Here is a 57,671-nt window from a genome sequence, read left to right on the forward strand (position 1 = left end):
CCAAAGACGCGCAGCAGGATGGTGAGGCCGTAACGCTGATGACGATTCACTCAGCCAAGGGCCTGGAGTTCCGTAACGTATATATAGTGGGGTTGGAGGAAAACCTGTTTCCGTCCCAGATGATGATTACCTCGCGGGCCGATCTGGAAGAGGAACGGCGCCTTTTCTACGTTGCTATCACGCGGGCAGAAAAAAAGCTTACGCTTAGCTATGCCACGTCGCGCTACCAGTGGGGTAACCTGCGAAGCTGTGAGAAAAGCCGTTTTCTGGATGAAATTGATCCGCAATTCGTAGATTTCAAGTTCTCATCTGGTCCGGGCAGTGGCGAGTCGCCATTTGGGCACGTTTTGGAGCGGCGCAGTAACCTAATTCCGCCCGCTCCGCGTAAGACGGTAGCGTCCAGCTACAAGCCTTCGGCCGATTTTCAGCCTTCCGACACTTCTAATCTGGCTACCGGGCAGCGAGTAGAACATCCTAAATTTGGCTTCGGCACGGTGAGTAAGCTCGAAACGCAGGCCGGCTCTACCAAGGCAATTATTCAATTTGAAGAGGTGGGTGAGAAGACGTTATTGCTGAGTTTTGCCAAATTGCGAGTGCTGAGCTAATTGGCTTGACTCAGTGCCCATCCCAGCACTTTTCGGAGCGCTGGATCTTATAGTTTTTAACTTTTCTCATGTCTCTTCCCTCCCCTCATAAGCACGAGCTGCTCCAGCGCGAATACGGCCAGAGCACCTTCCAACTTGTGCAAACCCTGCGTACTATCGAAGATAAGGCTGAGCGCACGCGCCGGGCTCATCAGATAGTACAGCTCATCTTTCGTCTGAACGCCAATTTGCGCGACCAGCCGGACGCTCAGCAGAAAGTATGGAATCATCTCTACGAAATGGCCGATGAGGACCTAGACGTAGACAGCCCATTCCCACTTACCAGCCTTGCCCAGCTGCACCAGCAGCCGAAGCGGGTGCCCTACCCTAGCAAATCGCCCAAGCTGAAGCCCTACGGCCGCAGCGTGGAAGCCATGATTGAAAAGGCACTGACGCTGGAAGACCCGGCGGAGCGCGAGCAGGCGACCATCGCCATCGGGCGGACGATGAAGTTTCTGTACCGCTCTTACAGCAAGGAGAATGCGAAGGACATTACTATACTCAAGCATTTGAAAGAGCTGTCGGGGGGCAAATTGGAGCTCGATCCGGCTCAGGTAGATGCTCAGAACCTATTTGAGTTTGCGACCAACGGCCGGCCCGCGCCCTTTATCGTACCCCAGCCCCGCAACGACCGCTCCGACCGTGACCCACGGCGCAGTGGCAGTGGCGGCAATCGGCGCGACAAGCAGCGCCGTGGTGGCAAAAAGCGCCAGGAACCACAGCAACCGCCCCAGTAATTTTTATCAGGGAGCCAGGGGTTACAAGTCAGGAGCTGGAATCTGGGAAATAACCATTCTATCTCCGCCACTTCTAACTCCTAGCTCCTGAATTCTAACTTCTTTTTTAATGGCCTCTTTTGAAGTAATTGGCGGACACCCGCTCAAAGGCGAGATTATACCCCAGGGGGCAAAAAACGAAGCGCTCCAGATATTATGCGCCGTACTGCTTACCAGTGAGCCAGTTACGATTAGCAACATTCCCGATATCCGCGATGTAAACAAGCTCATCGAGCTGCTGCGTGATATGGGCGTCAAAGTGGGCAAGCTCTCCACCGACACCTACGTTTTTCAGGCTGACAGCGTAAACCTAGACTACCTCGACTCAGAAGAATTTGTAGCCCAGGGCCGCGCCCTACGCGGTTCCGTTATGATTTTGGGGCCCATGCTAGCACGCTTTGGTCAATGCCAACTGCCCAGACCAGGCGGCGACAAAATTGGGCGGCGGCCACTGGATACGCACTTTCTGGGCTTGCAGAAGCTGGGGGGCAAATTGACCCTCGAGGGCAACGACTTTTACCGTATTCGTACGGAAGGCAAGCTGCAGGGCACTTACATGCTCCTCGATGAAGCTTCGGTAACAGGCACAGCTAATATTGTAATGGCTGCCGTGTTGGCCGAAGGCATTACCACCATTTACAATGCCGCCTGTGAGCCTTACTTACAGCAGCTATGCAAAATGCTGGTGCGTATGGGAGCCAAAATCAACGGTATCGGCTCTAACCTGCTCACTATTGAAGGCGTGGAAAGCCTGGGCGGCACGGAGCACCGTATGCTGCCCGACATGATTGAAATCGGCTCGTTCATTGGTCTGGCGGCCATGACCGGCTCCGAAATCACTATCAAAGACGCGCAGATTCAGGAGCTTGGTCTCATTCCGGACACCTTCCGCAAAATGGGTATTCAGCTGGAGTTTAGGGGCGATGACATCTTTATTCCTGCCCAGGATCATTACCAGATTGCCACTTACCTGGATGGTAGCATCCTAACCGTGTCGGATCATACGTGGCCGGGGCTCACGCCCGATCTGCTCAGCATTATCTTGGTGGTGGCAACGCAGGCAAAAGGCACGGTTCTCATTCACCAGAAGATGTTTGAGTCGCGGTTGTTCTTTGTTGACAAGCTCATCGACATGGGTGCGCAAATCATTCTCTGCGACCCGCACCGCGCTACTGTGATTGGCCTTGATCAGCGCAACCGCTTACATGGCATCAGCATGACCTCACCCGACATCCGGGCGGGAGTGGCGCTGCTCATCGCGGCCCTCTCCGCCGACGGGCGCAGCGTAATTGACAACGTTGAGCAGATTGATCGTGGCTATCAGTTTATTGATAAACGACTGAACGCGCTCGGCGCGCAGATCAAACGGCTGTAATTCAGATTTACAAGTCATAAAAAAGCCCCCAGACGATGTCTGGGGGGCTTTTTTATGGGGTAGGATACTAGTCAATGACCATATCGATGACGCTCGTTACCAACGATAATACAATGCTGAAAAGCAGGGCTGCCAAGAAGCCATCGAGTTTGAAGCCGGGCAATACATAATCGGCCAGCAATACAATCACGGCATTGATAACCAGTAGAAACAGGCCCAGCGTAAGAACCGTGATGGGGAAACCTAGGATTTTAAGAATTGGCTTCAGTACCGCATTCAGTATGGCCAGCACCAGCACCAACAACAGCGCATCCCCGAAGCCATCGAGGTGAGCACCGGGCAGAAAGTAAGCCAGGGCATAGGTGACGATTGCCGTGAGAATGAATTTAAGTAAAAATCCCATTGAGGAAGCTTGATAAGTGAACAAAGAAAATCCGACCCACAACCGTGGGTCGGATTACGGTACGCAAAAAAGCAAATATCGTTGAGAACCTATTCTTCGTCTTCTACTTTCTTCATGTCGCGGGCAGCAATGCGCCCTTGCGATACGGCCATCCAGTTGCAGAGCTGATACAGCAGGCGGGCGCCCACAATACCATTCCAATCGGTGTCGCCGGGGGCTACTTCATTCAAGTCGCAGCCAATAATTTCACGACCAGAGCGCACTACCATCCGAATGAGATAAAGCGCTTCCTCGAACTCCAAACCGCCAGGCACGGGTGTGCCGGTGCCGGGGCAAAGCTTTGGATCGAGGCCGTCGATATCAAAGCTTATATATACTTTCTGGGGTAGCTGCGCGATAATTTTCTTGCACTCCTTCCGCCACGATTTGCCCCCATACAGCTCTTCCCGCAGAAAGCGCTCTGGAAACATGATAATGCGGCCATTGCTGCGCTCAGCCAGCTCTGCTTCCTGCTGGCAAAAATCACGGATTCCTACCTGCACCAGCTTTTTTACCTGGGGCAGTTGCAGCGCATTGTACATGATGGACGCGTGCGAATACTCGAAGCCTTCGTAGGCCGGGCGCAAATCACAATGCGCATCGATCTGCAGAATACCGAACTCTTCGTGGCGCTCCGCCAGTGCGTGAATGTAACCCAAAGGCGTGCTGTGGTCACCACCCAATACCGCTACCGCCTTGCCGGCATCGAGGTGAGCACCGGCTTTTTGCTTGAGCCACTCCAGCAGTGCTTTGCCCCGAACAGTAGCCTGACTAGTAGCCGTAGCATGCTGGGGGCTTTTTCGGCCGGCTGACCATCTTCCAGCCACCGAATGTAGCCGGAAGTCTGCTCGCGCAGCTCGCGGCTTTCGGCGGCCCAGCTCTCATCTTCCTCTTCCATTGCTAGGCCGAGGCGCCAGGCATCCGCAATGTCCGGATCGTAGAGGTCGACTTGTAAGGAGGCTTCGCGGATAGCGGCTGGGCCCAGTGCTGTGCCTGCCCGATATGAAACCGTCACTTCCCAAGGCACCGGCACCACAATTACCTGCGCCTCTTCAACGGTGAAAGGCAACCCAAAAATGCCCCCGCGGTGTCTCCCAACGCATTGGGATCGAACGAGGCCAGTTTCTTTTCAAGATTTGATGAATGATAATTCGACATGACAAACGAATTAAAGAAGGAAATAAGCGCCAAGACGGCGCTACAAAAAAGCGGTATTATTTTATAAACTCAGCGCGGAACTGCGCAATAAAAAAGCCGTCATTTTGGGTGGTTCAACCAGCCGCGATTCGTAATCCGCGACAGTTGATATCTACCAAAAATGACAGCTTTTGTGCCTTAGAGGGCTGGTTAACGCGCGGCTTGCTGACCGTTGAGAAAGTCGTAAGTACGAATAATATCCAAAATTTTGACGAAAGTCTCACGGTCGAAGAACAGCATCAACGGCAATTCAACCGAGTTGTTTTTGTCGGAGAACTGTGTGATAACCGAGAAAACCATAGGCTGAAATAACGGATTTTGCGTCACCAACCGGGTTAGGGAAGAATCGAGGTGGCCTTTGGGAGCAATAGGCGGCGCGCCGTAAATATTGGCCTTCAGGATATTAGCCAGCTGTGTTACCAGAGCACCCGTGATAATGTTACTGATTTCCAGTAATAGCGACTCCTGCAACTCATCTATTTCCACCGACTCAGGCTTAGTCAGACGCAAGCATACCCGCGACAGGCGCTGCACATGCTGCCCCGAGAAGAACATCAGCGTTGAGCCATTGAATTCACCCTTGATATCGGACTGAATTACAACGTGGTCCTTCTCGTACACTTTTACGCGCTCCAGAACACTGGTTCCAGGTACCAAGTCGAGGCTGGGAACCTCCAGTAACACGGTTTCCTGGGCAATAGAAGCAAAAGAATCGGCGGCGCGAGCCAAGCCAATATTCAGTATTTCCCGAATAATGTCTCGCTCCAGTTCCGTCATGTGCAAATCCATACAATTCAGTCAGTTGGTACGAAAAAGCCACTATAGGCAGTTTCGAAATCTGCAATACGTGTTTTAAGGTCGTTTGGCCAAGAATAGTCGAGTTAATGCTGGTACATCGAGCACAAGGCATACATGCCCACTGCCCAGCAGCGTCACGCCCCCGAATAAGTCAATGGTATCCAACGGTTTACTCACGGGCTTGATTACAATGTCTTGCTGACGCAAAAAACGATCGACAATCAACCCCAGCTTACGGTTATTATAATCCACAATGATGATGCGCTGCCGCCCCACCAACTCTTCATGAATGGCGGCTGGTAAAGGCCCATCGCCGCTATGAAGCAGGGTTTTCAGGTTTACTATCGGTACGTTTTCCTCCTGAATACGTGCCATCAGCGTCCCTCCTACTACGTGTAGCTCCTCAGGCTCCATAGCCACAACCGAATCGGTGTGCATGAGCGGAATAGCATAGCTACGCTCCTCCAACTCAAACAGCAGGGCTCCTTTTACAGCAATAGACGTAGGCAGCACCAAGGTAAAAACAGTACCCTGGCCTAGCTCTGACTCGACCCGCAATTGCCCCCCAAGCGAGTCAATAGCCAGCTTCACCACATCTAAGCCCACGCCCCGACCCGATATTTCCGTTACCTCCTTGGCCATAGAAAAGCCCGGCTCAAACAGGAACGCCCGCACCGCATTCGCGTCGAGGTTGGCAGCTACATCAGCTCTCACCAAGCCCCGCTCTATTGCCTTACGCCGTACGCTTTCTACATCAATACCACGACCATCATCAGCTACCCGGATCAGTACATCGTCGCGCTCCGTTTGGGCGGAGAGTGTCAGACGCCCGGCGGGAATCTTGTTTGCTTTCTGCCGCTCCTGAGGCGTTTCAATGCCGTGGGCAATGGCATTGCGTACCAGATGCAGCAGGGCATCGGTGATAATCTGAAGGATATTCCGGTCAATCTGAATGTCCTGTCCTTCCAGCCGCAGTGTCACCTCCTTTTGCTCCGATGCAGCCACGTCGCGAACCACGCGGGGAAATTTATTGAAGAGCGAACCGACATTTACCAGGCGCGCATCCATCACACTGTATTGCAGCTCGTCAGTAATACGAAACAGGTGTGAAGCAGCCGCTTGCAGCGCCGGATTTCCAATTTCCCGGCCCAGAGTCATGATCCGGTCGCGGTCAATAATCAGCTCACCTACTAAGTTGAGCAGGTGGTCCAGCTTTTTGATCTGGATATAAACCAAATCAGACAGCTCAAGCTTGCGTCCAGCTTCTTCATCAGTGTCCGACTCGGCGGTAATCAGGATAGGCTCTTCTCCTTGAACTAACCGATCAAGATTGGCAAGTAAATCGTCGGTGGGGGGCATTTCAGCCTCTTCCCCAACGGCCCGAATCATGGCGCCCAGTGTATCGACGCCGGTAAACAACACCGGAACGACTGTTCCAGCAAAGGATTTCTCTTTGTCTCTGATCAAACCAAATATGGTTTCCATCTCATGCGAGACTTCGCCAATCTGATTGTAGCCCATCGCACGTGCGTTGGACTTGAGGTTATGCATAAGCCGAAAAAGCTCATTCAGAGCGGCTGTATCTTCCGGATTTTTTTCCAGCTCACTGATATGACGGCTCATGGCGTCATAATACTCCAGCGCTTCGGACATAAATATCTCCCGGTACTCTTGTTCCCGTGACTTCATTAGTTTACGGTTGCTAGAGTTAGAGAAATACAGGCAGCTGGAGCAGGCAGCGCAGCGCGCTGATTTATAATCTCCGCAATCTGATCTAGTGGCAATACGGCGTTGGCGTGTCCAGCCCGAATCACGGAACCAGGCATGCTAAATAAAGCCGCTGACTCCTGGCTTTGCGCTATAACTTGGCCTCCACGCGCCCGGATTGCTTTAGCGCCCCCGGTTCCGTCCTGCCCCAAACCAGTCAGGATTATACCCAGCGCCCGCGAGCTGGCTGCCTTAGCAGCCGAACGCATCAGCATATCGATAGATGGGGCATCAGCCGACAGGTTGGGCTTTGTGCTGAAACCAATCTGCCATACTCGCCAAGGGCCGCGCTGCACAGGCTTCAGTACCATATTTTGCCCCCAGGAGCTATAATAATCTGCCCCTCTTCTATGGGCATTCCCGCAACGCCTATTTTAACTGGCAACGGGGTCAGTCGCTGTAAGCGCTTAGCGAATGAAGCGGTAAAGTACGCGGGCAAATGCACCGCAATAAGCAAAGTAGATGGCAAGCCGGGGCACAATGCCTGTACCAGTTGCTCCACAGCGGCGGTGCCACCCGTAGAGGCGCCTATCACCGTCAGGCTCTGGGGCTGAGCACTAACTATATGACGGAGCGGACTAATAAAAGTGGCTACACGCGGCATAATGGGCATAGCCTGCAACTGCTGAAGTACAGCCCGCCGAAATGCCTGTTCAGCGCCTAATTGCAAAGGCGCGATGTAATCATATATTCCCCAACGAGCAGTTACACACAAAACACCCGCCAAAGGAATGGCAGCAGCATAAAGAAGCACCGGACACGAGTGCTGCTGCTGTAACCGATCCAGATCCGGCAGGCTGTACTCGTCCAGAATTACTAATGCGGGCCGAAACCTTCGAGCCAGAATAACCAACTCATCGGCACTATCAGCCGAATCTACCACGTGGAAACCCAGCTCGTATTGCAGCAAGCGAGTCAGTTCCAACTGCACCAAAGCAGGGAGTTTACCAAGCAAAACAGTAAAAGGGACGGGTAAAAAGGGCACGGAATAGGTGGAAGCGCGGAGTAAAAAAGCGGAACGACAAAAGTGAAAGTATGCCTTGGGGGCAAATCTGACCTTAGGCGCCGGTTTCCTCCGAGTTTTGTAAAGCACTGCCTACAATCTCGAGTACCTTTTCCTCGGAGAAAGGCTTTACGATATAAGCCGAAGCACCACTTTCAAGCGCCTCATTCACAATTATTTCCTGCCCCACCGCACTGCACATTACCACTTTCACGGTAGGGTTTACCTGCCGGATTCCCTTCAGCACATCAAGACCCGTATTATCAGGCAGAATCACATCGAGCGTAATCAGATCAGGATTGGTAGCACTCGTCATTTCCAGCGCCTGCTGACCATTGGCGGCCTCTCCTACCACCTCGTAGCCAGCATCAGTTAGCATATTCTTTAGCATCGTGCGCATATAGAAGGAGTCGTCCACGATGAGAATGCGGTTTTTCATAAAAGTAGAATCAGTAGAAGGAAAAAACGGGGAATAAGCTAAACAGCAGTGTTAGCCCTTGTACGGGCTGCCACTCACTAAGATTAGGCTTTGGGTTGAAGCTGCATTATTTCCGTCGGGGTGAGGAGTTTCAGCATATCAAGCACAATAATAATGCGGCCGTCCAGCTTAGCAATTCCCTCAATGTATTTGTCCTGAATGTTGGCATCCTGAATAAATTCAGGTGCTTTCTCGATTATCGAAACCGGAATCGACAATGGCTGCGGCACTTCGCGTACCACCAGTCCAATCGTATAGTCTTTGGCTTCAATCGCTAGAGTATACGTGATGGCTGGCAACGCTTCTGTAGTCGAGCGCAGCTGAAATCTTTCCTCCAAATCAATAATGGCGATGATATCGCCGCGCAGATTGGCAATTCCCTTTACGAAAGAAGGCGTCTTGGGCATACGTGCAATTTCTGGGGTAATAGTTACCTCTTTCACTTGCTCGATGCGAATACCGTATTCTTCGCGCCCCAATCGGAACACAATTAATTGGATAAGCGCTTGCTGCTTAACAACTTTCTTTTCGCTATTCGACTCTATTTCAGGCATGAACAAAGTTGATATAGGCTTGCCACTGCCTCTTGAGAGCAGTAGCAAGCCTGTAATTAGACCTGAGAGGAATTAATTGGCTTTCGCTTTGGCCCGAGCTTTTGGAGCCTTCTTATCGGCTCCATTTGCCGGCTGCGACTCCGCCGATTTTCCATTTACAGGCGCCGGACGCCGCGACGCCGCTTTTTCTGTGGCAGGTGCTTCCGGTGATTTGCCCCCCGTGCGGGTCTGGCCGCCTGAGTAGTCGTCGCCGCTGGTTGAGCAACGTCATTACGACGAACAGGCCGTTCCCTTTGAGCAGTTGGCTTAGGCGCAACTGTTTGGCCATTACGAGGCTGCGTCATCTGAGCTAAGCGCTGGCGGCTACGACGAGGCTCTGGTTCCGGCTCTGGCTCCAGATACTCCATCAGCTGGAAGGCCGACAGACCAACCTGCAAGTCATCAGCAATGTCTGTCAGCTTTTGGCTGGATGCCGTCAGTTCCTGCATAGAAGTAGATAGCTGCTTGGCCGTACCTGCCACTTGCTGCGTACCAGACGCCGTTTGCTCAGCAATAGCTACAACTTCCTCTACATACTTCACTACGTCGCCGATACTGATTTTCTGAACTTCGGTAGCTGTGAGAATGTCGCGGGAAGTGCGTAGCGTTTCGCCGCTGCTCGTTGCAATGTTTTTAAAGGCGGAGCTGGCTTCAAACGTTGCGTTTTTACCCTTCAATACTCGGCCTTCCATGGTTGAAATAGCCGTAGCAGCTGAGCTTGTATCCTTGCGTACGTCGTCAACCAGCGTAGCGATTTCACTTGCCGACTTGCGCGAGCCTTCTGCCAGCTTACGAATCTCTTCGGCTACTACTGCAAAGCCTCGACCAGCCTCACCTGCCCGGGCTGCCTCAATAGCGGCGTTCAAAGCCAGCAGGTTGGTTTGCGAAGCAATGTCTGTAATTACTCCCAGCGACTTACTGATTTCTTGGCTGCGCGTGCTCAATACTTCAATCGTTTTAGACGTTTGGGCAGCGGCGTTGGAAATTTCTTCCATGTTCTTTACCACCTCAGCCACCGTTTTCAGACCAAGCTGCGAGGTTTGCTCACCCAGGATAGCGGCTTTGTTCACCACATCAGCCTTCCCGGCAGTTTCCTTCGTAGCCTGCATGATTTCTTCAATCAGCTTGAAGGCCTGGTCTGTTTTCAAGGCTTGGTTCTGAGCACCCTCTGCCATTTGCTGCATGGCCAACGCCACGTCAACGGTTACGCGGCTCATCTCCTGACCCTTACCGGCCATTTCTTCCGAGGAAGTCCCTACTACCTGCGACGAATCGTTGATTTCACCCAGCAGTTCGTTTAGGTTTTCAACAGCTAGGTTCAAAGCATTCGACATCGCCATGATGTCGCCAGCGGTGGGTACTTCTACGCGCTGAGTCAGGTCACCTTCCGAAATGGCCCGCACTACGCGGCTAACTTCCAGAACCGGGGAAGCAATAGATTCGAGCAGTTCGTTCAGCGTGTCTACCAGTTCTTTCCAAGAGCCGCTTACACCGCCTACTGTAGCACGCTCCGTCAGCTTACCTTCCACACCCGCTACTTTAGCCACACGGCTAACTTCTACCGCCAAGCGGTTCAAGTCGTCCACCATGCGGTTGATTGTATCGGCTAGTTCAGCAACTTCGCCTTTAGCGTCCAAAGTCAGCTTTTGGGTCAAGTCACCCTGCGATACAGCCGTTACTACTTTTACTAGTCCCCGCACCTGCGTGGTGAGGTTCGAGGCCATGGTATTTACGTTGTCGGTCAGGTCTTTCCAAACTCCGCTCACGCTGGGCACATTGGCTTGGCCACCGAGTTTGCCCTCCGTACCTACTTCCTGTGCTACACGGGTTACCTCACCGGCGAAGATGTTCAGCGAGTCCACCATGCGGTTGATGTTGTCCTTCAAATCCAACAGCTCGCCCTTAACGTCGACCGATACTTTCTGGCTCAGGTCGCCTTTGGCAACGGCAATAGCTACGTTGGCAATGTCCCGCACCTGCGAAGTCAGGTTCGATGCCATGGTATTTACGTTGTCGGTCAATGCCTTCCACGTACCACTTACACTCGGTACGTTGGCTTGACCGCCCAGCTTGCCCTCCGTGCCTACGTCAAGCGCCACGCGGGTTACTTCGCCAGCAAACAGGTTGAGTGAGTCCACCATCTGGTTCAGGTTCTGCTTGAGTTGCAGCAGCTCACCCTTTACATCTACCGTGATTTTTTGGCTCAGGTCACCTTTAGCTACAGCGGTAGCTACGTTGGCAATATCTCGTACCTGCGAAGTCAGGTTCGAGGCCATCGTGTTTACATTGTCGGTCAGGTCTTTCCAGGTTCCACTTACACTCGGTACATTGGCCTGGCCGCCCAGAATACCTTCCGTACCTACTTCGCGGGCTACGCGGGTTACCTCGCCGGCGAAGATGTTCAAGGAATCCACCATGCGGTTGATGTTGTCCTTCAAATCCAACAGCTCGCCTTTTACATCAACTACAATTTTCTGAGTCAAGTCGCCTTTGGCAACAGCGGTGGCTACGTTGGCAATGTCGCGTACCTGTAGGGTCAGGTTGGCGGCCATCGTGTTTACGTTATCCGTCAACTCCTTCCAGGTTCCGCCTACACGAGGCACATTGGCTTGACCACCCAGCTTGCCTTCGGTACCCACTTCGCGGGCCACGCGGGTTACTTCGTCACCGAAAATATTCAGCGAGTCCACCATCTGGTTCAGAATGTTCTTCAGCTCCAGAATTTCGCCCTTCACGTTTACTGTCATCTTTTGGCTCAAGTCTCCCCGAGCTACGGCGGTAGCTACGTTGGCAATATCTCGAACTTGCGAAGTCAAGTTCGAGGCCATGTAGTTCACGTTATCGGTCAGCTCCTTCCACACGCCAGCCACGTTGGGCACCGAAGCCTGGCCGCCCAGCTTTCCTTCGGTACCTACTTCCAATGCCACGCGGGTTACTTCGCCGGCAAACAGGTTGAGCGAGTCCACCATTTGGTTCAGGTTCTGCTTGAGTTGCAGCAGCTCGCCCTTTACATCTACCGTGATTTTTTGGCTCAGGTCACCGCGCGCAACAGCGGTAGCTACGTTGGCAATATCTCGTACCTGACTGGTCAAGTTCGAGGCCATGTAGTTTACGTTATCGGTCAGCTCCTTCCACACGCCAGCCACGTTCGGTACCGAAGCCTGACCGCCGAGTTTGCCTTCGGTGCCCACTTCCTGTGCTACCCGCGTTACTTCGCCGGAGAACATATTCAGCGAGTCCACCATTTGGTTCAGGTTCTGCTTGAGTTGCAGCAGCTCGCCCTTTACATCTACCGTGATTTTTTGGCTCAGGTCGCCCTTGGCTACAGCGGTGGCTACGTTGGCAATGTCCCGTACCTGACTGGTCAGGTTCGAAGCCATATTATTTACGTTATCGGTCAGGTCTTTCCATACCCCGCTAACGTTGGGCACTGAGGCCTGTCCACCAAGCTTGCCCTCCGTGCCTACGTCGAGAGCTACGCGGGTTACTTCGCCAGCAAACAGGTTGAGTGAGTCCACCATCTGGTTCAGGTTCTGCTTGAGTTGCAGCAGCTCACCCTTTACATCTACCGTGATTTTTTGGGTGAGGTCGCCCTTGGCTACAGCGGTAGCTACGTTGGCAATATCGCGCACCTGACTGGTCAGGTTCGAGGCCATGTAGTTCACGTTGTCGGTCAGCTCCTTCCAAATGCCCCCCACGTTCGGTACCGAAGCTTGTCCGCCCAGTTTACCTTCCGTGCCCACTTCCTGTGCTACCCGCGTTACTTCGCCGGCAAACAGGTTGAGGTTGTCAATGGTCTTGTTGATAGTTTCGGCCATCACTTTGAAGTCGCCCGAAACAGGAATTTGGAAGGTCTCGTCTAGGTTGCCCTTGGAGATGTTCTTAAGTACTTTACCTACTTCCAATACCGGAACGGCGATGCTATCCATCAAACCGTTGATATTGTTGATCATGTCGCGCCAGAAACCCGAGGCGTTCTCACCGGAAGCGCGGGCTTTAAGGTTACCCTCTACGCCGGCAACTTTTGAAATGCGCGATACTTCGCCCCCCACGCCGCCGATCATTTCCACCATCGAGTTGTAAGCCTCAGCGATGTCAGCGAAGATGTCGTCGTTTTGCTTGGTCAGCCGCACTGAAACGTCTCCCTTTTTAAAAGCATCTAGCGCATACAGAACCCGGGTAAGCTGCTCATTTACGTAGCCGTCATCCTGCGTTTTATCGAGGTTGCGAGTGCTGACCCGTCTGCGCGTTATTGCGCTACCAATTGGGGCTTCTTTTCGCTGTGACTGGTTATTATCGACTGCAGCAACGGCAGCATCTGTGGATCCCGAAGACAATGCTGAGGAATTAGAAGCCGGACGAGTGGTGGTTTTGGTAGTCTTACCTGAAGCCATACAAAATGTAGATTGCGAAGCGTGCTAAAAAGGCACTGCTGAGACAAACCGGAGAGTAGACCGGTAGCCAGACTTACAAAGGTAATAAACTACTGGCTTACGCGGCAATGGAATTAAGCAGTCATATAGAATTTGTTCAACCAATAACGAATGAACTACTTGCCTAAAATATTTGCTCTTATACAGCTCTAGCAACTCCAACTTTGGGCCTAGCGCTGCACTGATAATTAAGCCGGTATAGGTGAGTGGCCGGATTATTCCATCATCTTTGCGGCAAAATTCAACTTTTGCCCCCATAGGTCGTTTCTTAGTTGATACCCACCTGTATTTCGTTGCCAATCCCCTTTATATGATCAAAAATTTAGTCATAGTCGAGTCACCGGCCAAAGCCAAGACCATTGAGGGATACTTGGGTAAGGACTTTATTGTCAAGTCCAGCTTTGGTCATGTACGCGACTTACCCAAGGATAATAACGCTATTGATATTGCGAATGGCTTCAAGCCGACCTATGTGGTGTCGGCTGATAAGCGAGAGATAATTGCTCAGTTGAAGAAGCTGGCAAAAGAGGCCGAAGTTGTATGGTTGGCGAGTGACGATGACCGTGAGGGGGAAGCCATTAGCTGGCACCTTGCCGAAACGCTGAATCTGACCGACGCCAAAACGCGCCGTATTGTATTCCGCGAAATCACTAAGAACGCTATCCTTAACGCTATTGCTACTCCCCGGGAGATAGACCTGAACCTGGTAAACGCGCAGCAGGCTCGTCGTGTGCTTGACCGTCTGGTTGGCTTCGAGTTGTCGCCGGTGCTCTGGAAAAAAGTTAAAACGGGGTTGTCGGCTGGTCGGGTACAGTCGGTGGCGGTGCGGCTGGTTGTAGAGCGGGAGCGTGAAATCAATCAGTTTAAAACCTCATCTGCTTACCGTGTTACAGCGCGCTTCGATGCTGGCCGGGGGGCAATTCTGGAGGCTGAGCTACCGACGCGCTTCAAAACTGAAGCTGAAGCCCAGGGTTTTCTGGCTCGTTGCGTGGGGGCCATTTATCAGATCGAAAACCTGGAAAAGAAGCCAGGCAAACGCTCGCCAGCGCCACCTTTCACCACCTCTACGCTTCAGCAGGAGGCTTCCCGCAAGCTGGGTTTCTCCGTGGCCCAAACCATGAGCGTAGCCCAGAAGCTGTACGAAGCTGGTAAAATCAGCTACATGCGTACTGACTCGGTAAACTTGTCGCAGGATGCGTTGGCTGCTGCTCACGTGGAAATAAGCCGGGCATTTGGTGAAGAATACGCTCACAAGCGTCAGTTTAAAACAAAGTCAGCCTCAGCCCAGGAAGCGCACGAAGCCATCCGGCCCACCGATTTTGCCCTGGTAAAATCAGGTTCCGACTCCCAGGAACAGCGCCTCTACGATCTGATTCGTAAGCGGGCACTGGCTTCGCAGATGGCCGACGCAACGGTGGAGCGCACCGTGGCTACTATTGGCATCAGCACGCAGGCGGGCACTACGCTTACGGCTACTGGTGAGGTAATTACCTTCGAGGGTTTTCTGAAAGTATACAGCGAGTCGAAGGATGACGAGGAGGAAGATGGTGATTCAACTTTCTCTCGTGGTTTGCCTCCCCTGACGGTTGGCCAGCAGCTGCCTTTGCAGCTACTGCGCGCTACGGAGCGGTATGCGCAGCCGCCAGCTCGCTACACGGAAGCATCGCTGGTAAAGAAGCTGGAGGAAATGGGTATTGGCCGGCCTTCTACCTATGCTCCAACCATCAGCACGATTCAGAAGCGCGGCTACGTTGAAAAAGATACTCGTGAAGGCAAGGAGCGCAAGTTTCGGGTGCTCACGCTGGAAGGCGAGGAGGTGAAGACGGAGGTTAAAACGGAAACGTACGGAGCTGAAAAAGCGAAGATGTTTCCGACCGATACCGCTATGGTAGTTAACGACTTCCTGGTGGAGCACTTTCCTATTATTATCGACTACCAGTTTACGGCCAAAGTTGAGGGCGAATTTGACCTTATCGCCAACGGTCAGGAGAAGTGGGGCGATATGCTTTCCAACTTCTACGGAGCATTTCACGAAACCATTGAGCGTGGTCAGGACATTGAGCGCAGCACATTGGGCTCGAACCGCGAGATTGGCATTCACCCCGAAACTGGGCAGAAATTGACCGCTCGTTTGGGTCGTTACGGCCCTTATGTGCAGATTGAGCCGAAGGAAGGCTCCGAGGAGAAAGCCGTGTACGCAAGCCTTCGCAAAGGCCAGTTTATCGAGAATATTACGCTGGAAGAAGCGCTTGATCTGTTTAAGTTGCCGCGCATCGTGGGGCAGTTTGAGGAAAAGGATATGACGGCTTCACTCGGTCGTTTTGGTCCTTACATCCGCCACGACAGCAAGTTCTACTCGCTTACCAAGGAGCAGGATCCGCATACTATTACCGCTTCGGAAGCTATTGAGCTTATCGAAGCCAAGCGTAAATCGGATGCAGAGCGCTTGATCAAAAGTTTTCCGGAGCGCGAAGACGTACAAGTGCTGAATGGCCGCTTCGGTCCATACATTGTGGTTGGCAAGAAAAACGTGAAGATTCCTAAGGGCGAAGAGCCGCAGGATCTTACGCTGGAGCGCTGCCTGGAACTGGCTGAGCTTACTCCTGATAAACCCGCTAAAGGTGGTCGCTTCGCCAAAAAAGCGGTGGAGAAAACCGTGGATGAGCCTGCCATTGCCAAGAAAAAGCCAGCCGCAAAGAAGCCAGCCGCTAAAAAGGCCGCCACAACCAAGAAGGCTGCGCCCGCGAAGAAGGCGGCAGCAGCGAAAGCGAAGTAGCAGATTAGTATAGCGCGTGAAAAAGCCCCCAGAAATGATCTGGGGGCTTTTTTATGTAGCAAGTGACCTGAATATTATTCGCCTAAACGCTGGCGCAGACTCTGAACCTCACGCTCCAACTCTAGGTTGCGAAAGGTGACTTTCATTTCCAGATCAGCATAAGCGCTCTCCAACCGTTGCTGAAGCTGCTTTTGCTCATGAATATCGGTGCAGGTACCAAACCATTGCTCAATGTTGCCTTGCTCATCGATGCGAGGCAAGGCTTGGCCCAAAAACCAGCGGTAGGAACCGTCTTTGGAGAGAAACCGGTATTCGATTTCGTAAAACTCCCCGGTAGCCAGCGAATGCCCCCAGCGCTCGCGGGCGCGCTGGCGGTCGTCGGGGTGCAGCAGGTTGTTCCACATCTCGCTGCCGCGGCTTTGCTCCACGGTATAGCCTGTATAGTCGATCCAGCGCTGGTTGAAATAGGTGTGGTAACCAGCAGGGTCCGTAATCCAGACCAGTTGAGGAATTAGCTCGGCCAGAAAGCGAAATTGCTGGGCGTTAAATTGGGTATCAACAGATGACATAACGTAGAAAGTAGCGAAAAGCGAAATCAGGGCCGGGCGAGCTGCATTTCCATGCCCGACTGAAAATAAAGACTAAGCTGGCTCTGGGCTCCATCGGTAGAGCGGCGCAAGCGCGTGACTAAAGCACGTGTTTCCTCGCGCGCCAAGTGCATTTGCAGGTAAGGGCGACTAAGCAAACTATCACGCTCCACGCTCCACTGACCGTTATCTTGCTGGGTGGGAGCTTCTACATGCAGCAAGCCAGGCTGCAACTGAAGGTGCGTCGCCTGAGCCAAGGCGGAACCCGGGTCGTTCCGATTCAGCACCCGATCAGCCACCCGCCAGTTGCCGGTAAGGTAGTCGTCGGGCAACTGCTGGAGATTAACGTCAAATAAAAGGTCGATCATAAAGGAGCTAAGCAGATCGGATTAGATACAAATTTACTTAATGTCGTTTTGATCTCAACAGTAGCTGAGTTTAGTACAGAGTAAACTCAAACCTACTAAGAAGATTAAGCTGGACTGTAGGGCGTAAACCCATTATAGACCCGTTTAATTCAACTGAGCGCATATTTTAGCTAGTATCGTTAGTATAACAGCGACTTAAACACTTTTGATCTTCTGGCTTACATCAATTTTTGCTTTTGATTAGCAGTAACAAAAGATCTAGCCGAAGTAAAAGACTTAAATGGACATGAGAAAACGTTTAGCAAGCACATAGTATTCATGCTTTTACGTAAGCCAGCTAAGGTGAATCCGGATACGGTTAGCCGTTTTCTAGTAGTTATTTGCATTCAGAAAAAGATCTTTCACCCGACAAACTCCCTTTAACCTGTGTCGAAAAAAATAGTAGTACTAACTGGTGCTGGCATCAGTGCCGAGAGTGGCTTAGCTACTTTCCGCGGCGCTGATGGTCTCTGGGAAGGTCATCGCATTGAGGACGTAGCCTCACCTGAAGGATGGGCACGCAACCCTGAGCTGGTGCTTGACTTCTATAATCAGCGGCGTAGCGCAGCCCGCAAAGCCCAGCCGAACGCTGGCCACCATGCCCTGGTAGCGATGGAAAAAGGCTATGAAGTGGTTATCGTAACCCAAAACGTAGACGATTTGCACGAGCGAGCCGGCAGCAGCCGGGTTATTCACTTGCATGGTCAGTTATTTCAGTCGCGCAGCACGCGCCATGAGGAGCTTGTGTACCCCATGACCAGTGACCGTATTGAGATGGGCGAACTATGTGAAAAAGGCCACCAACTACGCCCCAACATTGTTTGGTTTGGGGAAGCCGTGCCGTTGATGGAGCGGGCCATTGAAGAGGCTGCTACCGCCGATATTTTTATGGTGGTAGGCACCTCATTGCAGGTGTATCCGGCGGCCGGACTGCTGCAATTTGCCCCCCAGCACTGCCCTATCATCGTAATTGATCTGCATCAGCCGCCCTTGGCAGGCCGACGCAACGTGCGCTTCGTGGCGGAGCCCGCCAGCACGGGTGTTCCGCGCGTAGCCACGGAATTGCTGTCGGAGTATTAAGCAGAAAGCGGGCTGTGCCTAAAACAGCTTCGCCTGATCAGGCGTAAGCTTAGCGCTGCCCCGTAAACCTGTACTGCTCGCTTCGTATGGTTTTTTGGCCAATGAGAGGTAATGCTCAGAGGCTATTTTTCCTTCTTTTAAGCCTACTTTCGACAAAGGCTTATCTTTGAAGCTTAATTCCTCTTCCACCACATCAACCTACCTGATGGAGTATCCCCTACTGAAACTAGCCGCCATTGACATTGGATCGAATGCTGTACGGTGCCAAATTTCGGCTGTTCTGGTTTATGGGGGGCGTTTTCGGTTGAAGCGCGTGGAGTACGTGCGCTACCCAATGCGCCTGGGGGAGGATGTGTTTGCCACCGGTGACATCTCGCCCGCCAAGGCTGATAAGTTTGTTAAGTTTCTGCATTCGCTGAAGCTGCTGATGGAAGTGCACGAAGTAGCGCACCACTTGGTTTGCGCCACTTCCGCCATGCGCACCGCCAAAAACGCTCCCGCTTTGGTTGCGCGCGTGCGCAAAGAGCTAGGACTAACTATCGAAGTAATTGATGGTCAGGACGAAGCCATGTACATCAATAGCGTAATTGAGCACGTGCTTGAGGACAATAAGCATTATCTGCACATTGATGTAGGCGGGGGCAGCACGGAGTTTAATATTTACCACAACCGCCATAAAGTGGCTACGCAGTCGTTTGAAGTTGGCTCCATTCGGCGGATGCAACAGGCAGAGACTGGCCTCAACACGGATGCTCTTAACGGCACTTGGGAGCGGATGGAGAAATGGGTAACCGAAAACGCGCGTCGCTACCATGTCACGCGGGCAATTGGTACCGGCGGCAACATCAATAAGCTGTATAGCTTAGCCAAAACCCAAACCACGCTCGATAAGCCCATCACCCGCAAGCGCATCGCCACTCTGCTGGACAACCTGACCAAGATGACCATGGATGAGCGGGTGAATGTGGCCATGCTCAACCCAGACCGCGCCGATGTGATCGTGCCGGCGGGCCAAATCTATCTTTCTGCTATGGAGTGGGCCAACATCAATAATATGCACGTCCCCGATATCGGCTTGAAGGACGGTATGCTGCAGACGCTGTTTGAACGCCATTTTGAGGACTTTCGCCCGGTCAATGACCACTCTGCTATTCCGCCGCACCCCGATGTTCAGAACTCGCACAGCGGAGCCGAATAGGATGGTAAAGCACAAAAAAGCCCCCAGACGCTGTCCTGGGGGCTTTTTTGTGTTGAGATAAAGTACTGATTAAACGTCCTGAGGAGATTCGCCACCGGGCAAATCCTCCTCGGTGGTGGAGTTGAAAGTTGCCAGCTCAGCTTCCATTTCGGCATCTTCCATCTCCGCATCCGTTGGAAAGTCCGGGGCAGTTAAAGGTGGGCCTTCATTGGAGGCAGCATTGTCCGTTTGCACATCCGCGCGCGTGAGCCACTCGTCATACAAGGAGCTTTCGGACACAGCCGCGTAATGGCGATGATAAAACTCCTTGTGCACGTTGAAAACAGGCTCATCAGGGGCTGGGATGCGACGCACGTATGCCCCATCCTCCCGCATCAGGTACGTATTCTGGTTGTCTTTAAGATTGAAATACAGAATGTTAATCGCCTCCCGCTTTAGGGCCGGGTTTACAATCAGGAATAGTGCTTCAATGCGCCGGTCAAAGGAGCGCACCATCAAATCGGCGGAGCCTGCATACACTTTGGGCTGGCCGCCGTGATGGAAGTAAAACATCCGTGAGTGCTCTAAATAGTCGCCCACAATGCTGCGCACCTCAATATTATCGCTCAGGCCAGCCCGGCCCGGCCGCAGGCAGCAAATACCCCGCACGATAAAGCGAATAGGCACCCCGGCCTTACTGGCCTTGTAAAACTCATCAATCATCTCCTTGTCTTCCAAGGAGTTCATCTTCATCACAATGCCGCTGGGCAAGCCTTTCTTCGCGTTTCGAATCTCCTCCCGAATCAGATGAATGAGCTGCTGACGCATATCCTTCGGCGCCGTAATCAGATACTCATAGTCATCGGGCTGAGAATGGCCGGTGATTACGTTGAAGAATTCTGACACGTCGTGGCCGTATACATCGTTGGTCGTCAGCAAACTCACGTCGGTATAGATACGCGACGTTTGCTCGTTGTAATTGCCTGAGCCCAAGTGCACATAGCGCGTCACCTTCTCTCCTTCTTTGCGGATGATCATGAGCATCTTGGTGTGCGTCTTATACTTGCTCACCCCATAGATGACAAAGCAGCCAGCCTTCTCCAAGCGGGCGCCTTCCCGAATATTCCGTTCCTCATCAAAGCGCGCCTTCACTTCAAACAGCACGGATACGTGCTTGCCGTTTTCGGCCGCTTTGAGGAGTGCCGCCGTCACTCGCGAGTCGTCGGCCAGGCGGTAAATAGTTTGCTTAATACCCAGCACATGAGGGTCTTCGGCGGCCCGCTCCAACAGGCGCACCACCGGATCGATGCTGTTGTAGGGATGATGCAGAAGCACATCGTGGTGCTTGAGGTACTCAAACATGTTGTCTTCGGCACCCTCGGGCAAGCTAAGCGGGGCCACGGGAGCCGGTTGGCGGGCGGCTTTTCCCCGGAAGTTGGGGTGCTTAAGAATTTGCAGCAGCCCTTTCATATCAATCATGGAATTGATAACGAACACGTTGCCATTATCAATTTTCCAGCGCTCCTTCAGAACTGCCATGAGCACCGGCGACGCATCCTTCTCCACTTCTAGGCGCACCACGCGGCCCTTTTTGCGGGTTTTTAAGCCAACCTGAATTTCCTTGATAAAATCAACGTCGATATCGTCTGACTCTTCCAGCGTAAAGTCGCCGTTGCGGGTGATGCGGAACAGGTTAGCCGACTCGATGTCGACGTTCCGAAACAGCTTGGGCAAGTTGGCGCGCACGATTTCCTCAATAGGCACAAAAATCACCTTGTCTTTGCGCGTCAGCTCAAAAAAGCGCGACAAATTCTGCGGAATCTGTACGAAGGTGAGGCGCTCCTGCCCCTTCTCCCCTTCCGCCTCCGTGCGCGTCACCACACCCAGAATCAGCATCTGATTCATCATCAGCGGGAAGCCATGATACGAGTCGTACACCATGGGCGTGAGCAGCGGAAACAGCGTGTTTTTGAAGTAGCCATCGGCCTTCTTCAGCTCCAGTTCCGTCAGCTCATCCATCCGCAGAATGTTGAAGCCGTTTTTCTCAAACTGTGGCTTCAGCTCATTCAGGTACGTGAGTGATTGGTCGTTTACGAAGCGGTGGGCAAAATCCAACAACTTGCGCCGAAACGGCATTTCCCGCAGCCCTGAATAGTCGATACGCTCCTTCCCGTAGTCGATATAATTGTACAGCGACCCCAGCCGAATCATGAAAAACTCGTCGAGGTTGGAGCAGGTGATACTCATGAATCGCAGCCGGTCAAACAAGGTGCGCGACGGATCTTTGGCTTGGTCGAGGACGCGATAATTAAAGCGCAGCCAGCTTAAGTCGCGGCTGATATACTTGCTTTTGCGGATAAGGTCAGCTGATTTGAAGAGTTTCATAGCGAAGAATAAGGCGCAAGTGGCAAGTTACAGCGCCACACCTGTCATTCCGAACAGACAAAGGAATCTATACTAGTTGTTACTAAAAGATAACTCCAAAATTTGGATCATGGTATGTTTTGCTAGATGTAGTTGTAAACAAAAAAAGCCCCCAGCACGCTGGGGGCTTTTTTGCTACTACTGCCTCTATACGTCCAGCTTGGCGTACTTGGCATTTTTCTCGATGAATTCACGGCGCGGCGCTACTTCGTCGCCCATGAGCATAGAGAACAAATGGTCAGCTTCCGCAGCCGACTCCACGTCTACACGCTTCAGCGAACGGGTATCGGGCTGCATAGTAGTGGTCCAAAGCTGCTCGGCGTTCATTTCCCCGAGACCCTTGTAGCGCTGCACGTTCACCGTTTCGGGCTTACCGCGGCCTAGCTCTTCCTGAGCAACCTGGCGCTCCTGCTCGGTCCAGCAATAGCGCTCTTCCTTACCACGCTTCACCAGATACAAGGGTGGCAGCGCAATGAAGATGTAGCCATTGTCGACCAGTGGCTTCATATAGCGGAAGAAGAAAGTCAGAATCAGGGTACGAATGTGCGAACCGTCAATATCAGCATCGGTCATGATGATGATTTTGTGATAGCGCAGCTTTGAGATGTTCAGGCCCTTAGGATCGGCCTCAATGCCCGCTTCCACATCGGCCGGAGTGCCAAACGACACGCCCAACGCGGTAATCATGTTCTTGATTTCCTCGTTTTCGTAAATGCGGTGCTCCTGGGCTTTCTCCACGTTCAGGATCTTACCCCGCAATGGCAGAATAGCCTGGAAGGCCCGGTTGCGGCCCTGCTTGGCAGTACCGCCAGCCGAGTCGCCCTCGACCAGATACAGCTCGCAGATTTCCGGATTCGACTCGGAGCAGTCGGCTAGCTTACCAGGCAAAGAGTTCGAGCCCAGCACGGTCTTGCGCTGCACCATTTCGCGGGCCTTACGGGCCGCAATACGAGCCCGAGCTGCCAGAATCACCTTCTCAACGATAATACGGGCTTCTTTGGGATTCTCTTCCAGGTATTGGTTCAGGATTTCGCCCACTGCCTGGTTTACAGCGCCACTCACATCGGAGTTACCCAGTTTGGTCTTGGTCTGGCCTTCAAACTGAGGCTCCTGCACTTTCACCGAAATGACAGCGGTCAGGCCTTCGCGGAAGTCGTCGCCCTGAATCTCCACCTTCGCCTTCTCCAGCATACCCGACTTGTCGGCGTAGGCCTTCAGCGTACGCGTAAGGGCCGAGCGGAAGCCAGCCACGTGCGTACCACCTTCGATGGTATTGATGTTGTTGACGTAGCTAAAAATGTGCTCCTGGTACGAGTCGTTGTATTGCAAAGCAACCTCGACCGGCGTGCCACCCTTCTCACTGATTACGTGAATTGGCTTTGGCATCAGCACTGTACGGCCAGCATCAAGGTAGCCAACAAACTCGCTCAGGCCGCCCTCCGAATAAAACTCTTCATAGAGGAAGTTGCCGTCCACGTCATTATCGCGGCGGTCGGTGAGCGTGATGCGGATACCTTTGTTCAAGTACGACAGTTCGCGCAGACGAGTGGCAATGGTTTCGTACTTGTAAACCGACTCCGTGAAGATAGTATCATCAGGCAGAAACTCTACCTGCGTGCCGTGCTCTTCGGTATCACCAATTTGCTTTACCGGATACTGCGGAACTCCGATTTTGTACTCCTGCTCGTAGAGGTGGCCATTGCGGCGCACAGTTACTTTCAGGTCTTTGCTGAGTGCATTCACGCAGCTTACGCCTACGCCGTGCAAACCGCCGGAAACCTTATAGGAATCCTTGTCGAATTTGCCCCCCGCGTGGAGCACTGTCATTACAACCTCTAGGGCTGAACGACCTTCCTTTTGGTGGAAGTCGACGGGGATGCCGCGACCGTTGTCGCGGACGGTAACTGAGTTATTTTCGTTGATGGTGACTTCAATTCGGTCGCAGTGGCCGGCCAAGGCTTCATCGATTGAGTTATCGACTACTTCCCACACCAAATGGTGCAGGCCCTTAACCCCCGTATCACCGATGTACATCGATGGCCGCTTGCGTACGGCTTCCAGTCCTTCCAGTACTTGAATACTATCCGCAGAGTACTCAGCGGGGACTCTTTTCTCTTTCGTTTCGCTCATGGAATGCGGGTAAATTCAGCGTCAGTGTTAATAGGCAAAGATACCATTTTTAATCGGTTTTTGCCAGCCAAACCCGGATTGGACCCCCTATGCTAGCAATCAAAATGGACCTGCTTTGCAGATTGATTAACAGCCGCTTTTGGTACTACCCGCTTATATACAGAGAGCGTATCATATCACAATTTTATACAACCCTCGGTTGCCATTTAACGCCACTTTTACCAGCCTCATTAGCATTACTTGCTCCGGGCAAAGCGCATCATACCTGCTACTATAGCTCTTGTACTGATCAACCAAACGGAACTCTGCCCTATGGATCGTAGTTCTGAAACCTGCTACATTTGCCTCTATGTCACACGAAGTTGCCAACCTTACGCTAGCCGAAGCTACTCGCCACGCTCCATTCGTTGAGTATGCCCGCTGCCTCAATGCCGCCGACCGACCTTTCAATCACAGCGGTGATTGGCCTGAGGAAGGCCAGTTTTATCCTGTGCGTGTCGTTGACTCTCATTTGGAAGGCATTCCTTTAGTCCATGTATTGGGCTTTCAAGCAGAAGCGCCTTACTTTAATGCCTTTGCTCCTCACCGCTTTGAGCTGCTGTATACCGTCTGGTTAAATTAAGCCCATCACATCGAAACGCAGTATCAAAAAAGCCCCCAGAGCAGTTCTGGGGGGCTTTTTTATAGTAAATCACTGTCCTAATTCTATTTGCATCTTACCTGAAATAGAATGTTGGCAGCCAGTTTCTCTTATTGGGTTACGATAACGGATTGAGATGAGCTAAGATTTCCGCTTTCCACTCGCAGCAAATAGTGTCCAGCTGCTAGTCCGTGCACCGAGAAAGCCGCATCCTTTGTATCCGGACGCGTGAAATTTTGATTGCGAGCTAGCCGTCCCTGCATATCATAGAGCTTCACACTAACCGGCTTATTACGAATAACATCGGAGGCAAATGTGATGTATACAGTCTCCGTAGCCTGGGTAGGATAAGCCGTGCACCACGACTGCAAGCTATTCATTGTGCCTGAGCGGGAGGATAGGATCAGGTTTCTGTTTTCCGAAGCTCCAATGTTGCCTTGGGTTCCCGCTTTTGCCGTAGGGTTTCCAAAGTAATCTCGCAGGCCAGGTTCTTTTCCAAACTCAGTGAGCAGGTTTAATCCTGCTCCCAACAGGCTGGATGATGGCAGCAGCGTATAACCTACCTCGGTGTATTTGGATGTGGTAAATGCGCGCTGAGCCACAACAGGCTCCACACCCGACGTCATGAACTCCGGGTCAGCGTTGATACCCGTTGCCTTCGCGCCAATCTGCTCCTGACCTGCGCCCGCACGCCAGGCACTGAGCGTAGTATAGCGCGTGCCGCCCCACCACAAGCTAAGCTCTGCATCAGCACTCCAATAGCAATTGCCTTGAAAGCGTACATCGTTTGTAGCAGCCCCTTCAATACTTATTACTGGTATTCCATCTGTGGTATGCAGCACATTGTTTTGAAAGGTAATATCACTAACACCACCACTCATTACATACACTGCTTTCGGATGTGAACCATTAGCAGGAGGCGCGAGGTAGACGGTATTATTGTGAATAGAAGCCCGTTGAATACCGCCATTATCTCCTGACGACCACAACTGAATTGCACCCTGATTATAGCGTCGCGCATCGTTAACACTAATATTATATCGAATGGTTACATCAGTAAGAGGCGGTGCACCAGGATATTGGGCAATGAGGTAACCGGCACCGTCATTATCATGCGAGTAGTTGTACTGCAGCACAGAATTGGTGCAGCCCCCATCCAAATCAAATCCACCACCATCATGATTCATCCCCGAGCGATTATGATGAGATTCACACTCCTGAATCACTAAATTGTTGCAATTCCATCCCCATATTCCTACCGGGCCACCGTTCGGATAAGAATTAAGCCAGCCATTATTATACGCCTCACAATGCTCGATTAAAGCTCCACTGATACCTGAAAGAACAATACCGTTGCCAGTGTTATGATGAGTAATATCTTCTCGACCAGAATTATCAAAGGCTTTGCAATTGCCAACGTACCAGTTAGTGTGGGCACCTATGTTTTCGGCATATGAAGAAATTCCTGCTTCGCCATTTGCGTGTGCTTTCGAGTTAGTTATCCGCACATTGTTGTAACCACTATTGCCGTTCCAACTGCCAATTATGATACCCGTTGATTGGTAGCCACTCACATCAATGCTATCTAATCGCACGTGATTCAGCGTAGTGTTGGCTGAGTCAAGATAAAACTGAATGCCAGAGTCCTTATTGGTCAGGCGACCTGAACCCACAAAATTCAGACGCCGCAGTTCAATGCCTGCCATATTATATCCATAGAAGCCGAAAGCAGCACCACTTTCAATAGTAGCGTTGCCATGACCATAGGAACTAATTATGATGGGCTTTTCGGCCGTACCCTGACTATTGCCGCGCAACCAGATGTTACCCTTAAAGGTCTCGCCGCCCGCCAGCAAAATCCGATCCCCAGGTTGGTATTTTCCCGCGTTAACACGATTAAGTGAATGCCAAGCTGTTGAGACCGAAGTACCACTAGCATTGTCATCGCCATATGGGCTAACGTAATAAGTATTCGCAGAAAGCGAATGACTTAAAAAGCAAATCAAAAGTTGTAAAAGTATAATTTTAGATCCCATCTGATCTTTTGTAAAATGTTGATGGGCAAATATATATAGCTAGCTTCTTATTAAAATGTAAATAATATTCAATGTTGTTTGATGTTTTAAAGAAGTTTTTAAGGTTGTGAATACAATTTATTATTCATTATTAGTAAAGTATAAGTTGAACTCATAGTACTTATTCATACAATTAATAGAAGATCTCACAAACATTATAATAATTGAACTTAATCAATATTAATCATCGCTTTTTAGTAGCTGCTCAATTTTTGTTTAAACTCGTTTTTCTCTTAGAGTTCTTCAAGTTCTTCTCATGCTCGGAGTATCATTTTTTGGCCACAAATGGCAATAAAAAAGCCACTCAGCAATAAAGCTGAGTGGCGCACTTGTAATGTACCCCGTAAGAGATTCGAACTCCTGACCTACTGCTTAGAAGGCATGCTTAGGCCTAAACACATACGCTATCATTACTTAGCAGCATTGGGTAAAAAGGGCTTTTTAGAAGATAAGAGCTATTGTTCTTTATTAACAGTACAAGGCTTTTTATTATACTTGTATGAACCGCTGTATGAACCAACTGCGGTTCATACGACTTATGAGCAAAACCACTGACCACAAAGAAGGAACTGCCACCGTCAAGATCGTCTACTTCACGGGTAAGGTTCTAGCCGATGGCTCTCACCCGTTTTTGATTCGGATCACAAAGAACCGTAAGCAGCTATACCGATCTACTGGCGTAAGCTTGCAGCCAAGGTATTATAACTTCGAGAAAAAAGAAATTCGGCGCAATTATCCCGGCGACGCGAAAGCTCTCTGGCGAAAGCTGGAAGCAAAAGCAGCTACCTATGAACAAGCAGCCGAAGACTTAGCCTCCGCTGACGAGCAGCACGATGCCGAAACAGTTCTGAGTAAAGTTAGCCAGAGCCGCCGGGCCACTCGCCGCGTAAAGCTGCTGGCCTACTTTGACGAACTCATCGCTGAACAGACAGCAGTTAGCCAGCTGGGCAACGCCCGTGTATATCGGGACACACGCAGCCAGCTCGCTCACTTTTTGGATAAAGAGCATCCGGGCACCTCAGATATTCCCTTCTCACAGGTCACGGTTGCCTTCTGTCATGACTGGGAACAGTTTATGCGAGCTACGGGCACTGAAGACACTTCCTTATCAGTGAGGTTTCGCACCCTACGAGCTATCTTCAACAAAGCTATTGCCACGGGATTAGCTAAGGCGGAGTTATATCCCTTCGCACGGAATCGAGCTGAGCAACACAAATACAGTATTAGTAGGTTTGATGTAAGTACGAAAAAGCGGGCCTTACCACGGGAAGAACTGCGGAAACTAGAGCAATTAAATCCCACCATCAACCGGCAGCGGCTAGCCAAGGATGCGTTCCTATTCTCCTTCTATGCTGGCGGTATCAACTTTGTCGACTTAGCTCAGCTGCGTTGGCGAGATGTGAGCGGAAGTGACCCTGCAACAGGCCATCCGGAAAGGCTTGAGTATGTGCGGCAGAAGACGGGCGGCAAGTTTTCCCTGAAATTGCTGGGGCCGGCCGCCGCCATCGTATCCAGCTACTCCCCTATTACCCGTACCACACCCGATGGGTACATCTTTCCCTTTCTTGATGTCACTAAGCATACAACACCAGCCAAAAGAATGGTGCGGCTGCACAATGTATTAGGCTGGGTAAATAAGGCATTGAAAGTGATGGGGAAGCAGGCTGGTATTGCTACTCCTCTCACCACGTACGTAGCCCGACACTCCTTTGCTACCACACTTAAGCTTAAGGGCACCAATACAGCTCTCATTAGCCAAGCAATGGGACACAAGTCGGAAGCAGTTACAGCCGTATATCTGGATTCCTTTGCGTCGGAATTGGTAGACACAGCTTTTGAGGGTCTGCTGTAGGGGATTGTAAATTTATTGCTCGATAACGCCGCGCCATTCCTGAAAGCCGAAGCCAGCAACGTTTCATATGTTGGCTCTAGTCATTTTGTATTGTTGTCCTATTTTATTTCATTCACTGATGCTGTCACCTATTGATAAGCTTGGATTTCATGCATTAGGTGGTCATTCGGTGCGCGGGCGGGTTTCAATTGCTGACCTTTTTCCAGTCTCAAAAAACCGTTGTGGAATCTACCTACTTCGTTTTAGAAATAACAGTTTCTATATAGGGCAGGCAGTTGACGCAGTGAAGCGCTTTGCTCAACACCGTAAGAACTACGATACCATTGAGCACTATTGGTTTCAGGATGTACCCAAGGGGAAACTGGATGAAGTGGAACAGCATCTCATCCAACAGGCTGAGCAGGCGGGAATGCTGCTTACCAATAAAACCTTTGTGACTAATGTTATTGGTGAAACCGACTTAGATCTGCTCGTCACTCCGGCCGAACAAGAAGCATGGCTTAGATGTGGCGAACCACTCAATAATGACGGAATAGACTTAAGCTCGTCGATTGAGGAGAAATTCAGGTTCAAGTATCATCAAAACTTCCTGCAGCTGCAAGACCAGCCTGTTTACCCGCAGGTCAGGGCTGTACTCTCGGCCTACATCAAGCAGGTTATTCCTGCTTTCAAGAAGACAGAACAGTCCTTTTGGGCACTGAGCTGTCTGCCTTCCACGAATAAGAGCACTTACCCCCGTTATTTCGCCTTAAGTATCAATGGGATGGAGGTACTGGTGGCGGGTGAAGAGAAGAAAACAAAAGACTCTTTTGCCTTTGCGATTGTAACCGGGAGTTGCTTTCCGACTATGTCTTATAAAGCTTGGTTTTTACGCTCCTATGCTTTGTCGATCAAAGCCTCCGCTTATCGAGCCGCAGGCACAGATCAATACCGGATCGATTTCAAAAGTTTACAACACTTATTGAGTGCGTTAAACCAGGAGCCATCCTTTAGCCATAGTATCAGGGAGATGAATTTGCGGCTGATGCGCCGCGGCGGGACTATTTACTCTCCCTATCACTGCTTTGATTTAGCCCAAGATGCAATGAACCAAATGGTGCTTGGCACTTGAGCTGAGTGATGTTAACATACAAGTCTCCAATGGCGTATTCACTCTTACCTTGAAAGATGATTCTTCTGTGTCTAGGTGGGCTTTGTTGTAGTCTTAAAGTAAAAGACGTATTCCCAGATGAACGAGAAGAGAGCAAAAGCAAAAAAAATGGCTTTTAGTAGGGCTGTTATAAATCTTTTTAAGCTTAAACCAGGTGTTCGTAGTTTAGAAGAAACTAATCGGTTTGCTCAGGAAGCTCTGCATGATTACTTATTGCGAAGCAAAATAAGCAGACCTGACAAGCGGGAGGAATATGAGGCATTCCACGAAAAATTCTCAACGTTTGAAAACAGTCTGGGGGCACCGATTCCCTATTATCCTTCTTATCCTACTTGGTTACTACCCATTGTCGAAAAAACGCTAACACATGAAATTGCTGTTGCACTATATAAAGAATTGCAACGCTTTGAGGATGTGTTGGTAACTTATTATGAAGAAGTGTTTAACGCAGCAGATGTCTATTATTTACGCCAGATAGTAGAGGAACGCATCAATGAGCTTTTAGTAAACTCTGATGGAGAAGATCATCGCCTATCGCTTCCCCGGTTGGAAGAGGCGAAGCGCTGGCTTCAAGCTTTCGAATTAAAAATGCTGAATGAATCAAGTGAAGTATTGCCTCCTACCATTGACAAAAAAATACAGCATAAACCAACTGATCTAACTCTACGTCAAGTTGCGCTTATTGCTATCTATCAAGGAAAAGTCATACGTAATGACATCAGGGCGAAGCAGCTGGCGGAAGAGAATGGTCACCGCAGTCCCAATAGTGGAACGAAGTTGTACCAACGTTATATCGAGATTGCCCAAGTAGGGGATAGGATTAATGTAACGGGGAAAAAAATTAAACCACTTATCAACGCTATCGAATCGGTCATTCCTTATTTAAACAAACAGCAACGAGAGCAGGCTGATAATGAGTTAAGTACGATTCGTGCTAAAATTCTATAACCGGTTATAACCGGTTATGCACCTAGGGACTGATTCACCTTTGCATTGTCACTTAACAACAGTCACAATGCATAATCCCTTTGAACTTATCAACGCTCGGCTAATCAACCTGGAAGCGTTGACCTTAGAGGCACTGCAGCATTTACGCAGTAATTCTACTCAGCCCGTCGCAGAAGTGGGTGGTATGGAGTTAGCACAGGAAGTAACTCGGCTAAGCAAGGCCCGCCTGTACGCTCTTGTATCAGCGCGGGCTATTCCTCACGCCAAAAGAGGCAACAAGCTCTACTTCCACCGTGCCGATTTACTGGCGTGGGTAGAACAAGGCAAACGGCGCGATGAGTCTTCGGACGCTGCCTCCCCGTCGCTAGCAGCACGGCCCGCTACCAAAAAAGGCTACTAACATGGAAATGATAGTCTTTCCCTATCTAAGCGCTTGGCACCAAGCCTGGCTTCTTCGCCCAATTGGTCGTGAGTTAGAATCTAAAGTGAGAAGGGGGACAATATGTTAAAGAGCACCCCGCCCCCTTGTATGCTGAAAGACCTTCAGCAGCGTATCCAACAGGATGCTAATGCGCACCAGTTACCAAGTACGTTGGTGCTCCCACATACTGAGGTATTAACCAAGTTACTAGAGCAGATTACGGTAGTTGATTTTCGGGAGGCAGCTAGATTGGAAAATGATGACGAAAAACTTCGGCAGAAGCACTATTTGATTATGGTTGCCGAAAAAGTCCTAGATGTGGCCAACCGGAATAACTGGGGGTTGTGGCGGTCCGGTGCCTATTTGTACGCCTATAACGGGACTTTTTGGAAGTCTTTAGAGATGGAGGAGCTGAAGGCCTTTCTGCAAAAAGCGGCCGAAAAAATGGGCGTTAACAAGTTCGATGCCCGGTATGTACGATTTGCCGATAACCTCCAGGAGCAGTTCTTAAATTCTGCTTACGCGCCGGGGCGCAAAGGAACTCGGGATGTCGTGAAGATCAATCTAGTTAATGGCACTTACCATATTGGTACTGATAGCCAGCAGTTGCTAGCACACAACCGTCACGATTATTTAACCCATCAGTTGCCTTTCGCCTATGATCCCAAGGCAACGGCGCCCCTATTCCAGCAGTTTTTAGACCGGGTACTACCGGATAAAGCTTGTCAACAAGTGTTAGCGGAGTTTCTAGGCTACCTTTTCGTGCCCCATGCTAAGCTCAAACTGGAGAAAGCCCTCTTACTCCATGGATCGGGAGCGAATGGCAAATCAGTCTTTTTTGAGGTAGTGATGGCCTTACTGGGGAAGGAAAATGTGAGCAACTATTCGCTGCAAAGCCTAACGGCTGAATCATCAACTAGCCGCCCGCACTTAACCAATGCATTAGTGAATTACGCCAGCGAGATCAATGGTAAACTGGACGCTAATGTGTTCAAGCAGCTAGTGTCCGGAGAGCCCGTAGAAGCTCGCTTTCTCTACGGACAGTCCTTTACTATTACGGACTACGCCAAGCTCATCTTTAACTGTAATGAACTGCCGACCGATGTGGAGCATACACCGGCCTATTTTCGGCGCTTTCTTATCATCCCCTTCAACGTCACGATTCCAGAGGCAGAACAGGATCGGCAATTGCCCGCTAAGATTATTGCTTACGAACTGTCAGGCGTATTTAATTGGGTGTTGGAGGGACTTCAACGTCTATTAAAGCAGAACCGATTCACGGATAGTGAAACAATCCGGCAGCAGGTCGAGATGTATAAGAACCAGGCAGACAGCGTGCGTTCGTTCCTAGATGAATGTGAATACGTGCCGCATGTCGATCACACTATCACGCGGCAAGTACTGTATGGAGAGTACCGCAACTTCTGTATAGAAGAGGGCTCTAAGCCAGTTAACAGTCGAAATTTTGCCAAGCGTCTCGCAAACAGTGGTATAGAGGGCACTCGCCGCAATAGTGGACATGTCCACTTCGTGATTAAAAAGCCGTCTTCATTCTAAAAAATGTTAGCTGAGAGCTTACACTTCTTGCACTTACTACACTTCTTGCCTCAGGTAAGGTGTAGCAAGTGTAGAAAGTGCAGCCCAGCACCTAACTTTTTTATGGCGCTTACCCTACGCTACCGCCTCCAGCCTTATGCTGGCAAGAGGACTCGCTTTCGGTGCCCCAACTGCGGGGCTTTGCAGAAATTTACGCGTTGGCTAGACACAAAAACAGGCGAGCTACTACCCGAACAGTTTGGTAGGTGTAATCGGGAAAATACCTGTGGCTATTACTCAAGCCCATATACCAGCGGACCTGGCGCCCCGAGTTACGCGATGATGGTAAGAAAAGAGGATGAGGTGGCAACGCCCCATTTTCGTTCTTCTCGCCCTTCATTCTCAGTAAGCAGGAAGCCGCCTCTGTGTATCATTCCCGATGAAGTCGTGCAACAAACGTTGAAGCACTACGAGCACAACAACTTCGCGCGGCTCTTACAAGCGGAGTTGGGCGCGGATATGGCGCATCACCTGCTGGCTCGCTTCGAGGTGGGTTCGTCTACTTATTGGTCAGGAGCTACGGTCTTTTGGCTGCGCGATGAACTGGGACGGGCTCGGAGTGGGCAAGTTGTGCTGTTTGATGAGCAGGGCAAAACCGTGAAGCAGCTAGCACCTGACGGAACTCGTAAGCGATGTACTACTTGGGTGCACACCGCCTACGCGAGCCGCTGTGCCAAGCACCGGCTTGAACAGCCGGCCTGGTTGCAATCGTATCTAAATCCCACTAACGACGTGAAAAAGGTGCCCTGCCTCTACGGATTAGCACAACTGAAGACCGTACCTGCCTCCTACCCTGTAGCTATTGTGGAAGCGCCAAAGACGGCTATTCTCTGTGCAGCTTACTTTCCTGCATTTGTTTGGCTAGCCGTAGGCGCGTTAAGCTATTTAAATGTGGACCGACTGCAGGCAGTGTATGCTCACCCCATCACCTTGTATCCCGATGCGTCGGCTGATGGAAGTGCATTTAACACCTGGGCCCGCAAAGCAGCCGAACTCAGGGGCAAAGGCTTCAAGATAAACGTGTCTGATATGATGGAGTCTTGTGCTGACAATCATAAGCAAGCCGGTAGTGACTTAGCTGATTTATTGCTCGAAGCTGGCAAGAATCGAGGATACCCTGCTTTTTGGGACGAGCAGTGTGCTAACTAGAGGTAAGCCGCTATAACATGGAGTGGCAGTAAGGCATCAAAGGAGTACACCCAGTGCCGGATTATATATAGAGCAGCTAATCTGAACTGATGTAGCTAGTAGGCACAGGAAACAAATACTAGCGCTACTTGAACTTGGCTATATACACTGTGAGGCAGAGACTAGGATCCTCGGGCTTAGATCCGCTGATCTAAACGGTGACTACTGTTGTATGCTATAGTGTGTAAAACAATGAGAGTACCCGACTTGCAAGCAACATTGTACCCGCTTTTAGTTGTTTTTGTACCCGCTTTGTAGACGCTTTTGGTTGTTTTTGCACACGCTCAATGGGCAGTGAGTTTGCTACAATTATGCTCTTTTGAGCCCATAGCGCAGGTTTCATAGACAAACGAAGTAGGCACCTTTTGCTAGAATTAAAATGTAGCACTTTTAACGTGACCACTTGCCCCAATAGAGTCACTAGTTTTTGGATTTCACAGGCCCGCTCTTACACATATGCATTAATCCTTTGCAGTAGTGGACTCTCAGCTGCGCTAGGTTTCAGGTGAATGATGCCCTGGCCTAAAGGCGGCGAATAGGGAAGGCGTTGGTTGGCCCCTATCTTATCCAGCAACTGCAGGTAGTAGTTCATGATGGGCTACTTCCTGTTTCCAGTGCTGTACCCATAAAACCTTCGTAGAGCGACTATGCCCTGTCGAAAAGCTCGCCCGTTGCATACCGAGATATTATGGACGTTTAGTTGGTCCAGCTCAGCTAGTGGTTAGCAAGTACTTTCGTGAGCGTCGCATCGCGACCTGTAGGTAACTGGGGAGGTGGTCCCATGAGACGACGTTACTTCCCAAAATTAGTAGAGCAGCTCATTAGCATCCTTCGAATACTGAATTCAGAGAATTTTTTCTTGCGAGCTTTGCAGTGAAGGGAGGCCGTTATACGACGAGGCTGCTCAATTCCTAACTAGCCAGTTCCTGCGCGAGCAATTCGGCCAGTGTGGCTAAGGGCCATTGCGTAAGCTGGGCCACGCGCTGTAGCTCAGCCACGGTCCACATTGTCGGACTCCGCTCCCGCCGGTGCAGGGTGGCCGGGGTCAGGCCCAGGCGCGCGGCCAGTTCCCGGCGGGGCTCACCCAGCTCGGCGAGTAGCTCGGCTACCGTCACGAGCGGCCACTCCGCGGGCCGCTCCAGGGTAGTCAAGTCCGTACTCACTATTGGCGGCGGGTAAGCAGGTGCGGGTGATGGGGTCCAAGCACTAGGCACCCCCTGCTCCCACAACAAGGGCAGGGTTTTGCGCGCCGTTACCTGCTCGTTAAAGGGGTAGTCAATGAGCTGTTCATGCCGGCGCAGCACGGCAAAGGGAAAGAACAGGGCCGCTAGATCCCCGTGCTTGGGGTCCACCTGCTCCTCGGGCAACTGGTCATACCAGTGGCGGGCGTGCTCGGCGGTAGAAAACTCCCAGGTGTGCTCTGGGAATTGCCGCTGGCTGGCCTTGCCGCCTTGCGCCGGGGCGTATACGTCTACCTTGTAGACACTACGCCGCTGCTGCCAGCTTGGGTAGTTGCCGTGCGCCGCCAGCACACGGCGGGCGGCGGGCAGATCATCAATGGACCAGCGCTTCCAGGCCCCGCCAGCCCGCCAGGAGGAGACCGCTAGGCCCGCTTGAGATTGCAGGGCCAAGTGCAAAGGTGACTTCTCGGCGAGCGGCGTAGCCAGGTGATAGCGCGTGTGACCTGTGCGCCAGTCGGTGCGGGGCGTGAAGTACACGGGCTCGCCGGGCTCAGCAGCGGGGAAGGATAAATCCACCGGGACAACCTGGTAGCCAGAGGCATTCTCACCCCAGCGCAGACAGAGCGCCGCGTACGTGGGGTGCGTAAAGACCGCTTCTTTATGCTCCGTGATCCAAGCGGAAATGACTGAGTAATCCAGACCCGCTGCCCGGACCGCCTCGGCAGATACGATGGGAAACAGATGCGGGGTGAAGGACGCGTGTGTCTCCCATAAGCGGCCTACCTGCTGGGAAGTAGTGGGCTCGCGCCAACGTTGAGGAGGGCCAACGCCCACATACAGGCGCTGCACGAGAAAGCCTTGATAGTTGAACGCATTCGGGACATAGCCATAGCCGCCGGAGGGCTTCTGTACTTCAACCAGCTTAGGCGCTATTCTCTCCGGGAAGCGCAGCACATTACTCAGCATGGAGCACATAGTTGGTCACGGTACCCAAAGCACTGGTCAGGCGGAGCGTATCGCGGCTCACGATGCGCAGGTCGATGCGGCTAGCGCCCTGGAGTAAATACACGTAGTTATTCACTACTTCATACGGGCTGGCTACTTCGGCTGAACCCGTGCGCACGAGGGCTTGCTTCCCAGTCAACTGGAGGCTAATGCCAGTCGCCGGAACCACCGAAGAGCTAGGAGCAACCAGCTGATAGGAACCGACCACCTGGTCGGCTGGATCTAGGGGCCGCAACCACTGAGCATCATACCCAGAGCGGCCAGAAAAGCTTTATGCATACAGGACAGAAAGTAAGCCTGGGCCCACGGATAAAAGACTTTTCAGTGGGTGGGATTAAAAACGTATCCAAACGTACGTAACTATCCCGAATATAGTCACATGTGATTACAGGCTATTTTTTGATCACCCCGAGCTTGCGGGGGTGAAAAATCAAGCGGTTCTCGTAGCCTTTGGCCTCCATTTGCGAACGTTACGGGAGCAGCGCGGCTGGAGCCAGCAGGAATTGGCTGATCTAGCGGACATATCAAAGCCGACGGTGTATCGTATTGAAACGGCTCGTTACTCAGCTACCTTGGATGTGCTTGCCTCTTTGGCACAAGCACTTAATCTACCTCTTCGAGAACTAGTAAATATCTGAATTCGCTAGAGTTTATGAAAAGAAACCATCTACTCAATGTCTTGCATATCATTGAGTTTATATGGAAACCTACCCTCAGTGATTGTGATGTTGAGAGGCTATTTGGCCTTAATTGAAAATGTAGCCGCGGCTGCATCATCGGTAATCTTGATTCCTAACGCTTCGGGGCGAACGAATTCGTTGAGCTGCTAAAAATTACCACTGAATCGATCACGCATTCCTTTTACACTGTCATCTCCACCTGTAGCTGACATAAACAAAGGAACCGGTTTGGTTACAATCAAGTAGCTGAGCTTAGTAACGCACATAAGGGCACGACAGCGACTTGTGTAATGAATTAAAGGGCAAAAACTTGGCGTATTCGACTAGCTGGGGTAGCTGTGGTGGGTGCGGATGTGAGTTAGAACAGGGTAATTTGGCGTGATCTGAAAACTAGGCAAGTCGATTCAGGCATAGCATGATGCGTCCTAGATGTCTGAAGTCACCTTTATGCTCCACCTGCAAAAGGAAGTCGTTGGTAATACAAGAAGGGCTTTAAAGTGCCCGATTAATTCGGATGATCAGCTTAGACAATGTGAGGTCATTGTCGTAATACTTGCCATCGATGGCAGCTAATTGAGTGGAGCTATATTGAAAGGCTGGGTCACGTTGAAAGCCACCACCCGTAACAAGTCGTTTAAAAGATCGTCGACGCACCTCGAGCTGTGCTAAAGGCGCTTCCAGATCAGGTCGCTCACACAGTTTACTTAATTCGGTAAGTGTTTTGATGCCGTGGCTAGCATTTGTGAAGCCTTGTACAATGGCGGCGGCCTGCTCGGTAGTCATTAAACCTTGAACAGCCACAACTTGGTTACGGATGGTTGAAAATTCTGCTTGTAACCGCTCAGTACCACGTATTAGAACTTCGAGCTCATAACGTTTACTGCTTAATCGACGCTCAAGCCGAGTAGGAATATAGACTGCAAGAAAAAGCGTGAGCAACGCCGTGAGAAGATCCACGGGGTTTAACTCACGCGCAATTTTGAAATCAGACTGGAGGAAAAATAAGACCAGGTCAGCACCTAGCAGCAGGATTACTAGCCACAGTAACACCCGCACAAGCTTCTGCATTAAGCAGCAGCCATTTCAGCATCCTGCATGTATTCACCTATTTCCTCAAGCAAATATGGGTCATCGGTGCATACCAAGCGCAGGTAACGCTGTACAGTACGCAAACTAGTGCCCGGAATACCGTGCTCCTCATCGCCGCGCACGAGGCCACCGAAAGAGGCTTCCAAAAAGGACGTAGCGTAGCCTGCCGTTCCATCAAGGTTTACGACTAAAGTTTTACCCTGACCCATTGCTTCAATGAAGCGTGGATAAAGATAACGACTAAGAAACACTTCACCCGAGGAGTCGCCTTCGCTGAGCGTACGTACGCCAGGAGTGCGAGAGAATTCAGTTGCTACAGTGAGGATGAGGGGATTCATGACGAAGAGAGTTTCATGACTGAGGGGGCAAAGATAGCTCCCAATATAAGAACGTACCACTAAAGGATTGGGTTAAGGTAACATATTCATGAGTAGCAAAGTTTGCCCGCGTGTCGTTAGCTACGATAACAAGATTATGAATTCGTCCTCGCTGTAACTCTTTATAGATTCCTGGTAAGCCCTTGCCACGGTAACTTAAGCCAAGCCTGGAGCCGATTTTACCTTCCATAAGTAATTGCAGCGTCTCATAATTAGGAATTAAGCCTAGTACACGTTTCAACTGTTGAAAGAAGCCTTTGATGTCGAGGCTCTTGAGAATACCTACCCCATTATCTACAAAAGCAAAGCACCAGCGCTTAGGTCCAGGACCGGGGTGCGGATAGCTGGCTACCCACCAGTTTTCAGTAGCCTCAGTTTGGGGGTCAGCGTGCTTAAAAGTATTGGACATGCATTCAATAAGAGTACGATAAGCAGCATGGTGGTCCTGTGGTTCGGGCCTGCCACTCAAGTACCTCATAGCCCGGTGAACTAATTCTTCAGCAAGTTTTACTTCTACTTGCTTATGAAAATCTCGGCGGCGTCCTAGAATAAGGGCTTGATCCAACGGTTGTGCAACACCAGGTTTTTGTGGCTTGTAGAATGAGTTGTTCCAAACGCGGGATGCAACGGCATTTTCGGGGGGCGCACATATATTTTTGCCCCTCGAGTAAAACTAACGCCATCTTGCAATTTGGCGCGTAGCAGCAACAGAGCACAGTTAGTAAGTTGAGTGACATACTGTAAGCTGATCAGTACTTTTTGTTTAGGATGGCATACAGCACGTAATCGAGCTAAGAAAGCCACCATTTCAGCGGGCTCGTCTACAAAGGATAAAGTAGAAGGGGCAAAAATAGTCGCGTTAAAAACCAATTTTTGCTGATGAAGCGCCATCTGAGTTGCGTAGAGAAGCCGATGGCGACGGGCGGCTAAGCGACTGGGGCGGGTTCGGCGGGCACGGGCTTGCTTTCGAGATCTTTTAATTTGGTGAGCGGGAGATTGTAGTTTTTGTTTCATGCAAGGCCGAGGCAGGCATCGGTAATCATAACGCACTTCTCGGGGAGAATAAGCGGAGTGATCTAATGCCGAATTATTCCAAAGTGTTGAAGTTGCAGGTAATTTTTAGCTGGGGCAAATGAGTACACTATTGATTTGATACAGTGTACTAAAACCTGATGCTAGCGTGCTACACTGTCTCCGCTAGTAGAAGCTGGACGTGGAGTGTCACGCTTGGCGATGTGCGCCTGGGTTTCGGGTGGTACCGTGGTATCGTATAGCTCCGCAATAGCGCGGGGCTGGGTGATTTGATTATCAACGATGATGTTGAGCAGGCCAAAAAGTCGGGTGGCAACTTCGGGCGTGTCGTAGATGTTGAGCTGGCCGGGGTGCACAGCGTTATTGCCCGCGACACGCAGGCTATCGAGGGCTTTTTGGAGAGTGATGGGTAAACCCTGTTGGACGAGGGCAGCGATGTCGGTGTTGATGTTTTCGCCGGGCTGGCCAAGGTGTTTGCAGAGGCGTTGCAGTGCCAAACGCAATAAAGCGGCTGAGCCGCGGGGCGAGATGCTGAGGATGCTACGGGCCTCCTCGTAATCTTGGCGCACATCGTCGGGCATATCAGGGTTAGGCAGCGGAGCTGCACCGCCGAAAGGATAGATCATGGTTGCATTGAGCCAAATAGAATGCTCAGAACAATGAACACATTGAGCAGTATTGATGTGCGTAATAAGGCTTCCCATACCATTTCTAGATTTATCATACTTCTGGAGTCCAGTGGCCCACATATGATTGGCGTAAGCTCCGCAGAAAGGGCAGTTAAAAGCAGGCTCTAAGTGTAAGGGAGCTTTGTAAGGAGCAGACATAAATAATAAGTTGATAGTTAGCCAACGAAGTTAGCGAATCGTCCCAATGTTGGTAGCAAATACCACAAATTGACTACGACTATACTACTTTTAGCTGATGGCTTTCCCACTTAACCGGGTAAATTGCCTGCATCTGACACTACTTCTATTATTACCCGATGGCCGTTAAGAAAAGTGAACTATACAGCTCGTTGTGGAAGAGCTGTGACCAGCTGCGTGGGGGCATGGATGCCTCGCAGTACAAGGATTATGTGCTGGTGCTGCTCTTTGTGAAATATGTGAGTGACAAGTATGCTGGGCGCGACGACTCAGTGATTGTAATACCCGAAGGTGGAAGCTTTCAGGATATGGTGAAGCTGAAGGGCAGCAAGCACATTGGCGAGGGTATGGACGTCGTCATTGCCAACCTAGCCAAAGCCAACGAGCTGACGGGTATTATTGACGTGGCTAGCTTCAACGATCCGGAGAAGCTGGGCAGCAGTCCGAAGGACCGGGTGGATCGGCTGACGGCGCTAGTGGGCATATTTCAGGGGGAGGGGCTAGACTTCAGCCGCAACCGAGCCGACGGTGACGACATTTTAGGTGACGCCTACGAGTACCTGATGCAGCACTTTGCGACAGAGAGCGGTAAGAGCAAAGGGCAATTTTACACCCCCTCCGAGGTGAGCCGGGTGATGGCAAAGGTGATTGGCATTGAGCACGCGACAAAGTCGACGCAGACGGTGTACGACCCGACTTGTGGGTCGGGCTCTCTGCTAGTAAAGGCAGCAGATGAGGCTCCGGTGGAGCTAAGCATCTACGGGCAGGAAATGGATAATGCTACGTATGCCTTGGCCCGGATGAACATGATTCTGCACGGCTATAACACTCATGAGATTCAGAAAGGCAACACACTGGCTGACCCAAAATTTTTGAACGAAGCTGGCGGGTTGAAAACGCACGACTTTGTAGTGGCCAACCCACCCTTCTCGGTGAAGGCCTGGAGCAATGGCGTGGACACGACGCATGACCCGTTTGAGCGGTTTACGGGCTACGGGGTACCGCCGGTGAAGAATGGCGACTATGCTTTTCTGCTGCACATTGTGCGGAGCCTAAACGGCACGGGGCGCGGAGCGGTGGTACTGCCGCACGGGGTGCTGTTCCGGGGTAATGCGGAGGCAGATATCCGGCGCAACCTGGTGCAGCGGGGGTATTTAAAAGGCATTATCGGACTGCCGCCCAACCTGTTTTACGGAACGGGTATTCCGGCATGTTTGCTGGTGCTGGACAAAGCGGGCGCGGCCGACCGGCAGGGCATCTTCATGATGGACGCGAGTAAGGGCTTTCTCAAGGATGGGCCTAAGAACCGGCTGCGCGAGCAGGACATTCACCGTATCGTAGATATGTTTGGGGAGCTGCGCGAGGAGCCGGGCTACGCGCGGATGGTGCCCTACGAGGAGATTGAGCGCAACGGCTACAACCTGAACATTCCGCGCTACGTGGAGGCTCAGGGCGGGGAAGTGCAGCAGGACCTGGACGCGCACCTGCGGGGGGCATTCCAGCGGCCGACGCGGCAGCGCTGGCGGCGTACTGGGCGGTGTGCCCGGCGCTGCACGATGCGCTGCTGGGACCGGGCGACCGGCCGGGCTACCTGAGCCTAAGGGTGGCGCCGGACACGGTGCGCAGCACCGTGTTTGAGCACCCCGAGTTCCAGGCGTTTCAGCGGAGCATAGAGGCGACATACAGCGCGTGGGCGGGACGGGCACAGGCTACCCTGCTGGCGCTGAATGCCGACACCAAGCCCAAGCAGCTACTGCCCCTACTGGCGGAAGACCTGCTGCACACGCTGGCCAAGCTGCCGCTGCTGGACCGCTACGACGTGTACCAGAACCTGATGGACTACTGGGCCACCACCATGCAGGACGACGTGTACGCGGTGGTAGCCGAGGGCTGGAAGGCCCGAACGACAAAGAGCAAAAAAGGCCACTACAATAGTGAGCTGGTACCGCGGGAGCTGGTAATTGCCCGCTACCTGACAGCCGAGCAAGCAGCCTTGGATGAGGCCTCGGCGGCGCTGGAAGAAGCCACGCGCCAGCGGGAAGAGCTAGAGGAAGAATACGGGGCCGAAGACGCGGTACTGGCCGACTACACCAAGGATGGCAAGCTAGACCGCAAGGCCATAGGCAAGCGGCTTAAAGCAGCCGGACCCACCGAAACGAAAAGCTTAAAAGGGACAGCTCGCAGAGGCCGGTCGGCGGCCGTGGGTACCCTGTTTGCTGACGTGGATGCAATGGGCGGAAATTTGGCCGAAGTGGACGAAGAATTGCCCCCCAATGCCGATGCCGATGCGGAAGAACTAGCAGCGTTGCGGGCCGCAGAAGCAGCCTTTGAGGCGGAAGACGTAGCGAAGGCTGACCTGAAAAACGCAGAAGCAACTCTTGAGGCTGGCTTAGCCAAGCGCTACCTGGCCCTAACGCCGGACGAGGTACGCACGCTGGTAGTGGACGATAAATGGCTGGCCACCCTACACCAAGGCCTGAGCCACGAGCTAGCTCACCTAAGCGGCACCCTGGCCCGCAGCCTAACGGACCTAGCCCAACGCTACGCCCAACCATTGCCTGCGTTGGAAGCCGAGGTAGCAGCACGGCAGGCGCGGGTGAACAGCTACCTCACTACGCTGGGCTTTTCGGCTAACTAAATAGTATTGCAATAGAGCTATGGATGCTACACAAGTGCCTACAGGGTATAAGTTGACTGAGTTGGGGATTATACCACAAGAATGGGAAGCAAAGACTTTTGGCGAGGTAATGACTGGCTTCTCTAGCGGTGCTACACCTTATAGAGCGCACAAGCATTATTACGATGGGAAAATTAATTGGGTCACTAGTGGAGAGCTCAACTACAATGTAATTACCCATACCATAGAACATATTTCTAAAGAGGCCCAAAAGCGAACCAATTTAAAATTGCTGCCAAAGGGTACTTTTTTAATGGCAATTACTGGCCTAGAGGCTGCTGGAACGCGAGGGAGTTGTGCAATTTTAGGAACAGAGGCAACAACTAATCAGTCGTGCTTAGCATTATTTCCTATCAAGGATTTACTAACCACTCAATACCTATTTTATTACTATGTTCTTTATGGTGATGCTTTAGCTTTCCAGTTTTGTCAAGGCACCAAACAGCAGAGCTATACAGGAAGCATTGTTAAAAGGCTCCCAATAATTCTCCCTCCCCTTGCCGAGCAGCAAGCCATAGCCGCCGCGCTGGGAGAAATGGATGCACTGCTGGCGGCGCAACGGGCTCGGCTGGCGAAACAGCGGGCCGTGAAGCAGGGGCTGCTACAGGGGCTACTGAGTAGGAAGCAGCGGCTGCGGGGTTTTTCGGAGGAATGGAAGGTGAAGCGGCTGGGGGATATAGCTGATATAACCAAGTTAGCAGGCTATGAATACACTAAGTACTTCAACAGTTATCGAGACGAGGGTGAGATCATTGTAATACGAGGCACAAACATTACACATAATAAACTCGACTTATCTGATATAAAAACAATTCCGAAAGCAACTTCTAAATTTCTAAAAAGAAGTCAGTTGAATATTGGGGATATGGTTTTTGCCTACGTTGGCACTATTGGCCCTGTATATCTTATAGAAGAAAATAACCGGTTTCATTTAGGCCCCAATACTGCAAAGATTACAGCAAGGCATGAGTTAGAGCCAAAGTTTTTATTTCATTATTTCACCAGCGAATTGGGAATTAATGAAATGCAAGAACATATAAGTATAGGAGCCCAGCCTAGTTTATCAATGACAAAAATTAGATTATTCAACATAAATACGCCGTCCTTGAAGGAACAGCGAGCTATTGCTGACGTGCTAAGCGAAGCCGACGCCTACTTAGCCGCTCTAGAAGCCGAGCACGCTAAAACGCAGCTGCTCAAGCAGGGCATGATGCAGAATCTACTAACCGGCAAACTCCGCCTTGTATGAAGATCGGCGACAAGGAACGGGCCACGCAGAACCGGGTAGTAAAACTGCTGCGCGACCTGCCGGGATACACGTACCTAGGTAATTGGGAAGACAAGCCGCGCACCTCCCCCATCGAAGACGAGCTGCTGCGCAACTACCTGAAGCGGCAAGGCTACAGCGAGGTGCTGGTGACGGGCGCGTTGCAGAAGCTGCACCAGGCAGCCGACAACCTGACGGTGAGCCTGTACGAGCGTAACAAAGCCGTGTACCAGCTGCTGCGCTACGGCATACCCGTGAAGCCCGAAGCCGGCAAGCCCGACGTGACGGTGAAGCTGGTGCGCTGGGAGGCCCCGCTGGAAAACGACTACGGCGTAGCCGAGGAAGTGACCGTAACGGCCGGGCCCGGCGCGCACGGCAAGCGGCCTGACGTGGTACTGTACCTGAACGGCATAGCCGTGGGCGTGCTGGAGCTGAAGCGCAGCACGGTATCGGTGCACGAGGGCATCCGGCAGAACCTGGACAACCAGAAGAAGCTGTTCATTGAGCCGTTCTTCGCGACCATGCAGCTAGTGATGGCCGGCAGCGATACCGAGGGCCTGCGTTATGGCACCACCGGCACCGAGGCCACCTACTACCTGGAATGGCTGGAGGAGGGTGAAGAGCCCGCCCACAACCTAGACAAGCACCTGACCCAACTATGCAGCCGGGAGCGGCTGCTAAGCTTGCTGCACGACTTCGTGATATTTGATAGGGGCATCAAAAAGCTGTGCCGGCCGAATCAATATTTTGGGGTGCTGGCGGCGCGGGAGTACGCCAAGCGCAAGGAAGGCGGCGTGATCTGGCACACCCAGGGCTCGGGCAAAAGCCTGACCATGGTGTGGCTCACGAAGTGGCTGCTAGAGACCCGCCCGCAGGCGCGGGTGCTGCTGCTCACGGACCGCGACGAGCTGGACGAGCAGATTGAGAAGGTATTTAAGGGCGTCAACGAAACCATCTACCGCACCAAGAACGGCAAAGACCTGCTCACGCAGCTGCACAAGGCCGAGCCGCGGCTGCTGTGCTCCCTGATTCACAAGTTTGGGCGGCGCAAGGACGAGGCGGGGTACGAGGAGTACCTGCGCGAGCTAGCCGAAGGCCTGGGCAGCCGGGAGTTTAAGGCCAAGGGCGAAATCTGGGTATTGGTAGATGAATGCCACCGCACGCAGTCGGGCAAGCTGCACGAGGCCCTGAAGAAGCTGCTGGGCGAGGGCACAACGCTGTTGGGCTTCACGGGCACGCCCCTGCTAAAAACCGACAAGCGGAGCACGCTGGAAACTTTCGGGCCCTTCATCCACACCTACAAGATGGACGCGGCGGTGCGCGACGGCGTGGTGCTGGAGCTGCGCTACGAAGCGCGCGACATTGAGCAGTACATTGGCTCACCGAAGAAGATAGATGCCTGGTTTGAGGCCAAAACGGCCGGCCTGAACGACTACACCCGCACGGCCCTGAAGAAGAAGTGGGGCACCATGCAGCAGGTGCTCAGCTCGAAGGGTCGGCTGGAAGTGATCGTGAAGGACATCATCGAGGACATGACCCTGAAGCCGCGCCTGCACAGTGGGCGCGGCAATGCCATGCTGGTGGCGGGGAGCATCTACGAGGCCTGCAAGTATTATGAGCTATTCGTAAGCAATGGCTTTACGAAGTGTGCCATCGTGACGAGCTACGAGCCCCACATCAGCCACGCTAAGGGCCAAGGCCTGGGCACGGGTGCGGCCACGGCCGAGCTGCAGCAGTACGAAACCTACCAGAAGATGCTAGGTAAGGAATCGACGGAGGACTTTGAAATACGGGTGAAAAAGCTGTTCGTGGACGAGCCCGCGCAAATGAAGCTGCTCATTGTGGTGGACAAGCTGCTGACGGGCTTTGATGCGCCCTCGGCCTCCTACTTGTACATCGACAAGAAGATGCGGGACCACGGGCTATTCCAGGCCATTTGCCGGGTCAACCGGCTGGATGGGGAGGACAAGGAATATGGCTACGTGGTCGACTACAAGGACCTGTTTGAGACGTTGAAGGACGCCATCAACGACTACACTCAGGGCGCCTTCGACGAATATGACAAGAAGGACGTAGAGGGGCTGCTGAATAACCGACTGGATGCCGGCCGCAAACGGCTGGAGGAAGTGCGGGAGCAGCTGCGGATACTCTGCGAACCAGCAGGTACCAACCCCACGCAGGAACAGTACATTGCCTACTTCTGCGGCAACCCCGCCAAGGCCGAAGACCTAAAAAACACTGAAGGACGCCGGCGGGACCTGTACAAATACACCACCTCCCTGCTGCACGCCTACGTGGACCTGGCGGCGGAGCTGCCGGCAGCGGGCTACACGGAGGCCGAAGCGACGCAGGTAAAGTACGAGGTGAATCACTACGAGCAGCTGCGCGAGACGGTGAAGATTGCTAGCGGCGAAGCGCCCGACCTGAAGGCCTACGAGCCGGATATGCGGCAGCTGCTGGATATGTACGTGAAGGCCGAAGACAGCGAGCAGCTGGGTGACCTGGACGACCTGGGGCTGATTGAGATGATCGTGCGGTACGGGGCCGACGAGGCTACCAAGGGGCTACCGAAGAAGATGCGAGCCAGCAAGGAAGCCATGGCGGAAACCATTGCCAACAACGTGCGCCGGCTTATTATTCAGGAATCGGCCACGGACCCCAAGTACTACGAGACCATGTCGCAGCTGCTGGAGGCGCTGGTAGAGGAGCGGCGGCTAGGAGCAGCAGCGTATGAGGAGTACCTAGCGAAGATTACGGAGCTGTGCCGGAAGATGAAAGCGAAGGAGTCAGCCACTGGTCCGGCCTACCCTACTTCCCTGGATACACCGGGTAAGAAGGCGCTCTACAATCAGCTGGAGAACAACGAGGAGCTGGCGTTGGCGGCTGACGAGGCCATTCAGTACGTGAAAAAGGATAACTGGATTGGCAACCGAGGTAAGGAAATCGAGGTGCGCAACGCCGTAGTGGCCTGCGGGCTAGATAAGGAAGCGGCGGAGAAGCTACTGGAAGTGGTGCGGCTGCATAGGGAATACAAATAGGAATTTATCAGGCTATCTACTTACACGAATTTAGAAACATGAGCAAACGACAACTATCAGCGGGAGAAAAGGATCAGGTTGTTCAGCAGCAGCGTAGCACAGATGGGCTGCTACGGTGCTTTATCTCGGCGGAAGCCATCGACGCGGCGGCTACGGACAGCTATGAATTCGACCACCTAACGGCGTGGGCCCTGGATGGACCCTCGGACCTGGTGAACGTACGCGTGGTGAAGAAGGAATACAACCGCAAGAAGGGCATTAAGACGCTGTATGAGGCACGGGACAATTACCGGCTGGAGAAGCTATTTGAGGAGAAGAAGAACAATATCAAGCTCCAGGACATATTTCAATTAAAAGAAATAACGCCAGCCAAGCTGGTTTGCCAAGTAAACGATAGCACCGTTGTTATAGCAGAAGGAAGTACGACGAAAAACTTTGGAACATATCATGAGCCCATTTTGCAAGTACCGTATTTCTATTCCCGCGTACCCGTACGGTGGCTGGAAAACGATGATCAGGAAGGCCTGCAACCCCGCGTAATAGATTATCGTCGACTAGTGGAGTTGCGCAACCACTTGCGTGAGCGGCCACAACTTGCGCCCTCTATTGCGCGATTAGTAGGCAATCGGCTGCGGTTGTTTGATGGTCAGCATAAGTTAGCGGCTCAGGTGCTAAACGGTGCGACTGAAGTAGATATGAAGATCTACGTCTCACCAGAAGAGACGAGCGGGCAGCGGAACTTGTTCGATGCCTTGATGCGCACCAACTTGGATGCGCACTCAAAGCTCAAACAGGTACCATTTTATACTTCGACACTGCTGGACAGGTTATCGGTCATATACCGGGATTTGCTGGATCAGTTTTTAGAAGATAAGCCCGTAGAATCTCATACAGAGGAGCAGTTTGTGGCATTCATGATGAGTAACCGAGGCATGTCACGCTCAGAAGCTCATGGCGCGCTAAAGGCCTCTATCAAGACAGCAGTGTTAGGGATGTCAGCACTCAAGCCCTACGTGGCTGAAGCTTCGCGGGACCTGTTGATGCCTATGACGCAGGATTTGCTCGACAAGACTATATACCCGGCTGTACTCTATCTAGCACCCTCTAAAGCACGCTTTAACACGGACCAAGATCGTCGGGACCAAGAAGCCCGCAACTTTGGCGTTTTAGCTAGCATCCTGGTGGAGCAGACTAAATTAGCGGGTTGGATAGCAGCACCGAAGGGCACCAGTCTGACTAATGAGCAGCGGAAAGTGCGCCGTATCTGGCATAAAGGAGCCGTGCTGACCTGGGCTCCCTACTTAGAAAGCGTACTGAATGTAGCCTTGCACCTGATTACCACTGACGACAGAACCAAGAAGCTGTATAGGTCGGACATCACAGATTCTCAAAAGGAAGCCTTGAACGATTACCTGGAGCGGTTGTTTAGCCATCCATTTTGGGATGATAACGACCAAGAAATTGACATACTCTTGGTGTCAGCGCAGCGCCAAGAAGAACTATTTACGCGCAAGGGCCTAACGGAAACTTATGTACTGACAGGCCATTGATTTTAAAAATAAGAGCACCCACAACACGGACATAGCAGGCACAATGCAAGTAGGCGAGATAGAGGTAGAGATAGTGCGTAAGAACATCCGCAACGTGCACTTAGCCGTGCTTCCGCCCGATGGCAAGGTGCGGGTGGCTACCCCCCTACTGGTAGATGATGATTCGGTACGCCGGCTGGTGATTGGCCGGCTTAGTTGGATACATGCTCAGCAGGCCAAGTTCGAAAATCAGGAGCGACAACCCCTACGTCAGTACGTGGATGGCGAAACCCATTACTTCCGGGGCAGCGCTACCGATTGGAAGTGCGAGAAATCACTACTGGATCTAATCGGATAGAGCTACGCGGCAATGCCTACCTGACGATGTACGTACGGCCCAATAGTGACGTAGTGGCGCGGGGACGGGTGCTACAGACTTGGTATCGGGAGCAGTTAAAGAATCAGCTGCCTGCGCTAGCGGCTAAATGGGAGCCACGGATTGGTGTACAGGCTCAAGACTGGCAGGTAAAGCTGATGAAGACCAAGTGGGGCACCTGCAATATTGAGGCGCGCCGCATCTGGCTGAACCTTGAGCTGGCGAAGGTAGCGCCGCACCTACTGGAATACGTGGTGGTGCATGAGCTTATTCACTTACTGGAGCGAACTCATAATGAGCGATTCCGGGGGCTGCTGGATCAGTTTATGCCTAACTGGCGGTTGCACCGTGAGGCGTTGAATGGCGGCGAGCTGGCGGCATACGAGAGCTTTGACTTGGGGTAAGTCGTGAGCAGATAAATCAGGATAAACGGACGGGTTTATTTGCTACATTTAGCCCTTCTGCTACTTGCTCGCTTGTCCATTCTATGCCACGTAAAGACCGGTCCGATATCAAAATCGGAAACCTGGAAAAAAAACTCGGTCTTGCCAAGGGTGCTATCCGCAATCCAGACGGGTCAGATGCCCGCAGCGACAAAAAGCTAGGAACCTTACGAGAAGAGTATCGGGCGTTATATGGTAATCGCCCCGTGCGAAAGAACGCAACCATTATCGCGGCTGCCACTAAATCCGCTCCCGCCGCAGCAAGCACCAAAAAAGCAACGGTTAAAAAGACAGCCTCGTCTTCTAGCAGCACAAGTACGAAGAAGGCAGGCGGAACAGTCGCTAAGTCAACTGCTGCTAGTCCAGCAAAGAGGTCAGCAGATAATACTAGACGGAAGAAGTAGGATGAAAACTCGCCGTCCCGCTCCGCCCAGACGCCGGAAGCATGAGCAATACGATTATAATGTATTCATCAACTGCCCCTTCGACGATAAATACAAACCTCTTTTTCACGCCATGGTGTTTACCATCCACCATGCCGGATTTATTGCTCGCTGTGCTTTAGAAGCCAGTACACAGAATTATCGATTCCCACGCATATTGGATATTATAGGTGAGTGCCGCTATGGTATTCATGATGTATCGCGCAGCGTATCGGGTCAGGAGCCTCGCAATAATATGCCCTTGGAATTAGGGGTATTTATTGGCTGCCAGTATTTTGGCAAGTCCTACGATTTAGAAAAGGAATATTTAGTGCTCGACACCAAAGCGCATGAATACAAGAAATACTTAACCGACTTAGGCGGTGAAGACCCTAGTGCTCACGGCGACACAGTAGAAGGAATCATTAGCAGTGTGCGGGACTGGTTGAGCATGCGTATTCCTACTAACGAGGAACCGCTTCCAGGCGCTGATTATATGGGCACGCTTTATCAGATATTCCTTGATCAAAAGGAAGATTTCTGTGACCGTTATAGGCTGCGGTTTGAGAAGCTGACTTTCCCGGAGTATGTCAAGGTTATGACTGATTTTCTAGAGGAAAGGCACCGTGATATGGATTTAGTAGAGGAGTCATATAAGCAAATCATCGAGCAGCCTGAAGAGGCCGAATTGGATGAATAATCGAACTAGAACATATACATCAACTTGAAAAATTCGTCACTGATAGCACACTATATTTATTGATTTGTAAAATCAGTAAAATCCAACCGCGAATTACACCTTTATTTAAGCTTCAACCGACGCGCAAAACTTCATTCATCATACTTTACATCTGATCTCTTTAGAAGCCTTCTCATAACACTTAATAGCTTATATGATTGACCCAGCAATACCCAAACTATTTAAGAAAATAGCTGAATATCTGTGGAAAGATTTAGGCCAGCGACACAAATTTGGACTAGATAAAGCTGAAATTGGCATTACAGATGATATTATATTTTATTTAAAGCGTTTTACTCATGGTCGTCATAACAGTGGTATTACTATCTGGAAGGCTAAAGATGAGGTCACATATGGGCATGACATAGACTTATTCATTCAGGACTATAGTCAGAACTACTACTGGTTTCCCTTACAAGCTAAAGTATTATTTAATAATAAAATTTATAAAAGCGTCAAACATGAAAGTCATCAACAGTGGACTTTGCTTAAACGTTTGAAGCGAAAAAGCCAAGCAGCAGGTATATGGTGTGAGCCTTACTACTTATTTTATAATGGCTTCACCCAAAAATCATTAAGCTATTATGTTGCCCGGAAGCAACCTCACGGTTCGGTTGTAGGCTATGGAGCTCTAGGTTGTTCGTTGGTAGATCCCTACTTGGTTGGAAAAGCATGTATAAAGGGAGCAAATCCGAAATACAGTGATTTTCATACAAACATTCGCTTAAAAGCATCACCTCGAAAGGTCTTGCCGTGGCATAAAATCTTTAACCAGGTTAATAGGAAAACTCGAAATTTGCCAGTAGTCAATCTACTAACTAATAATGATATTCAAAATCGGTCAAGCTTCTACTCGCAAATCGTAGAGCCTGCATACGAAGCCATTCCCCAGGCCTACTATTATCCAGGTCCATTCACAGATGTATCACTAGAAGATGAATCGCGTGGACGTTATATGGTAGTTATAAATCAAGTTGATATAGAGTGGCTTTTATTTTCAACACTGTTTAAGGAGTAATATCTAATCCCTCCAATTACAACTATTTATTGGTCACCCTCGTGCTAATCGAGCGCTTAAAGAAATATTAAGAACAAGTTTTCTAGTAAATACAGTGGTTTGCTCTGTACTCGGTAAGTCACAAAAGTTATTCATGTCATCTGCTTCCTATTTCTAGCCCCAGTTGATAAATGGACTTCTTTAGCCATGAAGATGTTGCACTACTCCACCAGTATGCAGATCAAGAGCACAAAGGCACTACCACAGCCAAACAAGTAGAACAGACCTTAGCGTGGGGGTATGGGAAAAAACCCGCTATTGGGCTCAACAGCTTGCAGAGGAGCTTGCTGCCGATGGGTGGGTAATGGAATGTCGACGCTCAGTAGTCAAAAAAGCAGGCAAGACGAAGCGTCAGGCAGATGGGCGCCAGCGGATGCGTCGTACGTTCCGACACTATACTTGGGCAAAGATCTACCGGGAAGAGGATCAAGGTCGGCAGATCTTTTTCACTGTGGGCGTTGATGGTCTGAAGCAGGAACTAGTATTGAAACTGGACTGTATGCGTACGGGCAGTAAGGGGCTCGATGAACGGTTAGTAGCCCGGTTTGATAATTATTTGCAATGCGAAACCGCGGCAGCTCATTGGCAGCGACTCTCGATGCCCGAGCTAACTAAATGGAATTGGAAACATTTGCTAAGTGCAAGCAAAAAATTTATAGAGCAGCATCGTACCCATTATGAAGCGGCTCAGCAGTTTACCTGGCAAGGCGCTGACCCAGTTCGTAACCGTTTAGCGCGCATTTGTTGGAATACTCTTGGATGGCAGCGCCCTTCAGGAGCGGAGGGTAAGAGTACCGCAGTTGGCAGTCACGAGAGCAGCAGCTTTGCCGGGTTTGGGGCTGAAGAATGGCTCTTCAATTTTGAGCGTTTATTACAAGGCTACCATTATGGATTTCTGCAACCGCTAAATACTGGTAAAGAACGCTCCACATACGAAGGGCAGACGTTTGATATTAGGCTATTTACGCGTAATGAATCTACAGGTACGTACTTCTACGCCGGTCGTATTCGCAATGCTATTGTGTTAACAGCTCAAGAACGTCAAGAAGCAGAACTAGCTTACAAGCGCAAGAAATGGTATACTACCATGGAGGATGATTTGGTGGCAGTAGGCGCAAGTGGCAAAATTGATATGGGAGAGTTCGCACCAGGACCATTTAACTTGCGGTTTAAACCAGAGGACGTGGAGCGACCCGATACAGATGATGGGCTGCTATTGATTGATAATATTGAGGATTGGAGCCGCAGTCAACGCTATGTATTGTTTCATGATTTCGCCCCTTTAACTCCAGGCGACCTATCACCAGTTGGCATACGCCACGTGGCATTAAAGCCTGCCGTCGGCAGTCCTATTCAGCAGCGAACTCGTCAGACACAAGCTCGTCTAATTGAATTAGAAGGACTACACGATCAGGTTCAGGAAAAATTGATAAAGCAACTGAAGAAAGAGTTTCCTGGAGATTTAATTGCGCGAGAAGCTTGTATCATGCCTGACAAGAAGCGATTAGACGTAGTTCGGGAGCGGGCAAATGGACAGCAGGTATTTTATGAAGTGAAAGTATTACCTACACTACGAGCCTGTATTCGTGAGGCCTTGGGACAAATGTTAGAATATGCCCATTGGGGTAATAATGACCTATCTGAGGAACTGGTCATAGTTTCCTATCACGCACCTACTACGATAGCAAAGGAATACCTGCAAAAACTAGTAGATAAATATGGCTTGCCAATCAGCTACCAGCAAATCCCGTTGAGTAGCTAACCAAAGTTTTAAAATTCTACTTAAATCCCGTGAGTAGTACAGTTGTATGAACCGCTGTATGAACCGGCAACAAAAAAGCCACCTAGCATTGATACTAAGTGGCTGATTATCAAAGTACCCCGTAAGAGATTCGAACTCCTGACCTACTGCTTAGAAGGCAGCCGCTCTATCCAACTGAGCTAACGAGGCAAAAAACAAAGCTTTTAAAAACAGAAAGCTAGGTTACATAAAAAAGGCCTTTTGCTGTTTGCAAAAGGCCTTTTTTGGGAAATGTGTCGGGGTGGCAGGATTCGAACCTGCGGCCTCCTGCTCCCAAAGCAGGCGCGATACCGGGCTACGCTACACCCCGAAAAGAGAATGAGGAATAAGAACTGAGAGTGAAGAATCTATTTGCAATTCCTCGTTGCTCATTCTTGATTCCTCATGGAAAAGGAATGCGGAGAGAGGGGGATTCGAACCCCCGGTAGCCTTTAGAGCTACGGCAGTTTAGCAAACTACTGGTTTCAGCCACTCACCCATCTCTCCAAAACAGGTCTCTTCCGGTCGAAGAGTGCGCAAATATACAACTAGAAGCGAAGAAACAGCCTTCTCGAAAAAAAATATCTTCCTTTACTTATCCCGCTATCCCTGCGCCTGGCTAGTAATAGGCCGCTATATTTGTTGCAGTAGCCTGAGTAACTGCATAGTTGGACAGCTGATCATTTATTTATAGTACCTACTGCATTAGTCGTATTTTTTTTATGAATTGGGCTTATCCCCTTTCCTGGCTTGAGTTGGCTTGCGCAGGTATCTTCCTGATCCTGTATGTTGGCTACGCGATCCGTACGAGGCGATTGGCAGCACCTTTGGGCCAGCGGGGCTGGCACCTTGGCTGGAAACTACTTTTGCGAACGGTTTACTTTGGTTTATTTCTGGTGGCCTTGCTTGGGCCAGCTTACGGTGTTACGCAGCAGCCGGTGCGCACAGCGGGCAAAGATGTATGGCTACTCGTTGACCTTTCGCGTTCCATGGACGCTACTGACGTAATTCCATCTCGCCTGCAAAAAGCAAAAGCGGAGCTTACCCAGTTGATAAGCCGTTTTCAGGCTGATCGGATTGGGCTGCTGGTTTTTGCGGCTGACGCCTATGTGCAATGCCCGCTAACGTACGACCAGAGCGCGCTCCGTCTTTTTATTTCTACCCTTCAAACTAGTTTAGTGCCTGTTGGCAGTACTGACTTGGTGCCGCCGTTGGAGTTAGTTTTGACACGCTTGGAGGCAACGAAACGGCCACTAGGTTCGGCAGCCCGTTCTACAGCGGTAGTCGTTATAAGTGATGGAGAAGACTTTGGCGAAAACGTAGAGCCCACCTTACGGCTGCTGGCCCGCTCTGGGGTGCGCCTATACACTGTAGGCGTTGGTACTCTGGAAGGCGCGCGCGTTCCTCGCCTTACCAGCGGTGGATATGTGCGTGATAATAAAGGCCGGGAGGCAGTCACGCGGCTGATGCCTACTACGCTACGCCGGCTTGCGCAGCAAACTGGGGGCAATATTTTGAACTGACTGACCGGCGCAACGAGTTTCCGTTGTTAGTGAATGCCCTCAACCGCCTTGAGGGGCAAGCAGAGCAGGTGCGCACCGTGGCCGTGGCCGATAACCGCTACCGATTTCCGCTGTTGCTGGCGTTGGTGCTACTGGCGTTAGATATTGTTATTACTGTTCGCGTAATAAAGCCGTGAAGAATGTGCTGCTACTTTTTTTGCTGATGATCGGGGCTGGGGAGGCTTCACCCGCATCCGTGACCGAAACGTGGCTGTGCAGGAAGGAGCGGCTGCTTACGCCCGCCAAAATTTTGCCCAGGCTGTCCAGGCTTATCAGCGGGCCGTGGATGAATTAGGAACCAAGGATGAAGCCGCTATCCTGAATCTGGCGCATGCCTGCAACCGGGTTGGCCGGGAGGCAGCAGCCAAATCATACTATAGCCTCCTTATTACCAGCAAAACGCCAGCTATACGCAGTGTGGCTCAGCAGCAGTTAGCCGTGTTGGCCGTGCAGGGAGGCGAATTCGCACAGGCCGTGACTCTGCTGCGGCAGTCGTTACTGGCCGATCCCACGAATGCCGAAGCGCGCTATAACTACGAAGTGCTACGCGATTATCTGGCACGCCGACTCAATTCACCCCGCATTCCACCACCTTCTCCTAGTGACGCCTCGAATCCCAAACCAGAGCAAGGTGCGCCTAATTCTAAGGATGCGGCTAACCAGCGCCAGGCGCGGGCAGGCAATGACCGTAAAGGCCAACTTGACGACTCCAATTTGCCCACCAACCCTCAAAATGCCCCCAGCAGCAACCAAACAAATCAGGCCAGCCGAATAATAATCAGCCGGGGGTAAATCCTGGTACTATGGCTCGTGGTGGCTTCGAGCCTGGTGAAGGCGCTGAGCGTAATGTGGCTAGGGCTCGGAAGCCGGCAATGTGCGTGGCCTCAACGACGAGGCCGGGGTGAAGAGGCAAACGAGGGTCGTAGCCGGCGGTCCGGCACTGAAGTAGCTGACCTCGACGAGACCCAGCTCCAGACCCAGCGGGCACGCTTGCAGCAAATGCAACTCAGCACGGGCCGGGCCCGGCAAATACTGGAGTCGTTGGGAGCGGCTGAACAGCAATACCTTCAGCAGCTGCCGCGGCGAGCAGTTCGTAAGCAGGCCAGCGACAAACCAGCCTGGTAAGTACTATAAAAACGAAGGCAATAAATGCTGGGAGAGCGGACGCTACTCGGGTTATTCGTACTTTTACGGGCCGAAGCTTCGGCTTCATTTTTCTGATCCACCCCCACTTCCACCCATTTTTATGCAAGTTAAAGAAGTAGTTATTGTTGCCGCCGTGCGTACGCCGATTGGCAGTTTTGGCGGTAGCCTCGCCTCGCTTTCGGCCACCGATCTGGGCGGTATTGCCTTGAAAGGGGCTCTAGAGAAAGCTGGCGTTGATCCGAAGGAAGTGCAGCAGGTAATTATGGGCAACGTGATTTCGGCCAACCTTGGCCAGGCCCCCGCCCGGCAGGCCGCCAAGAAAGCTGGTTTGCCTGACACCGTTGAGTGCACCACCGTTAATAAGGTATGTGCTTCGGGCACGAAAGCAATCATGTTTGCTGCTCAGGCTATTATGCTGGGGCAAGCGGACGTAATTTTGGCTGGGGGCATGGAAAGCATGTCCAATGTGCCTTATTACCTCGATAAAGCTCGTTTTGGCGCTAAGTACGGCCATTCCCAGATGATCGACGGCCTGATGAAAGACGGCCTCTGGGACCCTTACAACGACTACGCTATGGGTAACGCGGCCGAGCATACAGCCAAGGAAATGGGCTTTACCCGCGAGCAGCAGGATGAGTTTGCCATTGAAAGCTACACGCGCAGCGCGAAGGCAGCCAAAGCTGGCAAAAAGAAGGACGAAATCATTCCCATCACTATCGAAAGCCGGGGCAAAACCACTGTTATCGAAGATGATGAAGAATACCTGAAGGTGGACTTCACCAAAGTAGCTGGCCTCAAGCCTGCATTTATAAAGGATGGCACCGTAACGGCCGCCAACGCTTCTACCCTGAATGACGGAGCTGCTGCTGTGCTGCTTATGAGCCGTGAAAAGGCCGATGAGTTGGGCATCAAGCCATTGGCTCGCATAAGGGGTTTTGCTGATGCTGAGCAGGCGCCGGAGTGGTTCACGACTTCACCTTCGCTGGCTATTCCGAAAGCCTTGAAGCACGCTGGTGTAAACGCCAGCGAAGTTGATTTCTACGAAATCAACGAGGCTTTCTCGGTGGTATCATTGGCTAACAACAAGCTGCTGAACCTGGAAGGTGACAAGGTAAATGTGTACGGCGGGGCCGTGTCGTTGGGTCATCCGCTGGGGGCTTCGGGCGCACGCATCGTGACGACGCTGCTGAACGTGATGCAGAATGAAGGCGGCAAAATCGGCGTGACGGGCATCTGCAATGGCGGCGGTGGCGCCAGCAGCATTGTACTGGAAAAGCTATAGAGCTTCTTTTGAGGATAAAAAGCCCCCAGATACCTTCTGGGGGCTTTTTTGATGCACTAATTCTGCTTTGCTTTATCTGAATAGGGCCGTAAGGCCCACCAATGCACTTTGCCGCTTTTTCCTGCGTTCTTGCGTCTATGAAACGAGTTATTTTCCTGTTACTGCT

At 51.4% G+C, this 57,671-nt stretch carries 50 protein-coding genes, 3 tRNA genes and 2 pseudogenes (1 of these 55 cut by a window edge); 30 read left to right on the plus strand and 25 right to left on the minus strand.

Annotation, left to right across the window (positions count from 1 at the left end; all coding sequences use genetic code 11):
- From H9L05_RS19400 to murA, 3 genes are all read left to right on the plus strand, one after another.
- Positions 1-605: the 3' end of an ATP-dependent helicase gene (locus H9L05_RS19400; RefSeq protein ID WP_187732301.1), read on the plus strand. Its footprint begins 1,645 nt before the window's first position; the window shows 605 of its 2,250 coding nt (coding positions 1,646-2,250); the start codon falls outside the window, past its left edge; its stop codon occupies positions 603-605.
- Between the two features lie 68 nt (positions 606-673).
- Complete coding sequence (locus H9L05_RS19405) at positions 674-1,381, plus strand: DUF4290 domain-containing protein (RefSeq protein ID WP_187732302.1); 708 nt, start codon at positions 674-676, stop codon at positions 1,379-1,381.
- 109 nt (positions 1,382-1,490) lie between these two features.
- On the plus strand, positions 1,491-2,795 hold the full coding sequence (gene murA, locus H9L05_RS19410; protein WP_187732303.1) for a UDP-N-acetylglucosamine 1-carboxyvinyltransferase: 1,305 nt from the start codon (positions 1,491-1,493) through the stop codon (positions 2,793-2,795).
- Between the two features lie 67 nt (positions 2,796-2,862).
- Here the strand turns inward: murA and H9L05_RS19415 are convergent, their stop codons facing one another.
- The 10 genes from H9L05_RS19415 to H9L05_RS19455 form a co-directional block, all read right to left on the minus strand.
- Entirely contained in the window at positions 2,863-3,198 is a 336-nt protein-coding gene (locus H9L05_RS19415) for a phage holin family protein (RefSeq protein WP_187732304.1), read from the minus strand.
- 89 nt (positions 3,199-3,287) lie between these two features.
- Positions 3,288-3,983 carry an agmatinase family protein gene (locus H9L05_RS26485; protein WP_317175203.1) on the minus strand — a complete coding sequence of 232 codons (696 nt, stop codon included), beginning with the start codon at positions 3,981-3,983 and terminating at the stop codon, positions 3,288-3,290.
- Positions 3,926-4,306, minus strand: a complete 381-nt coding sequence (locus H9L05_RS26490; RefSeq protein WP_317175023.1) for an arginase family protein — start codon at positions 4,304-4,306, stop codon at positions 3,926-3,928. Before H9L05_RS26490 ends, H9L05_RS26485 begins: the two co-directional genes overlap by 58 nt.
- A gap of 278 nt (positions 4,307-4,584) precedes the next feature.
- Positions 4,585-5,223 carry a chemotaxis protein CheC gene (locus H9L05_RS19425; RefSeq protein WP_223284581.1) on the minus strand — a complete coding sequence of 213 codons (639 nt, stop codon included), beginning with the start codon at positions 5,221-5,223 and terminating at the stop codon, positions 4,585-4,587.
- A gap of 63 nt (positions 5,224-5,286) precedes the next feature.
- Positions 5,287-6,921: a chemotaxis protein CheA gene (locus H9L05_RS19430; protein WP_187732305.1), complete on the minus strand. Its 1,635-nt coding sequence runs from the start codon at positions 6,919-6,921 to the stop codon at positions 5,287-5,289.
- Positions 6,921-7,310: a chemotaxis protein CheB gene (locus H9L05_RS25325; protein ID WP_187732306.1), complete on the minus strand. Its 390-nt coding sequence runs from the start codon at positions 7,308-7,310 to the stop codon at positions 6,921-6,923. Before H9L05_RS25325 ends, H9L05_RS19430 begins: the two co-directional genes overlap by 1 nt.
- Entirely contained in the window at positions 7,301-7,930 is a 630-nt protein-coding gene (locus H9L05_RS25330; protein WP_262892714.1) for a chemotaxis protein CheB, read from the minus strand. Before H9L05_RS25330 ends, H9L05_RS25325 begins: the two co-directional genes overlap by 10 nt.
- Positions 7,931-8,057: 127 nt before the next feature.
- A complete protein-coding gene (locus H9L05_RS19445) occupies positions 8,058-8,441 on the minus strand; it encodes a response regulator (RefSeq protein WP_187732308.1) in 384 nt (127 codons plus the stop codon).
- Positions 8,442-8,524: 83 nt separating this feature from the next.
- A complete protein-coding gene (locus H9L05_RS19450; protein WP_187732309.1) occupies positions 8,525-9,034 on the minus strand; it encodes a chemotaxis protein CheW in 510 nt (169 codons plus the stop codon).
- Positions 9,035-9,189: 155 nt separating this feature from the next.
- Positions 9,190-13,467 (minus strand): methyl-accepting chemotaxis protein, encoded by a 4,278-nt coding sequence (locus H9L05_RS19455; protein ID WP_223284582.1) that lies wholly within the window; start codon positions 13,465-13,467, stop codon positions 9,190-9,192.
- A 349-nt stretch (positions 13,468-13,816) separates the two neighbouring features.
- Here H9L05_RS19455 and topA point away from each other — a divergent pair, with 349 nt between their 5' ends.
- A complete protein-coding gene (topA, locus tag H9L05_RS19460) occupies positions 13,817-16,282 on the plus strand; it encodes a type I DNA topoisomerase (protein WP_187732310.1) in 2,466 nt (821 codons plus the stop codon).
- A 74-nt stretch (positions 16,283-16,356) separates the two neighbouring features.
- On the opposite strand, the gene H9L05_RS19465 is transcribed toward topA, so the two are convergent.
- Entirely contained in the window at positions 16,357-16,851 is a 495-nt protein-coding gene (locus tag H9L05_RS19465; RefSeq protein WP_187732311.1) for a PAS domain-containing protein, read from the minus strand.
- A 26-nt stretch (positions 16,852-16,877) separates the two neighbouring features.
- Positions 16,878-17,237, minus strand: a complete 360-nt coding sequence (locus H9L05_RS19470; RefSeq protein WP_187732312.1) for a hypothetical protein — start codon at positions 17,235-17,237, stop codon at positions 16,878-16,880.
- A gap of 426 nt (positions 17,238-17,663) precedes the next feature.
- Between H9L05_RS19470 and H9L05_RS19475 the strand changes: the two genes are divergently transcribed.
- Both H9L05_RS19475 and H9L05_RS19480 read left to right on the plus strand, forming a co-directional pair.
- Positions 17,664-18,356 (plus strand): SIR2 family NAD-dependent protein deacylase, encoded by a 693-nt coding sequence (locus H9L05_RS19475; RefSeq protein ID WP_187732313.1) that lies wholly within the window; start codon positions 17,664-17,666, stop codon positions 18,354-18,356.
- Between the two features lie 205 nt (positions 18,357-18,561).
- Positions 18,562-19,554 carry a Ppx/GppA phosphatase family protein gene (locus H9L05_RS19480; protein ID WP_187732314.1) on the plus strand — a complete coding sequence of 331 codons (993 nt, stop codon included), beginning with the start codon at positions 18,562-18,564 and terminating at the stop codon, positions 19,552-19,554.
- Between the two features lie 69 nt (positions 19,555-19,623).
- Here the strand turns inward: H9L05_RS19480 and ppk1 are convergent, their stop codons facing one another.
- Both ppk1 and gyrB read right to left on the minus strand, forming a co-directional pair.
- Positions 19,624-21,918 carry a polyphosphate kinase 1 gene (ppk1, locus tag H9L05_RS19485; RefSeq protein ID WP_187732315.1) on the minus strand — a complete coding sequence of 765 codons (2,295 nt, stop codon included), beginning with the start codon at positions 21,916-21,918 and terminating at the stop codon, positions 19,624-19,626.
- 186 nt (positions 21,919-22,104) lie between these two features.
- Positions 22,105-24,087, minus strand: a complete 1,983-nt coding sequence (gyrB, locus tag H9L05_RS19490) for a DNA topoisomerase (ATP-hydrolyzing) subunit B (RefSeq protein ID WP_187732316.1) — start codon at positions 24,085-24,087, stop codon at positions 22,105-22,107.
- A gap of 349 nt (positions 24,088-24,436) precedes the next feature.
- On the opposite strand from gyrB, the gene H9L05_RS19495 reads away from it, so the two are divergent.
- Entirely contained in the window at positions 24,437-24,709 is a 273-nt protein-coding gene (locus H9L05_RS19495; RefSeq protein ID WP_187732317.1) for a hypothetical protein, read from the plus strand.
- Positions 24,710-24,837: 128 nt separating this feature from the next.
- On the opposite strand, the gene H9L05_RS19500 is transcribed toward H9L05_RS19495, so the two are convergent.
- Complete coding sequence (locus tag H9L05_RS19500; RefSeq protein WP_187732318.1) at positions 24,838-26,763, minus strand: T9SS type A sorting domain-containing protein; 1,926 nt, start codon at positions 26,761-26,763, stop codon at positions 24,838-24,840.
- Positions 26,764-27,340: 577 nt separating this feature from the next.
- Here H9L05_RS19500 and H9L05_RS19505 point away from each other — a divergent pair.
- The 7 genes and pseudogenes from H9L05_RS19505 (at position 27,341) to H9L05_RS19530 (ending at position 33,918) form a co-directional block, all read left to right on the plus strand.
- Entirely contained in the window at positions 27,341-28,654 is a 1,314-nt protein-coding gene (locus H9L05_RS19505; protein WP_187732319.1) for a site-specific integrase, read from the plus strand.
- A 118-nt stretch (positions 28,655-28,772) separates the two neighbouring features.
- A complete protein-coding gene (locus H9L05_RS19510) occupies positions 28,773-29,765 on the plus strand; it encodes a GIY-YIG nuclease family protein (protein WP_187732320.1) in 993 nt (330 codons plus the stop codon).
- 117 nt (positions 29,766-29,882) lie between these two features.
- Complete coding sequence (locus H9L05_RS19515; protein WP_187732321.1) at positions 29,883-30,752, plus strand: hypothetical protein; 870 nt, start codon at positions 29,883-29,885, stop codon at positions 30,750-30,752.
- 67 nt (positions 30,753-30,819) lie between these two features.
- Positions 30,820-31,152, plus strand: coding sequence for a helix-turn-helix domain-containing protein (locus H9L05_RS19520; protein ID WP_187732322.1), 333 nt, complete (start codon positions 30,820-30,822; stop codon positions 31,150-31,152).
- 129 nt (positions 31,153-31,281) lie between these two features.
- The gene (locus H9L05_RS19525) at positions 31,282-32,730 is read left to right on the plus strand and encodes a DNA primase family protein (protein ID WP_187732323.1); all 1,449 of its coding nucleotides are present in this window, start codon (positions 31,282-31,284) and stop codon (positions 32,728-32,730) included.
- 102 nt (positions 32,731-32,832) lie between these two features.
- Positions 32,833-33,009, plus strand: a pseudogene (locus H9L05_RS27030) (PG0870-related protein); the annotation flags it as partial.
- Positions 33,010-33,156: 147 nt separating this feature from the next.
- On the plus strand, positions 33,157-33,918 hold the full coding sequence (locus H9L05_RS19530) for a DUF6371 domain-containing protein (RefSeq protein WP_187732324.1): 762 nt from the start codon (positions 33,157-33,159) through the stop codon (positions 33,916-33,918).
- A 950-nt stretch (positions 33,919-34,868) separates the two neighbouring features.
- Here H9L05_RS19530 and H9L05_RS19535 read toward each other — a convergent pair.
- Together H9L05_RS19535 and H9L05_RS19540 are read right to left on the minus strand one after the other, a co-directional pair.
- Positions 34,869-36,104, minus strand: a complete 1,236-nt coding sequence (locus H9L05_RS19535; protein ID WP_187732325.1) for a helix-turn-helix domain-containing protein — start codon at positions 36,102-36,104, stop codon at positions 34,869-34,871.
- Complete coding sequence (locus H9L05_RS19540) at positions 36,094-36,378, minus strand: hypothetical protein (protein ID WP_187732326.1); 285 nt, start codon at positions 36,376-36,378, stop codon at positions 36,094-36,096. Before H9L05_RS19540 ends, H9L05_RS19535 begins: the two co-directional genes overlap by 11 nt.
- A 187-nt stretch (positions 36,379-36,565) precedes the next feature.
- On the opposite strand from H9L05_RS19540, the gene H9L05_RS27035 reads away from it, so the two are divergent.
- The gene (locus tag H9L05_RS27035) at positions 36,566-36,781 is read left to right on the plus strand and encodes a helix-turn-helix domain-containing protein (RefSeq protein ID WP_187732327.1); all 216 of its coding nucleotides are present in this window, start codon (positions 36,566-36,568) and stop codon (positions 36,779-36,781) included.
- Positions 36,782-37,315: 534 nt separating this feature from the next.
- On the opposite strand, the gene H9L05_RS19550 is transcribed toward H9L05_RS27035, so the two are convergent.
- The 5 genes from H9L05_RS19550 to H9L05_RS19570 all read right to left on the minus strand — a co-directional run bounded on the left by H9L05_RS19550 (position 37,316) and on the right by H9L05_RS19570 (position 39,947).
- Positions 37,316-37,891 (minus strand): hypothetical protein, encoded by a 576-nt coding sequence (locus tag H9L05_RS19550; protein WP_187732328.1) that lies wholly within the window; start codon positions 37,889-37,891, stop codon positions 37,316-37,318.
- Complete coding sequence (locus H9L05_RS19555; RefSeq protein ID WP_187732329.1) at positions 37,891-38,250, minus strand: STAS-like domain-containing protein; 360 nt, start codon at positions 38,248-38,250, stop codon at positions 37,891-37,893. Before H9L05_RS19555 ends, H9L05_RS19550 begins: the two co-directional genes overlap by 1 nt.
- 13 nt (positions 38,251-38,263) lie before the next feature.
- A complete protein-coding gene (locus H9L05_RS19560) occupies positions 38,264-38,854 on the minus strand; it encodes a hypothetical protein (protein ID WP_187732330.1) in 591 nt (196 codons plus the stop codon).
- Entirely contained in the window at positions 38,833-39,303 is a 471-nt protein-coding gene (locus tag H9L05_RS19565; RefSeq protein WP_187732331.1) for a hypothetical protein, read from the minus strand. Before H9L05_RS19565 ends, H9L05_RS19560 begins: the two co-directional genes overlap by 22 nt.
- Positions 39,304-39,464: 161 nt before the next feature.
- Positions 39,465-39,947: a DUF4145 domain-containing protein gene (locus H9L05_RS19570; RefSeq protein ID WP_223284583.1), complete on the minus strand. Its 483-nt coding sequence runs from the start codon at positions 39,945-39,947 to the stop codon at positions 39,465-39,467.
- Positions 39,948-40,306: 359 nt separating this feature from the next.
- Between H9L05_RS19570 and H9L05_RS24235 the strand changes: the two genes are divergently transcribed.
- From H9L05_RS24235 to H9L05_RS19615, 10 genes and pseudogenes are all read left to right on the plus strand, one after another.
- Positions 40,307-41,782: a type I restriction-modification system subunit M gene (locus H9L05_RS24235; protein ID WP_223284584.1), complete on the plus strand. Its 1,476-nt coding sequence runs from the start codon at positions 40,307-40,309 to the stop codon at positions 41,780-41,782.
- The gene (locus H9L05_RS24240; protein ID WP_223284585.1) at positions 41,725-42,825 is read left to right on the plus strand and encodes a hypothetical protein; all 1,101 of its coding nucleotides are present in this window, start codon (positions 41,725-41,727) and stop codon (positions 42,823-42,825) included. Before H9L05_RS24235 ends, H9L05_RS24240 begins: the two co-directional genes overlap by 58 nt.
- Positions 42,826-42,844: 19 nt before the next feature.
- Positions 42,845-44,113 (plus strand): restriction endonuclease subunit S, encoded by a 1,269-nt coding sequence (locus H9L05_RS19580; protein WP_187732333.1) that lies wholly within the window; start codon positions 42,845-42,847, stop codon positions 44,111-44,113.
- Positions 44,110-47,169, plus strand: a complete 3,060-nt coding sequence (locus tag H9L05_RS19585) for a type I restriction endonuclease subunit R (RefSeq protein WP_187732334.1) — start codon at positions 44,110-44,112, stop codon at positions 47,167-47,169. Before H9L05_RS19580 ends, H9L05_RS19585 begins: the two co-directional genes overlap by 4 nt.
- A gap of 38 nt (positions 47,170-47,207) precedes the next feature.
- Positions 47,208-48,719: a chromosome partitioning protein ParB gene (locus H9L05_RS19590; RefSeq protein ID WP_187732335.1), complete on the plus strand. Its 1,512-nt coding sequence runs from the start codon at positions 47,208-47,210 to the stop codon at positions 48,717-48,719.
- Positions 48,720-48,762: 43 nt separating this feature from the next.
- A pseudogene (locus H9L05_RS19595) lies at positions 48,763-49,478 on the plus strand (M48 family metallopeptidase).
- A gap of 83 nt (positions 49,479-49,561) precedes the next feature.
- Positions 49,562-49,921, plus strand: coding sequence for a hypothetical protein (locus tag H9L05_RS19600; RefSeq protein WP_187734365.1), 360 nt, complete (start codon positions 49,562-49,564; stop codon positions 49,919-49,921).
- A 1-nt stretch (position 49,922) separates the two neighbouring features.
- Positions 49,923-50,639, plus strand: coding sequence for a hypothetical protein (locus tag H9L05_RS19605; protein WP_187732336.1), 717 nt, complete (start codon positions 49,923-49,925; stop codon positions 50,637-50,639).
- Between the two features lie 193 nt (positions 50,640-50,832).
- Positions 50,833-51,696: a DUF6615 family protein gene (locus H9L05_RS19610; protein ID WP_187732337.1), complete on the plus strand. Its 864-nt coding sequence runs from the start codon at positions 50,833-50,835 to the stop codon at positions 51,694-51,696.
- Positions 51,697-51,967: 271 nt separating this feature from the next.
- Positions 51,968-53,497, plus strand: coding sequence for a hypothetical protein (locus tag H9L05_RS19615; RefSeq protein ID WP_187732338.1), 1,530 nt, complete (start codon positions 51,968-51,970; stop codon positions 53,495-53,497).
- Between the two features lie 115 nt (positions 53,498-53,612).
- Here the strand turns inward: H9L05_RS19615 and H9L05_RS19620 are convergent.
- From H9L05_RS19620 to H9L05_RS19630, 3 genes are all read right to left on the minus strand, one after another.
- A tRNA-Arg gene (locus H9L05_RS19620) sits at positions 53,613-53,686 on the minus strand.
- An 86-nt stretch (positions 53,687-53,772) separates the two neighbouring features.
- Positions 53,773-53,846 (minus strand) — tRNA-Pro (locus H9L05_RS19625).
- 88 nt (positions 53,847-53,934) lie between these two features.
- A tRNA-Ser gene (locus H9L05_RS19630) sits at positions 53,935-54,022 on the minus strand.
- 359 nt (positions 54,023-54,381) lie between these two features.
- On the opposite strand from H9L05_RS19630, the gene H9L05_RS19635 reads away from it, so the two are divergent.
- The 5 genes from H9L05_RS19635 to H9L05_RS19655 all read left to right on the plus strand — a co-directional run bounded on the left by H9L05_RS19635 (position 54,382) and on the right by H9L05_RS19655 (position 57,505).
- A complete protein-coding gene (locus H9L05_RS19635; RefSeq protein WP_187732339.1) occupies positions 54,382-55,038 on the plus strand; it encodes a VWA domain-containing protein in 657 nt (218 codons plus the stop codon).
- Between the two features lie 29 nt (positions 55,039-55,067).
- Positions 55,068-55,214: a hypothetical protein gene (locus H9L05_RS19640; RefSeq protein WP_187732340.1), complete on the plus strand. Its 147-nt coding sequence runs from the start codon at positions 55,068-55,070 to the stop codon at positions 55,212-55,214.
- A gap of 70 nt (positions 55,215-55,284) precedes the next feature.
- A complete protein-coding gene (locus H9L05_RS19645; RefSeq protein WP_187732341.1) occupies positions 55,285-55,869 on the plus strand; it encodes a hypothetical protein in 585 nt (194 codons plus the stop codon).
- 18 nt (positions 55,870-55,887) lie between these two features.
- Entirely contained in the window at positions 55,888-56,202 is a 315-nt protein-coding gene (locus H9L05_RS19650) for a hypothetical protein (protein WP_187732342.1), read from the plus strand.
- 121 nt (positions 56,203-56,323) lie between these two features.
- A complete protein-coding gene (locus H9L05_RS19655; RefSeq protein WP_187732343.1) occupies positions 56,324-57,505 on the plus strand; it encodes an acetyl-CoA C-acyltransferase in 1,182 nt (393 codons plus the stop codon).
- Positions 57,506-57,671: the final 166 nt, after the last annotated feature.

This window comes from Hymenobacter qilianensis (genome assembly GCF_014489555.1).
Classification (GTDB): domain Bacteria; phylum Bacteroidota; class Bacteroidia; order Cytophagales; family Hymenobacteraceae; genus Hymenobacter; species Hymenobacter qilianensis.

Coding starts and splice junctions, on each gene's coding strand:
- H9L05_RS19405 (WP_187732302.1), top strand. CDS start 674: ATGTCTCTTCCCTCCCCTCATAAGCACGAGCTGCTCCAGCGCGAATAC.
- murA (WP_187732303.1), top strand. CDS start 1,491: ATGGCCTCTTTTGAAGTAATTGGCGGACACCCGCTCAAAGGCGAGATT.
- H9L05_RS19415 (WP_187732304.1), bottom strand. CDS start 3,198: ATGGGATTTTTACTTAAATTCATTCTCACGGCAATCGTCACCTATGCC.
- H9L05_RS19425 (WP_223284581.1), bottom strand. CDS start 5,223: ATGGATTTGCACATGACGGAACTGGAGCGAGACATTATTCGGGAAATA.
- H9L05_RS19430 (WP_187732305.1), bottom strand. CDS start 6,921: ATGAAGTCACGGGAACAAGAGTACCGGGAGATATTTATGTCCGAAGCG.
- H9L05_RS25325 (WP_187732306.1), bottom strand. CDS start 7,310: ATGGTACTGAAGCCTGTGCAGCGCGGCCCTTGGCGAGTATGGCAGATT.
- H9L05_RS19445 (WP_187732308.1), bottom strand. CDS start 8,441: ATGAAAAACCGCATTCTCATCGTGGACGACTCCTTCTATATGCGCACG.
- H9L05_RS19450 (WP_187732309.1), bottom strand. CDS start 9,034: ATGCCTGAAATAGAGTCGAATAGCGAAAAGAAAGTTGTTAAGCAGCAA.
- H9L05_RS19455 (WP_223284582.1), bottom strand. CDS start 13,467: ATGGCTTCAGGTAAGACTACCAAAACCACCACTCGTCCGGCTTCTAAT.
- topA (WP_187732310.1), top strand. CDS start 13,817: ATGATCAAAAATTTAGTCATAGTCGAGTCACCGGCCAAAGCCAAGACC.
- H9L05_RS19465 (WP_187732311.1), bottom strand. CDS start 16,851: ATGTCATCTGTTGATACCCAATTTAACGCCCAGCAATTTCGCTTTCTG.
- H9L05_RS19470 (WP_187732312.1), bottom strand. CDS start 17,237: ATGATCGACCTTTTATTTGACGTTAATCTCCAGCAGTTGCCCGACGAC.
- H9L05_RS19480 (WP_187732314.1), top strand. CDS start 18,562: ATGGAGTATCCCCTACTGAAACTAGCCGCCATTGACATTGGATCGAAT.
- ppk1 (WP_187732315.1), bottom strand. CDS start 21,918: ATGAAACTCTTCAAATCAGCTGACCTTATCCGCAAAAGCAAGTATATC.
- gyrB (WP_187732316.1), bottom strand. CDS start 24,087: ATGAGCGAAACGAAAGAGAAAAGAGTCCCCGCTGAGTACTCTGCGGAT.
- H9L05_RS19495 (WP_187732317.1), top strand. CDS start 24,437: ATGTCACACGAAGTTGCCAACCTTACGCTAGCCGAAGCTACTCGCCAC.
- H9L05_RS19500 (WP_187732318.1), bottom strand. CDS start 26,763: ATGGGATCTAAAATTATACTTTTACAACTTTTGATTTGCTTTTTAAGT.
- H9L05_RS19505 (WP_187732319.1), top strand. CDS start 27,341: ATGAGCAAAACCACTGACCACAAAGAAGGAACTGCCACCGTCAAGATC.
- H9L05_RS19510 (WP_187732320.1), top strand. CDS start 28,773: ATGCTGTCACCTATTGATAAGCTTGGATTTCATGCATTAGGTGGTCAT.
- H9L05_RS19515 (WP_187732321.1), top strand. CDS start 29,883: ATGAACGAGAAGAGAGCAAAAGCAAAAAAAATGGCTTTTAGTAGGGCT.
- H9L05_RS19520 (WP_187732322.1), top strand. CDS start 30,820: ATGCATAATCCCTTTGAACTTATCAACGCTCGGCTAATCAACCTGGAA.
- H9L05_RS19525 (WP_187732323.1), top strand. CDS start 31,282: ATGCTGAAAGACCTTCAGCAGCGTATCCAACAGGATGCTAATGCGCAC.
- H9L05_RS19535 (WP_187732325.1), bottom strand. CDS start 36,104: ATGCTGAGTAATGTGCTGCGCTTCCCGGAGAGAATAGCGCCTAAGCTG.
- H9L05_RS19550 (WP_187732328.1), bottom strand. CDS start 37,891: ATGCAGAAGCTTGTGCGGGTGTTACTGTGGCTAGTAATCCTGCTGCTA.
- H9L05_RS19555 (WP_187732329.1), bottom strand. CDS start 38,250: ATGAATCCCCTCATCCTCACTGTAGCAACTGAATTCTCTCGCACTCCT.
- H9L05_RS19565 (WP_187732331.1), bottom strand. CDS start 39,303: ATGAAACAAAAACTACAATCTCCCGCTCACCAAATTAAAAGATCTCGA.
- H9L05_RS19570 (WP_223284583.1), bottom strand. CDS start 39,947: ATGATCTATCCTTTCGGCGGTGCAGCTCCGCTGCCTAACCCTGATATG.
- H9L05_RS24235 (WP_223284584.1), top strand. CDS start 40,307: ATGGCCGTTAAGAAAAGTGAACTATACAGCTCGTTGTGGAAGAGCTGT.
- H9L05_RS19580 (WP_187732333.1), top strand. CDS start 42,845: ATGGATGCTACACAAGTGCCTACAGGGTATAAGTTGACTGAGTTGGGG.
- H9L05_RS19585 (WP_187732334.1), top strand. CDS start 44,110: ATGAAGATCGGCGACAAGGAACGGGCCACGCAGAACCGGGTAGTAAAA.
- H9L05_RS19590 (WP_187732335.1), top strand. CDS start 47,208: ATGAGCAAACGACAACTATCAGCGGGAGAAAAGGATCAGGTTGTTCAG.
- H9L05_RS19600 (WP_187734365.1), top strand. CDS start 49,562: ATGCCACGTAAAGACCGGTCCGATATCAAAATCGGAAACCTGGAAAAA.
- H9L05_RS19605 (WP_187732336.1), top strand. CDS start 49,923: ATGAAAACTCGCCGTCCCGCTCCGCCCAGACGCCGGAAGCATGAGCAA.
- H9L05_RS19610 (WP_187732337.1), top strand. CDS start 50,833: ATGATTGACCCAGCAATACCCAAACTATTTAAGAAAATAGCTGAATAT.
- H9L05_RS19655 (WP_187732343.1), top strand. CDS start 56,324: ATGCAAGTTAAAGAAGTAGTTATTGTTGCCGCCGTGCGTACGCCGATT.